Source organism: Xanthomonas arboricola, assembly GCF_003353015.1.
In the GTDB taxonomy this organism is placed as follows: Bacteria; Pseudomonadota; Gammaproteobacteria; order Xanthomonadales; family Xanthomonadaceae; genus Xanthomonas; species Xanthomonas arboricola_E.
Genome location: NZ_QREM01000001.1, coordinates 370,968 through 428,094 on the forward strand (window position 1 = coordinate 370,968; position 57,127 = coordinate 428,094).

Annotated in this window: 50 protein-coding genes and 3 pseudogenes (1 of these 53 running past the window's edge); 28 read left to right on the forward strand and 25 right to left on the reverse strand. The window is 64.7% G+C overall.

What is annotated here, in order from left to right:
* Positions 1-168: 168 nt before the first annotated feature.
* Both C0541_RS21620 and C0541_RS20605 read left to right on the forward strand, forming a co-directional pair.
* A pseudogene (locus C0541_RS21620) lies at positions 169-314 on the forward strand (IS4 family transposase); the annotation flags it as partial.
* A 269-nt stretch (positions 315-583) separates the two neighbouring features.
* Entirely contained in the window at positions 584-1,045 is a 462-nt protein-coding gene (locus C0541_RS20605) for a hypothetical protein (protein WP_153064938.1), read from the forward strand.
* Positions 1,046-1,764: 719 nt separating this feature from the next.
* Here the strand turns inward: C0541_RS20605 and C0541_RS01710 are convergent.
* Positions 1,765-2,637: a hypothetical protein gene (locus C0541_RS01710; RefSeq protein ID WP_115045413.1), complete on the reverse strand. Its 873-nt coding sequence runs from the start codon at positions 2,635-2,637 to the stop codon at positions 1,765-1,767.
* Between the two features lie 20 nt (positions 2,638-2,657).
* Positions 2,658-2,963, reverse strand: a complete 306-nt coding sequence (locus tag C0541_RS01715; protein ID WP_193725836.1) for a hypothetical protein — start codon at positions 2,961-2,963, stop codon at positions 2,658-2,660.
* Positions 2,964-3,278: 315 nt separating this feature from the next.
* On the opposite strand from C0541_RS01715, the gene C0541_RS01720 reads away from it, so the two are divergent.
* Positions 3,279-3,482 (forward strand): hypothetical protein, encoded by a 204-nt coding sequence (locus C0541_RS01720; RefSeq protein ID WP_115045415.1) that lies wholly within the window; start codon positions 3,279-3,281, stop codon positions 3,480-3,482.
* A 145-nt stretch (positions 3,483-3,627) separates the two neighbouring features.
* Here the strand turns inward: C0541_RS01720 and C0541_RS20610 are convergent, their stop codons facing one another.
* The 3 genes from C0541_RS20610 to C0541_RS01725 all read right to left on the reverse strand — a co-directional run bounded on the left by C0541_RS20610 (position 3,628) and on the right by C0541_RS01725 (position 5,658).
* Entirely contained in the window at positions 3,628-4,125 is a 498-nt protein-coding gene (locus tag C0541_RS20610) for a hypothetical protein (RefSeq protein WP_153064939.1), read from the reverse strand.
* A 110-nt stretch (positions 4,126-4,235) separates the two neighbouring features.
* Positions 4,236-4,814: a hypothetical protein gene (locus C0541_RS20615; RefSeq protein WP_153064940.1), complete on the reverse strand. Its 579-nt coding sequence runs from the start codon at positions 4,812-4,814 to the stop codon at positions 4,236-4,238.
* A 118-nt stretch (positions 4,815-4,932) separates the two neighbouring features.
* A complete protein-coding gene (locus C0541_RS01725; protein WP_115045416.1) occupies positions 4,933-5,658 on the reverse strand; it encodes a hypothetical protein in 726 nt (241 codons plus the stop codon).
* A gap of 199 nt (positions 5,659-5,857) precedes the next feature.
* Between C0541_RS01725 and C0541_RS21625 the strand changes: the two genes are divergently transcribed.
* From C0541_RS21625 to C0541_RS01785, 12 genes and pseudogenes are all read left to right on the forward strand, one after another.
* A complete protein-coding gene (locus tag C0541_RS21625) occupies positions 5,858-6,247 on the forward strand; it encodes a hypothetical protein (protein WP_429001323.1) in 390 nt (129 codons plus the stop codon).
* Positions 6,244-6,327, forward strand: a pseudogene (locus C0541_RS21630) (SymE family type I addiction module toxin); the annotation flags it as partial. The gene C0541_RS21625 and the pseudogene C0541_RS21630, both read left to right, overlap by 4 nt.
* Positions 6,328-6,449: 122 nt before the next feature.
* A pseudogene (locus C0541_RS01740) lies at positions 6,450-6,785 on the forward strand (SymE family type I addiction module toxin); the annotation flags it as partial.
* Complete coding sequence (locus tag C0541_RS20845) at positions 6,764-6,895, forward strand: SymE family type I addiction module toxin (RefSeq protein WP_161959826.1); 132 nt, start codon at positions 6,764-6,766, stop codon at positions 6,893-6,895. The pseudogene C0541_RS01740 and the gene C0541_RS20845, both read left to right, overlap by 22 nt.
* A gap of 1,141 nt (positions 6,896-8,036) precedes the next feature.
* Positions 8,037-8,843: a peptidoglycan-binding domain-containing protein gene (locus C0541_RS21235; RefSeq protein ID WP_238601247.1), complete on the forward strand. Its 807-nt coding sequence runs from the start codon at positions 8,037-8,039 to the stop codon at positions 8,841-8,843.
* Positions 8,844-9,068: 225 nt separating this feature from the next.
* Positions 9,069-9,410, forward strand: a complete 342-nt coding sequence (locus C0541_RS01755; protein ID WP_115045419.1) for a hypothetical protein — start codon at positions 9,069-9,071, stop codon at positions 9,408-9,410.
* A gap of 311 nt (positions 9,411-9,721) precedes the next feature.
* A complete protein-coding gene (locus C0541_RS01760) occupies positions 9,722-10,105 on the forward strand; it encodes a hypothetical protein (RefSeq protein WP_153064941.1) in 384 nt (127 codons plus the stop codon).
* A gap of 217 nt (positions 10,106-10,322) precedes the next feature.
* Positions 10,323-10,739, forward strand: a complete 417-nt coding sequence (locus tag C0541_RS01765; RefSeq protein ID WP_238601235.1) for a hypothetical protein — start codon at positions 10,323-10,325, stop codon at positions 10,737-10,739.
* Positions 10,740-11,204: 465 nt separating this feature from the next.
* Positions 11,205-11,777 (forward strand): RNA polymerase sigma factor, encoded by a 573-nt coding sequence (locus C0541_RS01770; protein ID WP_232087916.1) that lies wholly within the window; start codon positions 11,205-11,207, stop codon positions 11,775-11,777.
* A 94-nt stretch (positions 11,778-11,871) separates the two neighbouring features.
* Positions 11,872-12,192: a DUF4880 domain-containing protein gene (locus C0541_RS01775; protein ID WP_104649276.1), complete on the forward strand. Its 321-nt coding sequence runs from the start codon at positions 11,872-11,874 to the stop codon at positions 12,190-12,192.
* 277 nt (positions 12,193-12,469) lie between these two features.
* Complete coding sequence (locus tag C0541_RS01780) at positions 12,470-14,800, forward strand: TonB-dependent receptor plug domain-containing protein (protein ID WP_238601236.1); 2,331 nt, start codon at positions 12,470-12,472, stop codon at positions 14,798-14,800.
* A 56-nt stretch (positions 14,801-14,856) separates the two neighbouring features.
* Positions 14,857-16,953, forward strand: a complete 2,097-nt coding sequence (locus C0541_RS01785; protein ID WP_238601237.1) for an Atxe2 family lasso peptide isopeptidase — start codon at positions 14,857-14,859, stop codon at positions 16,951-16,953.
* On the opposite strand, the gene C0541_RS01790 is transcribed toward C0541_RS01785, so the two are convergent.
* The 6 genes from C0541_RS01790 to C0541_RS01815 form a co-directional block, all read right to left on the reverse strand.
* On the reverse strand, positions 16,950-18,680 hold the full coding sequence (locus C0541_RS01790; protein WP_115045422.1) for an asparagine synthase C-terminal domain-containing protein: 1,731 nt from the start codon (positions 18,678-18,680) through the stop codon (positions 16,950-16,952). The genes C0541_RS01785 and C0541_RS01790 overlap by 4 nt on opposite strands.
* Positions 18,680-19,366, reverse strand: a complete 687-nt coding sequence (locus C0541_RS01795; RefSeq protein ID WP_115045423.1) for a lasso peptide biosynthesis B2 protein — start codon at positions 19,364-19,366, stop codon at positions 18,680-18,682. The genes C0541_RS01790 and C0541_RS01795 overlap by 1 nt, the downstream gene beginning before the upstream one ends.
* Before the next feature lie 51 nt (positions 19,367-19,417).
* The gene (locus tag C0541_RS01800; RefSeq protein WP_104649272.1) at positions 19,418-19,558 is read right to left on the reverse strand and encodes a benenodin family lasso peptide; all 141 of its coding nucleotides are present in this window, start codon (positions 19,556-19,558) and stop codon (positions 19,418-19,420) included.
* 243 nt (positions 19,559-19,801) lie between these two features.
* The gene (locus C0541_RS01805; RefSeq protein WP_193725837.1) at positions 19,802-20,443 is read right to left on the reverse strand and encodes a GntR family transcriptional regulator; all 642 of its coding nucleotides are present in this window, start codon (positions 20,441-20,443) and stop codon (positions 19,802-19,804) included.
* Positions 20,444-20,734: 291 nt separating this feature from the next.
* On the reverse strand, positions 20,735-21,760 hold the full coding sequence (locus C0541_RS01810) for an alpha/beta hydrolase (protein WP_115045424.1): 1,026 nt from the start codon (positions 21,758-21,760) through the stop codon (positions 20,735-20,737).
* A 192-nt stretch (positions 21,761-21,952) separates the two neighbouring features.
* Positions 21,953-23,542: an SDR family NAD(P)-dependent oxidoreductase gene (locus C0541_RS01815; protein ID WP_115045425.1), complete on the reverse strand. Its 1,590-nt coding sequence runs from the start codon at positions 23,540-23,542 to the stop codon at positions 21,953-21,955.
* A gap of 501 nt (positions 23,543-24,043) precedes the next feature.
* On the opposite strand from C0541_RS01815, the gene C0541_RS01820 reads away from it, so the two are divergent.
* Positions 24,044-25,018, forward strand: coding sequence for a glutathione S-transferase family protein (locus C0541_RS01820; RefSeq protein ID WP_115045426.1), 975 nt, complete (start codon positions 24,044-24,046; stop codon positions 25,016-25,018).
* Between the two features lie 91 nt (positions 25,019-25,109).
* A complete protein-coding gene (locus C0541_RS01825) occupies positions 25,110-25,505 on the forward strand; it encodes a VOC family protein (protein ID WP_161959856.1) in 396 nt (131 codons plus the stop codon).
* A gap of 143 nt (positions 25,506-25,648) precedes the next feature.
* Here C0541_RS01825 and C0541_RS01830 read toward each other — a convergent pair whose 3' ends face one another.
* The 4 genes from C0541_RS01830 to C0541_RS01845 all read right to left on the reverse strand — a co-directional run bounded on the left by C0541_RS01830 (position 25,649) and on the right by C0541_RS01845 (position 29,263).
* Positions 25,649-26,110, reverse strand: a complete 462-nt coding sequence (locus C0541_RS01830; RefSeq protein WP_161959829.1) for a DUF4126 family protein — start codon at positions 26,108-26,110, stop codon at positions 25,649-25,651.
* A 295-nt stretch (positions 26,111-26,405) separates the two neighbouring features.
* Positions 26,406-27,320, reverse strand: coding sequence for a CPBP family intramembrane glutamic endopeptidase (locus C0541_RS01835; RefSeq protein ID WP_115045429.1), 915 nt, complete (start codon positions 27,318-27,320; stop codon positions 26,406-26,408).
* 107 nt (positions 27,321-27,427) lie between these two features.
* A complete protein-coding gene (locus C0541_RS01840; protein WP_115045658.1) occupies positions 27,428-28,366 on the reverse strand; it encodes an alpha/beta hydrolase in 939 nt (312 codons plus the stop codon).
* A 276-nt stretch (positions 28,367-28,642) separates the two neighbouring features.
* Complete coding sequence (locus C0541_RS01845) at positions 28,643-29,263, reverse strand: YiiX/YebB-like N1pC/P60 family cysteine hydrolase (RefSeq protein ID WP_429001324.1); 621 nt, start codon at positions 29,261-29,263, stop codon at positions 28,643-28,645.
* Between the two features lie 188 nt (positions 29,264-29,451).
* Here C0541_RS01845 and C0541_RS01850 point away from each other — a divergent pair, with 188 nt between their 5' ends.
* Together C0541_RS01850 and C0541_RS01855 are read left to right on the forward strand one after the other, a co-directional pair.
* Positions 29,452-29,787: a DUF3817 domain-containing protein gene (locus C0541_RS01850; RefSeq protein WP_161959830.1), complete on the forward strand. Its 336-nt coding sequence runs from the start codon at positions 29,452-29,454 to the stop codon at positions 29,785-29,787.
* Positions 29,788-29,954: 167 nt separating this feature from the next.
* Complete coding sequence (locus C0541_RS01855) at positions 29,955-31,925, forward strand: alpha/beta hydrolase family protein (RefSeq protein ID WP_115045430.1); 1,971 nt, start codon at positions 29,955-29,957, stop codon at positions 31,923-31,925.
* A gap of 314 nt (positions 31,926-32,239) precedes the next feature.
* On the opposite strand, the gene C0541_RS01860 is transcribed toward C0541_RS01855, so the two are convergent.
* A complete protein-coding gene (locus tag C0541_RS01860) occupies positions 32,240-34,564 on the reverse strand; it encodes a S9 family peptidase (RefSeq protein ID WP_161959831.1) in 2,325 nt (774 codons plus the stop codon).
* A gap of 160 nt (positions 34,565-34,724) precedes the next feature.
* On the reverse strand, positions 34,725-35,816 hold the full coding sequence (locus C0541_RS01865; RefSeq protein ID WP_115045432.1) for a DUF1615 domain-containing protein: 1,092 nt from the start codon (positions 35,814-35,816) through the stop codon (positions 34,725-34,727).
* Positions 35,817-36,246: 430 nt separating this feature from the next.
* On the opposite strand from C0541_RS01865, the gene C0541_RS01870 reads away from it, so the two are divergent.
* Complete coding sequence (locus C0541_RS01870) at positions 36,247-38,130, forward strand: GGDEF domain-containing protein (RefSeq protein ID WP_115045433.1); 1,884 nt, start codon at positions 36,247-36,249, stop codon at positions 38,128-38,130.
* A 179-nt stretch (positions 38,131-38,309) separates the two neighbouring features.
* Here the strand turns inward: C0541_RS01870 and C0541_RS01875 are convergent, their stop codons facing one another.
* Positions 38,310-38,855: a hypothetical protein gene (locus C0541_RS01875; protein WP_115045434.1), complete on the reverse strand. Its 546-nt coding sequence runs from the start codon at positions 38,853-38,855 to the stop codon at positions 38,310-38,312.
* Positions 38,856-39,256: 401 nt separating this feature from the next.
* Between C0541_RS01875 and C0541_RS01880 the strand changes: the two genes are divergently transcribed.
* Positions 39,257-39,487 carry a hypothetical protein gene (locus C0541_RS01880; RefSeq protein ID WP_238601238.1) on the forward strand — a complete coding sequence of 77 codons (231 nt, stop codon included), beginning with the start codon at positions 39,257-39,259 and terminating at the stop codon, positions 39,485-39,487.
* Positions 39,488-39,657: 170 nt separating this feature from the next.
* Here C0541_RS01880 and C0541_RS01885 read toward each other — a convergent pair whose 3' ends face one another.
* Together C0541_RS01885 and C0541_RS01890 are read right to left on the reverse strand one after the other, a co-directional pair.
* The gene (locus tag C0541_RS01885; protein ID WP_193725838.1) at positions 39,658-40,203 is read right to left on the reverse strand and encodes a hypothetical protein; all 546 of its coding nucleotides are present in this window, start codon (positions 40,201-40,203) and stop codon (positions 39,658-39,660) included.
* A gap of 197 nt (positions 40,204-40,400) precedes the next feature.
* Positions 40,401-41,252 (reverse strand): class I SAM-dependent methyltransferase, encoded by an 852-nt coding sequence (locus C0541_RS01890; protein ID WP_161959832.1) that lies wholly within the window; start codon positions 41,250-41,252, stop codon positions 40,401-40,403.
* Between the two features lie 300 nt (positions 41,253-41,552).
* On the opposite strand from C0541_RS01890, the gene C0541_RS01895 reads away from it, so the two are divergent.
* Positions 41,553-42,428, forward strand: coding sequence for a DMT family transporter (locus C0541_RS01895; protein WP_115045436.1), 876 nt, complete (start codon positions 41,553-41,555; stop codon positions 42,426-42,428).
* 129 nt (positions 42,429-42,557) lie between these two features.
* Here C0541_RS01895 and C0541_RS01900 read toward each other — a convergent pair whose 3' ends face one another.
* Positions 42,558-43,358 carry a transporter substrate-binding domain-containing protein gene (locus C0541_RS01900; protein WP_115045437.1) on the reverse strand — a complete coding sequence of 267 codons (801 nt, stop codon included), beginning with the start codon at positions 43,356-43,358 and terminating at the stop codon, positions 42,558-42,560.
* A gap of 432 nt (positions 43,359-43,790) precedes the next feature.
* Between C0541_RS01900 and C0541_RS01910 the strand changes: the two genes are divergently transcribed.
* On the forward strand, positions 43,791-44,006 hold the full coding sequence (locus C0541_RS01910) for a hypothetical protein (RefSeq protein WP_115045439.1): 216 nt from the start codon (positions 43,791-43,793) through the stop codon (positions 44,004-44,006).
* A gap of 429 nt (positions 44,007-44,435) precedes the next feature.
* Here the strand turns inward: C0541_RS01910 and C0541_RS01915 are convergent, their stop codons facing one another.
* Entirely contained in the window at positions 44,436-46,208 is a 1,773-nt protein-coding gene (locus tag C0541_RS01915) for an expansin EXLX1 family cellulose-binding protein (protein WP_115045440.1), read from the reverse strand.
* Between the two features lie 559 nt (positions 46,209-46,767).
* Between C0541_RS01915 and cycA the strand changes: the two genes are divergently transcribed.
* Both cycA and C0541_RS01925 read left to right on the forward strand, forming a co-directional pair.
* Complete coding sequence (gene cycA, locus C0541_RS01920; RefSeq protein WP_115045441.1) at positions 46,768-48,144, forward strand: D-serine/D-alanine/glycine transporter; 1,377 nt, start codon at positions 46,768-46,770, stop codon at positions 48,142-48,144.
* A gap of 185 nt (positions 48,145-48,329) precedes the next feature.
* Positions 48,330-49,241, forward strand: coding sequence for a CorA family divalent cation transporter (locus tag C0541_RS01925; protein WP_115045442.1), 912 nt, complete (start codon positions 48,330-48,332; stop codon positions 49,239-49,241).
* 910 nt (positions 49,242-50,151) lie between these two features.
* Here the strand turns inward: C0541_RS01925 and C0541_RS01930 are convergent.
* Complete coding sequence (locus C0541_RS01930) at positions 50,152-50,847, reverse strand: AIM24 family protein (RefSeq protein WP_115045663.1); 696 nt, start codon at positions 50,845-50,847, stop codon at positions 50,152-50,154.
* Positions 50,848-51,412: 565 nt separating this feature from the next.
* On the opposite strand from C0541_RS01930, the gene C0541_RS01935 reads away from it, so the two are divergent.
* A complete protein-coding gene (locus C0541_RS01935; RefSeq protein WP_193725839.1) occupies positions 51,413-52,342 on the forward strand; it encodes an arabinan endo-1,5-alpha-L-arabinosidase in 930 nt (309 codons plus the stop codon).
* Positions 52,343-52,488: 146 nt separating this feature from the next.
* On the opposite strand, the gene treA is transcribed toward C0541_RS01935, so the two are convergent.
* Together treA and C0541_RS01945 are read right to left on the reverse strand one after the other, a co-directional pair.
* On the reverse strand, positions 52,489-54,162 hold the full coding sequence (gene treA / locus C0541_RS01940; protein WP_115045443.1) for an alpha,alpha-trehalase TreA: 1,674 nt from the start codon (positions 54,160-54,162) through the stop codon (positions 52,489-52,491).
* Between the two features lie 470 nt (positions 54,163-54,632).
* A complete protein-coding gene (locus tag C0541_RS01945; RefSeq protein WP_115045444.1) occupies positions 54,633-55,415 on the reverse strand; it encodes a DUF72 domain-containing protein in 783 nt (260 codons plus the stop codon).
* Between the two features lie 107 nt (positions 55,416-55,522).
* Between C0541_RS01945 and C0541_RS01950 the strand changes: the two genes are divergently transcribed.
* Both C0541_RS01950 and C0541_RS01955 read left to right on the forward strand, forming a co-directional pair.
* Positions 55,523-56,275, forward strand: a complete 753-nt coding sequence (locus C0541_RS01950) for a DNA-formamidopyrimidine glycosylase family protein (protein WP_115045445.1) — start codon at positions 55,523-55,525, stop codon at positions 56,273-56,275.
* Positions 56,276-56,554: 279 nt separating this feature from the next.
* A protein-coding gene (locus C0541_RS01955; protein WP_161959833.1) for a hypothetical protein crosses the window boundary here: on the forward strand, positions 56,555-57,127 show its 5' portion. Its footprint extends 438 nt past the window's final position; the window shows 573 of its 1,011 coding nt (coding positions 1-573); it begins with the start codon at positions 56,555-56,557; the stop codon falls past the right edge of the window.

A 57,127-nucleotide genomic window follows, 5' to 3' on the forward strand; every position in this document is an offset into this window, starting at 1 on the left:
GCACGACAGCCTGGGCGGGCTAACACCCGCCGAGTTCCGTGATCAACATCAACCGCAGACCTCTAGTTTTGGCTGGCATTGAATTAAGGGGAGTCGACATCAGGCCGAAAGCTCTATTAGCTAATGGCCCTGGGATCGGGGGTGGGTCACATCAGCACCGGACTCTAGACCCGCCCACTACTCAGGACGGGGGGACGTCGCGTCGGCCGCGAGACGTTGACCAGACGCTGGCTGGTGGAACCGGTATCACGTTGGCGGAGCGCTTGCGCACACTGCCCGAAGCAGTGCACGCGCAGATGACGCTTGTGCTGTAGAACGCGTGGATACCTTAGAACTTGATTCCGTTAGCCTCAATCCGTTACGGTCGGGGTATTATTAGTTTTCGTTGTTCGGGTTGTTGGAGGGGCACTCGTAGATAGAGCGAACTGAAGAGATAGGAATTCGTTGAATCTCCTTCTGCTTAGAATTATTTGCTCTGGCGAGGTAATCGCTTCCATCCACTGCCATCAGTTTGAGGGCGATACTGCTTTTCTTGTCGCGTTGTGATGGGAGCGTAGGATCTTCAAGCCCTGATTTAGACCACTTGATTACCACGCAGCTGCGGGCGCCTGAAGCCATCGATTGCATTACAAATCCAGCCAACATTGATCCAGTTGGAGGAAATGCGCACATTGCTACGATGATGGCGGCAATTGTTAAGGATAGATGGTTTAGAGGCTTTGAGCTGGCAAGTAGTCGTGATACCCCTCCTGCTGCGAAGGTTTGTAGGAGTGTGAGAGTTAAATCTGCCAAAATAGAAACTAGAATAAATCCCGTCATCCAATTTTTTTCGTCTGTGACAAAAAATAATGAAAATTTTAGAACGGGTAGCCAAGTAAGAATCTGGATCAACGACGCCGCTATCGAAACAGCTAAAAAATCAAGAGATATATGCGGAAAAAATCTATTTCCTTTCCCGCTTATAATTCTAATGAATGAAGTGGTCGAGAGAATGATAGAAGAGAAAACAGCAAGGCCGAACAGCGAGCTTTCCGCGTTGTCGTAGTAGCTAAAAAAAATATTATTATTGAAGTTGTTGTAGTGGGTACTAGAAGTGCCAAAAATAAATTTATCCTTGCTTTGATCCGAAACTTTGGTTTGTCGCTAAGCATTCTAACTATTGATGTAGGGCGTCCTGCAATTGGTGGTATGAAAATAATAGCGGTGGGTAGCAGGACGCAGCTTAATAGTAAGATAATTGTGCAAGCGACAGCCGCAAAAATTGCAGGGAGTGACGTTATGACTGATACGGATATAAGGTTAATAGGTACGTTCTCGCGCACCGAGTAGTTGAAAACACTAATCGCAGCTAGTAAGGCAATTCCGCCGCTAAGGAGCCATCCGTTCTCCTTGCAATATTTCAAGCCACGAATAATCTCAGCTTTCCAGTTTTTTACGGCGGCCGAAGGGCTATATTGGTTCGAAGAGCTCATTTGATATGCTGTGAGATGGGGGTAGTTAATTTAAGTTTGAATAGAGATTTGGTGCAATCAACGAATCCAGTAAGGGGGTCAGGACAACTTATGAGTCGGTCGAGCGATTTGCGTGACCGATCCGCGGGCCTGACGCTTGCAAAGCGGTGCTGGCGAGCAGGCCGCCGGACAGGATTTCATCGAGAAGGGCGCGATAGGCGCTGGATCGCTCAACCTGGTCGTTGCCAAGCGCAACCCAACGGGGTGTGGCGTCAGTGCGGAGTGTCCGCACCGGGTTGGTCCTATCAGTTCGCTAAACCATTCGGGGGCTCATGCTCTGAGCCTGTGGCTCCATTGAAGGCTGCGCAGCAGCCTGCTGGGCAAGCGCTGTACTGGAATGTTCGATGGTGGGAGGCTGCTCGCCAGCTAGTACCGAGGCGCGGAACCCAGGAGTCGTGCCGACGACGAACACGTCGCCTTCCCGCTCAATGACCCGACCCACCTTCGACATGTCATTGATTCCGGCCTCGTGTGCACGCTGAGCAGCGAAGGCGACCCGTTCATCGGATATATGCTGAGGCAGCCCTTCTCGTAGTCCAGCGAAAAGACGATTTCCAGCATGGTCTGGATCAGTCATTGCCCTAGCCGAAGGACCGTTACGTTCTTCCGATGGCTCGACCTTCCCAAGTGAGTTGCTTGATCGTCCTTCGCGCGCAGGTTCATTCATTTCAGGCTCGGTTGGGGACGTCGGCTGTCGAGACTCCAGCTCGCGAATAGTGTCAATCAACGCGTTGGGCGTTTCCACGGTGGGTAGCCATGTACCTGCGTCAATCTGCTTTCCGGTGACGCGAGACACAGTTTCGCTAGCCCACGACGAACAATTGTTATTTAGCTCCCAGGTGACATTCTCGCGAAGCGACTGGTCGAGAGCTTTGGTTTGAGCTGGTGAGAGTTCGTAGTAGCGGTCGGCATCAGAACGCTGTCCCTTTTCCATTCCGGAACGGATGTCGGTGCCAGCCCCGTTATCCTTCACCATCGGATGGTTGTCGGGCCACAATCCATAGTATTCCGTAGGCGAATCGCCTCGCTTGACCGTAATCCAGGCATGGCCGTCAGTCAGGCCGCCCTGTCCGCCATTGCTGTGTATTCCAAGCACAACGCGCTCATTAGCCGGTTCGGTGCCCATTGCATCGCTCCTTGATTGAATTATGGAGTCAACGTCTCTTCGGTGTCTGCGTAGACCAGTACGACCTTTTCGCCCCCGTACGGTACGGTGACCTTCGGTGTCCAAGGCTCAGCGGGTGGCAAGGCAGCCTTCGCCATGGCATCACACTTCTCTTTGATGCCACATCTGCGGATGGCGATACGCAATACGCCGCCATCATTCACGAAATCAACGCCGGGAGAATAAAACAGACTTTCTGCAGGCATGTGGTAGGTGATTTGGAGTGAGTTGCCCGCTTTTTCGAGCTTGACCGGCTGAACATCATTCTTCTTGTAATCAGAGCGCATGTTTCCTCCTGCACAGGCAGTCAAGGTTGATAGTGCTAATAATCCCTTAGCAAAAATCAGTCTACTCTTTATATCCACGTTCATGCCCAAGTATGGGATCCGTCCTGCACGTTATCACCCGGTACTTCGACAAGCTAGAGACGGAACAGAGGAGGGGGTAAGATATTTAAGCAGAAGTGATGGGGCAGGTTCACTTATAAGTCATGGCGCTCGGCTTGCTTGGCCAATAAGCAGGCCTGACGCCAGCAAAGCGGCAGATCTTGGCTTCGACATCGTGCGGAAGGCATCGTGGCCCAGGGATCGCTGCTGCTGTAGATGACGGCGGATGCTGGCGAGCAGTTCGCCGCGCAGGGTTTCACCGCGCAGGGCACGGTAGGCGTTGAATCGCTCAATTGGGTCATTGTCAAGCGCAAGCCAAAAGAGATGTGGCGTCAGTGCGGAGTGCCCGCGCTGGGCCAGATCGGCTGGGCAGCTGGATCAGAGATACCCAGCCGGGTCGGCGGTCAGGCGAACAAGTAGGCCAATTGCTTATGTGGCTAGGGAAGCGCAAAGGTGGGTTCGACGTCGGACCAATTGCTTCCATTCTCCTTCTTTGACGACACACAGAGTAGTTACTGTCCCGAGGCTAGGTCGCATGCCGACGGGGTTTCCTCAGTAAGTGAGGCTAGTCTCTGATGAATTGGATCTTGGTTTGCGTAATCAAAGCGGTGCCATTTGGAACAGGAGTTCCTCCCTGGCCTCGTTGAACAATGCAATTATCCGATGGCAGGCTATTCAGGACGCCATGCTGGCTGTCTGTGGCTAATATTGCGCAACGCATCGATTGATCTGTGACCCTAAAGCTAACGTTGTAGCTATGTCCGGGCAGGGGAGCAAAACTTACAACGTTTGCACAAGAACGTTGCTGCCCAAATCTTCCCTCGCGGTATATGACGGCAAGAGAAATCGGACCTGTTGCAGGAATAGCAACGGCAGGTAGTTCCTCATGAGCCTCAGCGATGAGCTTTCCGCCGAGCTCGACCATCCTGCCGCGCATGCACATATTGTCTCGTGACAGTAGTACGCTGTAATGCCTGCCCATCATCCCAGTTGAATCTGAGTCGGCAATGAGGCGCACATCGGCTGTAGGCTCGGCTGCATGAGGTTGGTAGTCTGACTTCATGACGACGGCACATCCATTGAGAGATATGATGCTTACAATCAGTGCTAGAAAAAATTTACTATTGCGCATTTATCAGGTACCGGGCTTGTCCAGTGCAATGAAGAAAGGATTTATTTAATTGCTAGTAGACTGCGAAGTGTCGGGTCTTCATTAAGTCCATCTACTGTTGATATTTTTCCGGTTCGGCTGGCAATAATTGAATTTACGATAATTCCGCCCAAGGCGCCTCCGGCCGCAGATGCCCCCGTACTGCCTGTTACAGTACGCTGGGCAATGCCTTGAGCTGTATTTGAATCGAGCCCGTTGCCAAGATAGTTGGGGACAAAAAACAACGGTCTTGCTCCCCGTTTAAGGTCTTTATAAACAAATATCGCGCCCTGATATTCGTGGCGCTCAGTCCATGCTGGTTTGTTGCGGTGCTCCCAAAATGCGGACTGCTCAAAGCTCTTATCTTGACCAATCAGGATAAAGCCGTCTTTCAATTCGAAGGTGCGCGTGTAGATGCCGGGCCTTAGTGTGTAGGTGAAACTATGGCCCCATGAAGAGGCCTTGGCGACGTAAGGGCTCCGCAGCTCGTACTCCTCTTTCATCACTGAAGTAGACAGCTTCTTTGGGTTGTAATCTTTCGCATTGCTGACTCCAATCACTGCTAAAAACATGAAGCACAACATGGTCAATCGTGTGTTCATATATTTACCCTTTTTTTTTTATACGTGGTTTAAATGCAATCTTCAGTAGGCGGTGTATGCACATCCTCTCATGTGACTTGGTGTCTGCGGTGCGTACGGCAGTTGGAAAGAGATGTTCTTATTGTACGTTGGCGCTATCTTGCCTATTTGCTTCAGCAAGTAACTGCTCATAGGACTGCACGCGAACGCGTAGCCGGATGAGATGCCAGGACATCCCATATGCGAACAAGAGAAGGAAAGCGAACACGCCTTGCATCATTGTGATCTTGCCCAGTACCGTCCAATCGCCCCAACGCCAGTCTTTTAGCTGGAGATAGAGTGCAAGTAGAACAGGCATGATCCCTAGCTTCTCCATGCCACCCGTAAACAACCCCAGGCGTTCGTGCATGTTGGTGCGCCGGTCGCGCATGAAGGCCTCGCGTCGACGTCGCTGTTCAAGCGGAAACGTTCTTAGTGCAGCCACGATGGCGTGATATTGGTGAAACTCTTGCTCCATCTGATTCGCATGCTCAGTGTAGGGACGGCGAAAGCTTGGTAGCTCACGTTTGACAAATAGCACCACAGAGACCAGGAAGCCGATCAACTCAACCGCCAGCCCGGTTGCTGCCCAATAGAACGCAGCCTTGCCTTCCAGTAGTGTTCCGAACACCATTCCAACAGCGGCACCCATGAGGCCAATTGCGAAGCTCCAGCGCTCAACCGGGCCGGCACGGCTTTCCCCAGTCACCTGTGAGTAGCGTGCCATCGCTGCAGAGAGCGATGAAAAACTCAGGTCAGGAAGCATCATGGCTTCGTCGCTTGTTTCGCTGCTGGTTGCGCCAGCTGCTTCTTCCACTGAACTCATTATGCTTCCTTTGGCTAGCGGCTTCATCGCCCAGGCACCTTGCTTAGTATTCCGTAGCGCGTGGGCTTGCGCCAGCTACGCGTATAGCTGTATCGGATCTCGCCGGAGCTGCTATTGACACGCCACGCCCTGCACTCGCAATCTAAGCCCAAGGAGCGTCGAAACTCCTCTAAGAGCGGTACCCACCTCCGTCAAACCGGTGGGTTTTTTGTGCCTGCATCCTGCAGGTACAAGCCNCCCGCCGGCTCTTAGCGGTTTCGAACCTCCCGACATCCCGTCGCCGTTGGCGGCGGTTCTTGGGTTGTTCCAGGAGGGCGTTGCCATGTCTACCGCACCATCCATGCCGGCACCTGTACCGGTTGATCTGTTGCCAGCCTCCGCTCACCGCCTGCATTGGGATGTGGGCGAGGTACTGCGCCGGCGCGCCGCAAGCACAGCTATTGAGCAGGCGAGAGACCATCCCGCGCATCAGCTGAGTCGCCAGCTCGGTGTGTTGCCGCACACCTCGCGCCGCCGGTTCGCACGTAGGGCCGTGGCGTTGCAGCAGCGCGTCGCCGCATCCACCAACCACCACCGGGAGGCGCCATGACACGCCGCCGCCCACCTACGGCATCTGCCAGCGCACGACCCGCCCGCACCCGCACGCGCCCCGCGCCGCCCAAGCGGTTGCAGTGGGTGGTTGTGGAGCCCGACCGCACCAAGCTGCCACCGATGCTGCCACCCGACCCGGACGCCTCTCCGCAAGGCCCCGGCACGCTGCGCGCACCCCGCCGCGCCCGCCGCCCGCGCCAATGCACCGTCAGCTACACNTGCAGTGGGTGGTTGTGGAGCCCGACCGCACCAAGCTGCCACCGATGCTGCCACCCGACCCGGACGCCTCTCCGCAAGGCCCCGGCACGCTGCGCGCACCCCGCCGCGCCCGCCGCCCGCGCCAATGCACCGTCAGCTACACCCATTACCCCGGTGCCCACGACCACGCCGGCGACCAGCACGTGCCCCACGTCCGCCTCAGCGGCCTATGGCTGGAACAACTGGGCTTTGCCATCGGCACCAAGCTGCGCATCACCGCCAGCGCGGGGCAGCTGTTGATGGANGCGACCAGCACGTGCCCCACGTCCGCCTCAGCGGCCTATGGCTGGAACAACTGGGCTTTGCCATCGGCACCAAGCTGCGCATCACCGCCAGCGCGGGGCAGCTGTTGATGGAGGTGTTGCCGCCGGTGGAGGTGCCGCTGTAGCCGCGGTGCTAGATGTCGCCCACGCAGCATGCAAGACAATCCGCCCAGAGGCATAAGACGCGTGCTGCGTAATGATGTGTTTGCTTGATTAGTGCTTAGGTATAGTGGTCACGCGCCCTCTATCAGGCTTGCGCGCCGACCATGACCATCGAGTAGAGGTAAGTATGCGGATTTTGACTGCGTTCCTTTCAGTTTCCCTTCTATTGCCTAGCTGCAGTGCGGTGTCAGCCACCAAGGCGCGGCACTCCATTGCATATCCCACAGAACTCCAGGGGATGTGGGATCTGGGGCCACAATCGTGCAAGCTACCCTTGAATCCTGATTCTGATTCGCCCATACGCATCGAGAAGACCCGGCTGCGTGGGTACGAGCACGAGGAGGTTCCGGTAGCAATCAAGCTTGTTTCCACCGGCCCGCACGCCTGGGTTGTTTCCGCCAAGTCGGATATTGCGCCAGATATAAGAACTGATGACTTGTACATTTTGAAGGGCGAGCATCTAGTGATTTCCGACGGTGAATCAGTCAAGCAGTATCGTCGGTGTAAATAATTGAGCAAGGTTTGACATGATCAAGGAGAGACGTCATGGCAGATGAAGGCGGGAATGTCGTTCAACCTGCGCCGTACAGGCTGCAGCAGTTTCATAGTCCCAGGCTCGGCAATCAGCGTGTCGAAGATTTCGAGGGTTTGGTCACTCATCATCCCGGGGCAAATGCGCGTGCTCAAGTGGTGGACGGCATTCCTGTCAATGTCGAAAACCCGCGTACCCGGTCTTACGGTGTGATTGGCGGGGAAATTCAGGAGCTGGAGACTCAGAGAACTGACGGCGGACCTTCCAGCGCTCTGGGCGCGGATCAGGTGCTATTGACCAAAGATTTCATGCTTGAAGATAGCCGGATCCCGCCAGGTGGCGCCAACGTTCGTGCCGTTGATGTGCCTTCGCCTGTGGCAGGCTACATAGCCCGTGTTGATGCCGACCGGTTTGGCGCCGTAGATATCTACGATCGCAAAGGCGGCGAATTGGTCGCGCGCATCTTGCATCTGGACCCAGTCGGTGTTTCGGTAGGAGACAGCGTGGAATACGGTCAGTCGCTCGGTACGCAGAGCAACAAGGGGCTGCCTAACGCCGGTAAGCATGTCCATATGGAGATGGATACGCGTTACTACCAGCAATCCGAAAACTACATGGAAGACCTCGCGAGCGGGCGTCTATCGGTTGATGCCCAGACACGGATTGGTGGCATCGAACCAAGGCCAGTTGTGGACGACGGCACCATCCGGATAGGCGAATCGTCTGAAATCGTGCGGCAGGTGCAGCGCACATTGAATGCTGAGGGATTTCGAGGCGCAGATAACCAGCCGCTTCAGGAGGATGGTGTGTACCGTCTCTCAATGCAGCCGGCTGTCATCAACTACCAGCAAGCCCGTGGCCTCTCCCCAACGGGAGATATCGATTCTGCGACATTGCAGCAAATCGCTCCGCGTATATTTCCGCCGGAGATCAATAGAGACGATCACAACGCAGCGCCGACCTATCGAAATATCCAAGGTTCTGCGCCCGCGCAAGATCCTCTCCATCGCCAAGCAGAAGAAGCCGTTCGCCGCCTCGAGCAAGGCCTCGGTCGAGATTACGACGACAACAGTGCTCGGCTGGCTGCAAGCAGCGCATATCTTGCAAAAGAGAACGGGCTGTCGCGAATCGATCATGTCGTGCTGAGCGAGAACAACAAGTCCGTGCGACAGGGTGAAAACGTCTTTGTTGTGGAAGGCGCGTTGAACGATCCGGCTCACAAGATGGCGCACATGAAGACCAACGACGCGATTGCACAGCCGGTCGAGCAGTCTCTGGCGCAGTTGCAGGCCTTGAACGAGACGCAGCGTCAGCAGCACTCCCAGCAGCAGGAGCAGCAGCGTGAGCAATCGATCGCTCCGCAGCACCGTATGGTGTGAAAGATTGGGGTGTCATGCCCTGCGTTGTTTTATCAAACGGTCTGACTTGCAGTGAGCGTTCGCATGACTAGCAGGATGACAGTCGGCATTGCTTCAATAGTCTTTATGGTCATATGCCTATCGATTCCTACAGCGTTGGCGTCGTCCCAAGCTGCTCGATTTCAAGGCGTGTGGTCGTCCAGATGGTGTAACTCCTCGCGGCCAGGCATTGAGTGCGGCGGATTTATGTTGCTGCTGGTGCAGGAAGGCGATCGTCTCTGCGGCCGTTTCATGGGCATGCGTGCGGATCTGTCTCAGGTTGACGAAGGCGCGCCGCGTTCGATTCGGGGACTGGTGGTCGGGGATGTTGCGGTGTTGGTTGCGACCAGCAGTAGAAACGAAGAAACGTATCTAGTCCGATTGGAGCGCCGGGGCCGTGGCCTGCGCTGGCGAATCGGTGAGCAAGTCGGTACGTCAGCCAACGGCGACGCCGACTTGTTCCCTGTTGATGAAATGCTGGTCGAACAAAACAGGTCGCAGGACGGGGAGCAGCTGATGGCGATCAAAGCCGAATGTCGACGCCGATGATGGACGCAGTGCCGTGCCTAGGGAATCAACGAGTCAGGGAGCTTGCTCGCGGGGGTGCTAGTTATGCCGGAGACATCCAGAATGGAGGGAGGGACACGATTTTTATCTGGGTGCGTGGGATTGGGCTGGCGAGATTTGCCAAATGTAGCGGGGGGCGTGCAGGGTGCCTGTCACTGTTGGCATCGGTAGCGGCCTGTACGGTTCTTGCAACTCCTGTTTTCGCAACTCCGATCTTTCAGCAAGTTATCGCAGAGCCCGAAGGCACCGGGGCATCCGATTCGGCCGCGGTCATGAGGCGGCTCAGGCGAGACGTGGATCGCCTGGTTGCCATGGACTTTAAAGATGTTGCAGCGCTCGAGTCTCTGCTGAAGACAACGCTTGGTCCCATCCAGGCACGAGATGGGATGGCTGTACGAGTCGGTAGTAATGGCCTTTTGGCAGATATCGCCATACGTAATATCGAGCTCCGGAGTGCGCAAGAAGATCGATCACGAACAACCCTGGTGATGGAGGTCTGGCCATCCCGCGTGTTCTTCAATGATGAGGCCTGGACAGATGCATTTCCATACCCACCGCATCCAGATGCACCTGGCTCAAGGGCCTACAGGTTGCTGCGGGTCGGTACGACACGGGTGATCATTGGCCTAACCGAAGACCAGTTGCACGTGAGCTACATCACCATCAGCAAGATTTGATTCAACCGGTGCAGTCACTTGTCGGTAAGGTGGCACGACGGTTGTGCATGGCTGCTAGACAACGACAGGTTAGCGATTGAGGTAGGCAGCGTCGAAGAAGCATGTCCTTGTCAGCGACTTCTGATGTAGTCATCAATGAGCAGCGACGTCCAGCTGAGGGTACATGCGCCAGGTATTTTCAGCACAATAAAGGTTTGCCGCAGTAAGGAGGCATGCCATGCAATTCGCTGACTTCCGCCAGTGGCTTATCTTGGTGTCGAGCGGAGTGGTCACTACCGCCTTTGCGGGATGCGCCAAGACCGAGCCGCCGATTTCCGAGGAGCGGTTTTCCGAGCATGTTGTGGCGCTACTGGCCGGCAAAGATTCGGCTGTGATCGAAGCCGGAGGGCTGACCGATTTCGCGTGGAAGCGGCTGTGCTTCGAGCGTGATGACAGGCTGTTGCTGAAGTTCGATCGCGGTACGGAGACGTCCGTGCTGCCCTTGCCTTACGAAGAGTTCTTCGTGGATGAGTCACATGTGGCAAATTCGCTGCAAGACAGCTGTGTCACGCCGTCCGATCGCATCTTGATCAAGAAGAAGTATCCGGGCGCTCACTGGCCCGTCGAGTTTCAAAAGGCGGCATACAGAAGCTGAGTAGTGGTCGACGTTGCGGGCACGCGCCAGTCGTCAGGTGAGCACATGCATTGGCCTGGTGCACGCTTCGCAGCAAGCGGCGTATTCGTTGTCTGCAACTGCTGCAGCGTGCCGCTTTGCTGCTTGCCTTGCATGGAGTGCGCGGGGAAAAGCGTTGTAACCGCGCGATGCCGCGGGCAGGACTGTGCTTGCAGCGACCAGGCGTGGAGTGCGTGGTGATCGCGACGGAGGCTGACTAACGCGCAAAACGTAGGGGGTTAGCATCGCTTGCCGTCATAGAGGAAGAGGTGGGGCTGCGGTTCGGGGTGCGGTGCCCACCACCCACTCTCCATCTTTTGGCTGCACTGCTCATGTTCAGATCCACTTGCACGACCCTTGCGCGCGCATGGCGCTGGTGCGTCGTGTCGCAAGATGCGTGGGGGCGTTGGTGGGCAGCGGCACTCGGTCGAAGGCGCGGCGATCACGATGAGCTCGCGTGATGGGCCGCCAGCCGCGCGCGGCCAGCTGTCGCTTGGGGAAAGGGAGCGCCTGCGTGCCGAGTTCGACCAGGCGCTGGCCGCACTGCATCCTGAGCTGTTGGTGTACCTGCGCCGCCGTACGCGTGATGCCGAGACGGCTGCAGACCTGGCGCAGGAGACCTTCTCGCGGATGATGGTGTACCGCGATGCGCCCAACATCGGCGACCGCCGGTTGCTGATGTATCGCATTGCGCACAATCTGGTGATCGAGCTGCGGCGCTCACGTCAGCGGCGGCTGGCGGCGCAGCACGTGTCGCTGGATCAGGTGGCGCCGATCAGGGCCGACGAGGCCGGCGTGGACGAGATCGCCGAGGCGCGCCAGACGCTGGATGTGCTGCTCAAGCGCACCTTGCTCGAGCTGCCGCCGAAGTGCCGGCTTGCGTTCAAGCTCAGCCGGTTCGACGGGCTCACCTATCCGCAGATCGCTGCAAAGATGGGCATCTCCATCAAGATGGTGGAGAAGCACATCAGCCGTGCGCTGCTGGCGTGTCGTGCAGCCGTGGGGGAGTTGCCGCAGTGACCGGCCTGCGTGGCGGCTGGCTGGCGCCGCCGGAAGATGCTGGTAGCATCGTGCGCGAGGGCGCAGGGAGACCGCCCGCCAGGAGTCACCAGCCATGCGAGCAGAGTCCGAGCGCATCCACGCGCAGGCGGCCGCCTATCTCGTGCGACGCGGGCGCGAGAACGCGGCCGAGCGCGCCGCGCGTGAGGCATGGCTGGCTGCCGACCCGCGCCACCATGCGGCCTACCAGCAGCTGCTCGAGGTGGACGCACACGCGTCGGCGCTGCTGGATGATCCCGAGTTGCAGGCCGCCACTGCACGCGACCTGGAGCTGCTCACGCCGCCCTCCGGTCGACGTTGTCGCTGGCCCCGGTGGTTGCTGGTGGCACTGCTGCTTGCCGCGATCGGCTATGCGGTGCATCACGTGCTGAGGTAGTAGCGTGCACGCAGCACACAGCACACAGCACACAGCACACAGCACACAGCACACAGCACTGCGAGTTGCATAGACCATTGAATGTGCGCTCTGTTGCAGCGCTGCCTGCATGTTGCACACGTTGCTGGTAGGGCATTGCGCTTGCGCAACATCACTTGTTGTCGGGGGACGCAATGGCGATGGTGCCGCGCCCAGGACGCGAAGGATGCACATGCACGCACGACGGGCAGTAACGGGGAGCGGTGTCGGTTTTGATCATGCACGCAGCAGGCTGGCAGTGGTGGTTGTCTCGCTGCTGTCGCTGCACAACCTTGAGGCGCAGGAACACACGACCACGCAACGCGTGCAAACCCGAGCGGTGGAAGCGGATGCGCAGCGCGGTGATGACGCTGCGACGGCACTGGACCGCATCGAGGTCACTGGCACCCGGATCCGTGGCGGCACGACACCGTCACCGGTAGTCACCGTCGGTAGCGAGCGTATTCGCGAGGAAGGCTTCGCCGATCTGGGCGAGGTGATCCGCAGCCTGCCGCAGAACTTTGGTGGCGGGCAGAACCCGGGTGTGGTGACCGCGACGGGGACGGGGAACATCTACAACCAGGATGCCGGCGGTGGTTCGGGACTCAACCTGCGCGGTATCGGCCCTGATGCCACCTTGACGCTGCTCAACGGGCGGCGGCTTGCGTATGGGGGGCAGATGCAGGCGGTGGATATCAGTGCGATTCCGGTGGCCGCCGTGGAGCGTGTGGAGATCGTCGCCGACGGTGCGTCTGCCATCTACGGCTCCGATGCGGTGGCCGGTGTTGGCAACGTCATCCTCAAGCGCGACATGCAAGGCGCGACGGTGAGTACGCGCTATGGTCGCGCCAGCGACGGCGGGCTCACCATACGCGAGTACGACGCAACGGCCGGTACGGTCTGGGACAGCGGTGGCCTGATCGCAAGTTACCGGTATACCAACGTGGACCCCATCGGCGTGCAGCAACGCAGCTATACCCAGCACATGCCGCGACCTTTTTTGCTGTATCCCGGCGGAGGCGTCCGTAGCGCGCTGCTGAGCGCGCACCAGGCACTGGGGCCGGATGTGGAGCTGCGGCTGGATGCGTTGCGCAGCGATCGCGACCAACGTTCCTACCAGACTGCCACCGGCGCGTACTTCGACCAGCGTTCCGACACCGTCGCCTGGCTGGTGGCACCGTCGCTGGAGATCGGTTTGCCGCACGACTGGCGCCTGCAGGTCGGCGCCAGCCGCGCCCAGGACGAGAACCAGGCACGGGCGTGGATGGTGACCACCGCCACCGGTGCAACGCGCCTGGTGACCGGTGCATGTCGCTGCAACGACGGCCGCAGTTATGAGCTCAGTGCAGAGGGGCCGGTGCTGTCATTGCCGGCAGGGGACGCGCGGCTGGCGGTGGGCGCGGGCTACCGCAGCAACTCGCTGGTCAACCGCAATCTGCTGACGGGCGCGCAGACACGTAGCGAAGACAGCAGCCGCTTTGCGTATGTCGAGGCCAGCGTGCCGCTGCTGGGTGCCGATGCCGGCATGCCGCTGGCACAGCGTTTGGAGTTGACCGCCGCTGCGCGCACCGAGCACTACGACAGCTTCGGCCAGGTCACCACGCCCAAGCTCGGCGTGATCTACGGGCCGAGTCGCGACCTGACGCTGAAGGTCTCCTGGGGTCGCTCGTTCAAGGCGCCCACGCTCAATGAGCGCTACGGCAATCTGGTGGCCTATCTGGTGCCGCCGGCAATGATCGGCGGCACCGGCTATGGGCCTGGGCAGACGGTACTGCTGTCGTGGGGCAGCAACCCTGCGCTCGGCCCGGAGCGCGCCATTACCCAATCCGTCTCGCTGGCGTTTCACCCTGAGCGTATGCCGGGCCTGGAAGCGGAGCTGACGTGGTTCGACATCGATTACCGCGCGCGCGTGGTGCAACCGTTTGCGTCGTTCGGCCAGGTGCTCAGCGACCCGGCGGTGGCGGAGTTTCTGCAGTTCTCACCGACGGCACAGGGCCAGGCGCGCTTGCTCGCGATCTATGACGATGGCTTCTTCAACTGGACCGGCCGGCCGTATGACCCTGCGTCGGTGGTGGCGATCGGGCGTGGCGAATATGCCAATGCAAGAACACAACGCATCAAGGGAGTGGACCTCAGCGGCGCTTACCGGGTGGATGTGGGCGAGGGCCGGCTCACGCTGCGCGGTGCGGCGAGTTGGCTCGACAGCGCCCAGCAGAATACGTCGGCGCAAGCGGCATTCGATCTGGCCGGCACCTTGTTCTATCCGGCGAAGGTACGTGGCCGGGCAGGTGCTGTCTGGGCGCAGGGTGGATTCACCGGCTCGGCGTTCGCCAACTACACCGACGGTGTGACGTACAGGGTGACCGACCAGGACACCGCCTCGTTCACCACCTTCGATCTGTCGCTGCAGTACGCCCTTGCCGGGGAAGGGGCTGCGAACGGTGTCGAGGTTGCGCTGACAGTGCAGAACTTGCTGGACAGGGCGCCGCCGTTGTACACGCCAGCAGCGATCACGGACGTGCCGTACGACTCCACCAACTATTCGGCAGTGGGGCGCTTTGCCAGTATCACTGTTGCCAAGCACTGGTGAGCGCGTTGGTGAGGACAAAACTCACAGCGTCCCGGAAGCGTTGGGAGGAGCGGGAGATGGGTGCAACAAGATCGAGCATCTGGCGCAGCAACGTGCCAGGTGTGTTGGGGCTGCTGCTGGCGGCTGCGGTGCAAGCGCAGGCCGTGTCCCCGCGGCAGCTGTTGGAAGTGGCGGATATCAGTCATCCGGTGTTGTCGCCGGATGGCAGCCTGGTGGCCTTCCGGGTGGAGCAGGCCTCCGTCGAGCGCAACACCTATGACACGGTGTGGTATGTGCAACGCGCCGACGGCGCCGGGCCAGCGCGCAAGGTGGGCGAAGGCGGACACCTGCAGCGCGAATCCGACGGCGCGTCGCTGGTCCCTGCAGCAGCGGTCTGGGCGCGCGATGGCCGCCATCTCTATTACCGCGCATTACTGCATGGACGTGTGGATGTCTGGCGCGTAGCCGCCGATGGTTCTGCTGCGCAAGCGGTGACTTCCGACGCTGCAGATGTGCGCGGCTTCCAGCTCAGCGCGGATGGCCGGCGCCTGTTCTACAGTGTGGGAGCGACGCGTGATGCGGTGGAGGCAGCGGCGCTGGGCGAATACGACGCCGGTATCCGCATCGACCAGACCATCCCGATCGGGCAGGGGCTGTTCCGGTCGGGCTATCTGGACGAGCGTTGGACCACCCAGCGCCTGTACGGCAGCGACGTGATCCGCGCGCCGTTGCTGTCGCAGCTGCCCGTGCACTGGAAGACCGTGGATCTTGTCAGCGGGCAGGTCAGCGAATCGGCAGCCAACGATATTCCGGCGGATCCTGCGGAAGCGGACCGGCAAGTGGCCGATCTGCACCCGTGGAAACAGGCCCGCGACGCGCTTACTGGCAACGTGGCGCTGCTGACGCATGTGGTCGCCTGGGACGGTGTGGGGCCGAGGCCGGACGTGGCCTTGTCTGCGTTGCTGGATGCACAGCCACGCAGACGCGTGAGTTGCCGCGCAGCGCTATGCACCGGCAAGCCGATCACCGAGGTGATCTGGCGGCCGGGCCGCACCGCGGTGTTGTTCACTACCACGGACCCGGACGATAGTCAGGCGCAGTCGCTCTACGAGTGGAACGTGGAGGCTGACCAGGTCAGGCTGGTCGTGAAGACGAATGGGCTGCTCAACGGCGGTCGCGCAGCGCCTGCGCCCTGCGGGGTGTCGGCCAATGCAGCGGTCTGCGTGGCTGCAGATGCCGGCCGCCCACCGCGCCTGGAACGGATCGACCTGGCTTCCAGACAGCGCACGGTACTCTTCGACCCGAACGCGGCGCTTGCGGCAGAGATGGCCAATGTGCCGATCGAGCGGCTGCGCTGGACCGATGCGCAGGGACGTAGGTTCAATGGCCTGTACTACCCAGCACGGGGCGGCACGCGTCCGTCGGCGCTGTTCATCACCTATTACCGCTGCACCGGCTTTGTACGTGGCGGTGTCGGGGATGAGTGGCCATTGGCGACGCTGGCAGGTCTTGGGATCTCTGCACTGTGCATCAATGCGCCGGCAAGCGACCAGGATGCGATCACGCGCTTTGAAATCGGCCGCTCCTGCATCGAACGTGTGGTGGATGTGCTGGCGGCACGCGGCGATATCGACCGCCACCGGGTAGGCATGGGCGGTTTGAGTTACGGAACCGAAATGACGTACTGGATGGCGATGCGCTCGGACGTGCTTGCGGCGGCATCGGTCAGCAGCATCGCGTTCTCGCCGCTTGCCTATACCTTGATGCGTATGTCGGGGAAGGCCTTCGTTTCGCGGTTGCGTACCTACTGGCAGCTGGGGGCGCCGGAGGAAACGCCCGAACAATGGCGGCGGCTGTCGCCTGTCTTCAACCTGGAGCGCATCCATGCACCTGTGCTGATGCAACTGCCGGAGCAGGAGTACCTGCACACGCTCGACTATGCTGGGCCATTGATTTGGGAAGGGCGGGCAGACCTGTATGTCTATCCCAACGAAGCACACCAGAAATTTCAGCCACGGCACAAGCTGGCGGTGTACACACGTAACGTGGACTGGTTTCGCTTCTGGTTGCAGGACGTGGAAGACCCGGATCCTGGCAAGGCAGCGCAGTACGTGGCCTGGCGCGCGATGCGTGCAACAACGGCAGCGCAGCCAGGCGCAGCGGCAACGCCCTAGCCCTGCTGCCGGACCCAATTCTCGACCGCGCACAAGTCCAGCACGCGACCGAGCCGGCGATCGCGTGGCGCCAGTGGCTGCGCGAAGAACTGCTGCAGGGCCTGTTCGTCCAGGAAACCGTGCGCATGAAGCTGACCATCAAGGAGGTAGGCTTGCAGCTGCTGCCTGTGCCTTGCATACAGTGCGCCGACGTAACCGGTGAATGCGCCCTTGCTGCGGCGCGCGAGGACATCAGCCGGCAGCAGATCGGCAAATGCCCGCCGCGCCACGGCGCGGTTCTGCCCGCCCTCGATCCACATCCAGCTGGGGATTCGCAGTGCCGCCTCCATCACCGGCTGGGACAGCAGCGGCAGACGCAGGTGCGCATGCCACCCACGCGGCGCAGAATCCCTGTACACCTGCGTCGTTGCCAAAGCATAGATGCGCTCACGGTCGCCAGGCAGTGCGTTGGCAGGTGCGCTCAGCCACGGATGCTGCTGCGGCCGGCATGCGGTATGACGCGGATGAATGAAGTCGTGCGTCGCGTGATAGGGCGACTTGGGCTGACGCAGTTGCTTGCGCAGGGTTAGCCATGCCGCCCTCCACAGGGTGCATTGATGCAACTCGGCCAGATCACCCACCGATCGCCAGGCTGTTCCCAGCCCCTTGCCACGTAGCGCATCCACTGCCGGTGCCGCGGTCATCAGGTAGCAGAACACCGTGTCGCCCCCGCCGCCAGAGAAAAAGCTGGTTGCGCCATGCTGCTGCAGCATCTGCCGCATGCGGGTATCGGTAGCGTTTTGCAGCATCCCGACCCGTGGGGTCGCGATCGCGTATGGCAGCCTGAAATCGTGCTTGTCAGGCTGCAAGTCCAGGACGTCGGCGTGCAGCGGCAGCCCCAGTAGTGCCGAGATCTGACTGGCGTACCGGCGCTCGTCTGCGCCCGGCACCGGGGTCACCAGCGTGCAACAAGTGATATTGGCCTGGCTCTGTTTCAGGCAGGCGCCGACAACGGACGAATCCAGCCCCCCCGAAAGTTCCAGCAACACATCGCGGTCGGTCGCCGCCCAGGTCTTGACCACCATCTCGACCGATGTCCGGATTGCTGCTGCGGCTACCGCAGGTGCGACGTCGTACGTGGCATCACTCGCAAAATCCCATGGACGCCAGGCGATGCCTGGCGCCTGCTGCGCGCGTGACGCCGCGATCCACGTACCGGGAAGCAGTTCCTTCAGGCCACATAATCCGGTGCAAGCGGTCTTGATGTCCGGATAGATCAGGCGGTGTGCCATGGACTGCCAATCGACCTGCTTTTGGTAACGCCCGATGTGCACTGCCAGCTCCACGTCGGAGGTCACAAAGCCCGTGTCGTGCTGCAATGCGTGCAGGCAAGGCATTCCGCCTTCCGGGTCGCGCAGGATGCTGATTCCCTTGCTACCCGTATCGTCTGCCAGGACAAGCAGGTAAGCGCCCCAGTAGTGCTCCACGATGTGTCTGCGCAAGCCATCGGCGCGTGCGCAGCAGGCAAGCTGGCTGGCATGCGTCAACCGGGCGCCGTGCCGATTAAATACATGGCCAATGATGAGGCCTGCATCCCCCAGTGGGAGAACAGGCGTTTGATCGCTTGCGTACAACACGTATCCGGGTGTTCGCCAGCGCTCCTGTAGGTCAGGTACGCCGAGCTGGTGATAGGCATGTTGTGCGTCGTCGTCCTGCGCGCCAATAGACATGAAGTATCTGTAAGCCATCACACCACCAGGATTGGAGTGTGGGCACGGGCATTGCCGACGGTGTCGCTCAGTACGGTGCGATGCGCCTGTACCCAACAGTGCGCAGAAAGTGGATTGACCATGACGCCGAAGACAAGATTGGCGTGCAAGCCCCGGCGTGCAAGGAACCGGATGAGTGAAATCGCATCTGGAAGACAGCGGGTTGCGCAGGGGATGCGCAGGCGCGCGTGCCGGAATGCCTCGGCTGCTTCACGCAGCCCCAGGTCCACCTGCGCTGGGGGCAGGGCGGCCGTTATCCGGCCTGTAAGGTGCCGCTCGCGATATGCCGACGTTGCCTCCAGGACGGTGTGCAGGGGGAAGCGTTTGAGCTGTCGCCACGTTGCGAACACGGTACCGGCAACGTCCAGTGTCGTGCGGAGGCCGGCATGCACGTTGATCCCTGCGCTTTCGATCGCGCTATGGTCAGGTGCGGCTGCAAACGTGGGCGCCAGGTTTCCACCACCGGCGTCGGCCTCGGCAAGCACGTCCAATGCGACCAGCCTGGTCACCGCGCTGCTCGCTGACCGATCACCCTGGACGTGCGCAAGGAACGCCGCCTCCAGCGCCGCCGGAAGCTGGAAATAATGGTCTTTCAGGGTGTCGAGAAATAGGGGCTGATTGTCGATCAGGCAATACGAGACGTGACGGCTGAGGTAGACGGGCATCTGGACGTCCTCAGTGAAGAAAAAGGCGCACCTTTCGGTGCGCCTCGTGCATCAATCCTCGGAAATGCCGGGGACGGGCTGCCCACCCATCGGCTCGTTCCCCTGCAAGATGCCTTGGGTTTCCACACTCGCAACCCCCAGAACGATCACCGCATCCTGCGCATTGCCGTGCACGTTGTCATTGATGTTCATCGCTGTCTCCTGGTTGTGCCATGGGGATCCATGGCACAGACACGTTAGGAAACGGGTGTATTGATTTTCAAATGATTAAGTCGTAACACCGTCATGATTAAACGCACTGTGTGACCGCCATCCAAGATGACTGTGGAAGCTTGGCCGGTGGCAACGCATCCCGCTGTTCATGCCACATCAGGCGCGCGTTACCGGCAGTGCGCCAGCGCCGCATGCAGATCTTGCAAGCCTTGCTGGCGACAGTCAGTCGCTGAGCCGATAAGCCTGACGGCTGCCCTCATGCATGACCTCCACAAGGCGCGGCACGGCCTGGATGCGACGCGCATGGTAGGCATGCAGCGCAGCACTTAGCGCTGCAAGATCGCGCTGCTGCCAGTGCCGGGTGAGCTCCGCCAGTTCTTCTTCGAGTGCGTCGAGCAGGCCGTGCTTGGCACGTCGCACCGGGGCCAACCTGTCATTGGTCTGCCTGACCGCTTGGTGCAGCGACCAGTGCGCGGTGGCACGGGCAATGGCATCGAAGAGCTTCCAGGTCTGCTTGACCACGTCTGTCGCTGCACTGGTGGATTCCAGCTCGGCAGGCACACGCGGCACTGATGCAACGCCGATATCGCAGGCCATCCGCAACAGGCGCTCCATCCAGTCGTACAGGTCCCGCAACGCGACCTCGGTAAGCAGCGGCACCTGAAAGCCATAGCGTGCGTGATCGATGAGCTGGCCTTCGCCGACCAGGCGATACAGCGCAAAGCGAACCGGCGTGGAGCTGATCTTTAACTTGGTGGCCAGCTTTGCCGGGTCGATGCGATGGCCGGGCGGATACCGCCCGCATTGCAGTGCGCGCCTGACCTGCGCGTAGGCAACTGCATGCTTGGAGGGGATTTCACTCATGACGAACTCCTTGTCTGACCGCGACTCCTCCCCTGGCCGGATCGTACATGCAATGGCTGCGGCAGGAATTGCTGCAGTAGTCCTTTTAGTCCCGGGCTTGTCACACTGTGCCGCGTACGAGGCAGGCTGCGAGCCAATACCCTGTCCCGGCAGTAATAGGTTTAATAACGTACAAACTGCGGCCAGCAAAACCCAAGGGCCGCCTGGTGTGCCAGGGCGGCCCTTGGGTTTGTACGTTATCTGTTCTTGCTGTCGCGAGGCACAGCCGGCGTGCCAGGCACGGTGCCCTGCTTAGCGAAACGACTCGCGCAGCCGCTTGCCTGCATACTCCTGCGCGGCCTTGGCCTTGGCAACGACGGCTGCACACCCGAAGAACTCGTGCGCCACGCCGGTATAGAGTTCGCGCTCGACCGGTACGTTGGCGTCCTTCAGCGCATCTTCCAGCTTGGCGCCATCGCCGCGCAGCGGGTCGATGGTGGCGTTGATGATGGTCACCGGTGCCAGGCCGCGCAGGTTGGCGTTGACCAGGTCCAGACGGGTATCTGCCTTGTCGGCATCGCTGCGGATCAGGTGCCCCACGAACCACTCGATCATGGCCTTGTTCAGGGGCTTGGCGATGGCGTTTTCGATGTAGGACTCGGTGTGCAGGCTGCCGGTCTGGCCGACCGGGTAGACCGCCAGGATGTGTGTCGGTGCCGGGAGCCCCTTGTCGCGTGCGGCCACGGCCGTGGCGATGGCGAGGTTGCCGCCGGCGCTTTCGCCTGCAAGGGCAACGCGCTGCGGGTTGCCGCCGATGCTGGCCGCGTTTGCCAGCACCCATTCGTAGGCGGCGAGTGCGTCGTCCCAGGCAGCGGGGAACTTGTGTTCGGGCGCCTGGCGATAGTCGACCGAGACCACGATGGCGCCGGTTTCCTTGGCCAGCCCGCGCGCGCCGCCGTCATAGACCTCGGCATTGGCGATCACCCAGCCACCGCCGTGGAAATAGACGATGACCGGCAGTGCGGTGCCGCCCTGTGGGGTGTAGACGAAGGCAGGAAGATTGCCGGCAGGCGTTTCCAGGGTGTGGGAGGTGCGCTTGACGCCGGGGACCAGTACTTCCGGGTCGGCGGTCCTGCCCTGGTCCTGCAGCAGCTTCTTGACCGCATCGGCGATGGTCGGCTGCTGCCGGGCTTCGGCCGGCGTCAGCTTTTCGATGGCCTTGGGTTCGAGCGCATCGTGGGCCTTGGCCAGGTCGTGCATGTCGTCGTCCGCACGGATGGCGCCGATGACGTTGGAAAGGGTGTCGATGATCGGGTTGGGCTTGCCGTGCTCTGTCATGTGTGCGTCTCGGTTGGTTGACCCCGACGCTAGCGGTGGCACAGTCAATGGGGTGACAAGGGAGCTCGGCCGTTATGCACATGGCCGCAACATCTGCGGCAGGCGCCGCTTGCGACTGCTGTTGCGTGATTGCAGTGGCGCGCGCTTCGCGCCGCTGGCGGTATCACGTCAAGCCCCGGCTGCAGGCAGCGCTCACCAATCGGTGGGCGCATAGTCCTTGAGGAACTGGCCCCACACATGCTCGCCGGTGTTGGCGCCGTGGATGATCGGGTCGACGATGCGGGCGGCGCCGTCGACGATGTCCAGCGGCGGGTGGAAGCGTTCCTGCTGGACCTTGAGCGCGGCGATGTCGGCCGGATCCTCGTCGGTGACCCAGCCGGTGTCGACGCTGTTCATGTGGATGCCGTCGTTCTGGTAATCGGCCGCCGAGGTGCGCGTCATCATGTTCAACGCGGCCTTGGCCATGTTGGTATGCGGATGCCGGGTGGTCTTGAAGTTGCGGTAGAACTGCCCTTCCATCGCCGAGACGTTGACGATGTGCTTGTCGCGCTCGGGCGTGCGCAGCATCAGCGGCTTCAGCCGCGCATTGATGATGAAGGGCGCGATGGCGTTGACCAGCTGGGTTTCCAGCAGCTCCACCGAGGGCACCTCGTCCATCAGCAGGCGCCAGGAGTTGCGCCCGCGCAGGTCCACCTGCTGCAGGTCCTGGTCCAGCCGACCTTCCGGGAACAGGTGCTGCTGGCCCACCAGTTCGTCGTCCAGCAACGCCACTTGCGACAGCTCGGCGGCGCGGGTGAGGCCATCGGCGCCGTCCAGGCCGCGGCCATGCACCGCCGGCAGCGCCATCGCCGAGGCATCGCGCAACGGTTCGGGCGTGCGCAGGCCTTCGTAATGGCCGACCAGGTTGCGCACGGTGTCCGGCAACTCATGCAGCGCGGCGGTTTCGCCGGCCATCATGTGCGCGTAGAACTGCGGCGGGCGGCGCACGGTCTGGCAGGCATTGTTGATGATGAAGTCCAGGCGGTCGCGGGTGGCCAGCAGCTGGCTGCAGAACGCCTCCACGCTGGGGGTGTGGCGCAGATCCAGGCCGAACACCTGCAGGCGATGGCCCCACTCGTTGAAGTCCGGCTCCTGCGCATAGCGGGCGGCCGAATCGCGCGGGAAACGCGTGGTCACGATCAGTTCCGCACCGGCGCGCAGCAGCTTCAGGCCGGCCTGATAGCCGATCTTGACCCGGCCGCCGGTCAGCAGCGCCACGCGTCCGCGCAGGTCGGCGGTTTCGGTGCGCTTGAAGTAGTTCAGCTCGGCGCAGGCCGGGCACATCTGGTCGTAGAAGTGATGCAGCTGGGTGAACTTCTGCTTGCACACGTAGCAGTGGCGCAACTCCGGCGAATGCGTGGGCTCCGGCGCAGCAGTGGCGTTTTCGCCGTTGTGCGCATCGTGCAGGCCGGCGGCATGCGGCGGGAAGAAGTTCGGCGTGCTGAACACCGGTTTGCGCCGCAGTGCGCGGATGCCACGCTGCTCGAGCAGTGCCTCGGCCTTGCGCACCTTCTCCTGGTGCCGCTCGCGCTCGCGCTGCTTGAGCAGCTGCCGCCGCGCCTTGGGCTCGGGGTGATAGACCCGGGCCACCACCTGGTGCAGGCGCACGCGGTCGGCCTCGGGCAGTGTGTCGAGCACGCTGCGGTCGGCCTCGATGGCCTCCAGCAGGTCCAGCGCCGCGCGCAGGCGGTCGGTGAGCGGCAGGTCGTCGTTGGCGGGCACGTGCGGGACGTTGGTGTTCAAGATGGATCCGGAAAAGAGCGGCAGAAAGCGGAGCGGATGCAGCGAAGGGCGCGGCGGATGGCACGTCCAGCGGCCGCACCGGTCGGGAACCGGGCGCCGCAGGCCGAAGCAACCGGGCCGTGGCTATTTTCGCCGATCCTGCGGTGCTGACGCCAACGGCGTGTCAAGGCCGTCTCAGGGGACAACCGCGGTGCCGAGGGTGTGCCGGATCGGGACTGGCAGCCCGGCAGCATCCGGCCAGCCAGATCGCCGAGCTCAACGCCGATGCCCGCAGGAAGCGCAGGCTTGCTAGATGGTGCCTTCCGGCAGGTCGGTGATTGCCCGGTAGCGCGCTGCTGGCGACTGCGGGGCTCGGGCGCTGTTGCCCTGCGGTCGTCGGTGTTCGGCCTTCCAGCGATGCTGCAGGCTGGTCGTGGGTGCTCACGCCAGCAGGCCCGCTCACGCACTCTCCAAATCGGCTGGGCTAGGGTTGCGGCCTACTGGTGTAGCGGAGAATGCAGCATGGGCCTGTTGGTCGACGGCAAGTGGCAGGACAGTTGGTACGACACCGACAAGAGCGGCGGACGTTTCGAGCGCTCGCAATCGCAGTTCCGCAATTGGGTGACGCGCGATGGCAGCCCTGGTCCGCACGGGGAGGGTGGCTTTCAGGCTGCTCCCGGTCGCTATCACCTGTACGTGTCGCTGGCCTGCCCGTGGGCGCATCGCACGCTGATCTTCCGGCGCCTGAAAGGGCTGGAGTCGATGATCGACGTGTCGGTGGTGAACTGGTTGATGCGCGACCAGGGCTGGACGTTCGATCCTGGCCCGGGCGTGATCGCCGATCCGGTTCACCGCGCCAAGCGCCTGTACGAGGTGTATCTCAACGCCGATCCGCAGTACTCCGGGCGGGTGACGGTGCCGGTGCTGTGGGACCGCGAGCGCGACACGGTGGTGAGCAACGAGTCGGCCGACATCATCCGCATGTTCAACAGCGCCTTCGATGCCGTTGGTGCGGCCGACGGTGACTTTTATCCGGCCCCGTTGCGCGAGCAGATCAATGCGCTCAATACGCGTATCTACGACACCGTCAACAACGGCGTCTACAAGGCGGGCTTCGCCACCACGCAGGCCGCCTACGAAGAAGCCGTGGTGCCGCTCTTCGAGACACTGGACTGGCTGGAGGCGCGCCTGGGCGAGCACCGCTATCTGTGCGGCGAGGTGCTCACCGAGGCGGATTGGCGGCTGTTTACGACGCTGGTGCGGTTCGATGCAGTGTATGTGGGGCACTTCAAGTGCAACCTGCGACGGATTGCCGACTATCCCCACTTGTCCGGATTCCTGCGCGAGCTCTACCAGATGCCCGGTATTGCAGACACGGTGAATTTCCGGCACATCAAAGGCCATTACTACCAGAGTCACAGCACCATCAATCCCACCGGCATCGTGCCGCTGGGGCCGGTGCTGGATCTGCAGGCGCCGCACGGGCGTGGCGGCTGATGCAACCGGCGGCTGCACGGCGCAGCGCTCGGGCGCACTGCCGCATGGCGTGTACTAAGCTGTGCGCCTTGGTGACCAACAGGAGCGGTCAGTGCTGAATCATGTGATGGTGGGATCGAACGATATTGCGCGATCCAGGCAGTTCTACGATGCGGTGCTCGGCGGCGTCTTCGGCGCTCCCGCGCCGCTGGTCAACACTGCCGGCTCCGGCCATGTGCGGCTGTTCTATCGCCATGCCGGCAGCACCTTCGCCGTCAGCGAGCCGATCAACGATGCGCCGGCGACCAGCGGCAACGGCGCCACCGTCGGTTTCACCTGCAGTTCGCCAGAGCAGGTGCGGGCCTTCCACGACGCCGCCGTGGCTGCAGGCGGGGTGTCCGTCGAAGATCCGCCGGGCGAGCGTGAGAGCCGCATGGGAGCGGTCTGGCTGGCCTATGTGCGCGACCCGGATGGCAACAAGCTCTGTGCGATCTACCGGCCCGTCTAGACCCGGATGCCTGCGCTGCGGCGACCTGCCGCAGCGCTGTGGGGCATCGTGCTGTTGCTGCGCCAGGGCGACGGTGGGGTGACCGTCGCCGCGGCGCGGCACGCGGTTGCGTCAGGTGACGGACCCAGGCACCGGGTGTTGGGCTAGTGCTTTGCCGCGTCGCGCATGATCAGCGTCGCCGCGCCCACCGTGATCGCGTCCTCAACCACGCCGGTGCTGGTCTGGCCATAGCGTTCGATCGCGCGCATGCGCACGTTGAAGGTGAGGTAGGCGGCCGCCACTGCGGTGGTCGCGCCCAGCACGGCAGCCACGCCGCGCTGATGGCGCGGTGCCAGCGCGGTGCCGACGATGATGCCGGTGGCGATGCGGGCAATCATGCCGGGCAACACGATGCGGTCGGGAGCGGTTTTCATCTTGTCGCCGGCCAGCTCACCACCGGCCAGCGCCAGCATGCCGGCCGATGCGAGGGGATTGGCGAGCAGTGCCGGCGCGCCGTTGTCGGCGGGGAGCTTGCCGGTGCGCGCAGCGTTGGCCACTGCGGCCAGCGGGGTCATCGAGCGCATGCCGGCGACGGCGCTCATCAGGAGGGAGTGGATCAAAGCCATGTGCACCTCTGCAGGAGCATGCTGCCAGGCGTCAATGTGGAGCAGGCAGGCATGCGTCGGGTTGTCGATGCCCAGAGCCTAGGAGGCCGGATGTCTGCGCGATGGCAAGGCGGTGCCAGCGCGATGTGCCTGCCTGGCGGGAGGGCGGTGTTGCCTGACGCGTGGGGGCAGGTGCCGGTCGATCCCTGCCGGGGTGGTGGTGCGGGCGTGCGGCAGCAGCCGGCAAGGCCACGCCCGTGTCGGCGCGCTGCCTGGCCATGCGGGCGCGGCAGCGCGTTGCCATCGCCAGGACCGGTCAGGGCTGCTTTGCAAAGCTGCCCGCGCGCCACGCCAGCCACAATACCGACAGACCCACCGCCAGGCAGATGAGCACGCCGGGCAGCGAGGCCTCCGGGCCGAAGGTCCCGCCGGTGAGCCATTGCGGAAATCCGGGCGTTGCCGTGCTGCGGGCAATGGCCGGGCCCATGTCGGTCCCGGAGACCGCCGCACCGAACAGATAGCCCTGGGTGAAGTTCCAGGCGATATGCACGCCGATCGACATCCAGATGCGGCCGGTCAAGGCATAGAACGCGCCCAGCAGGATGCCTGCTTCCAGTGCGATGCAAATTGCCGCAAACGCCGTTGCATGCGGGTTGGCGATATGGCCGAAACCGAACAGCGCGGCAGAGGCGATAAACGCCACCCACGGGCCGAACGCGCGCCATACCAGGCGCAGAAAGATGGCGCGGAACAACAGCTCTTCGATCACCCCGGCCTGCAGGGCCTTGCGCACCGCCGTCCAGGCCGGCGCCGGGCCAAGCGCCTGGATGTCGTACAGCCCGAACAGCGCCATGATGCCCATGACCGCGGCGAACATGGCCGCGCCGATCAACAGTCCGATGCTCAGCTGCGGCAACATCGGGCGGAGTGCGAGCTCGCTGGCGCGTCGTCCTTCGGCCAGGCGCACCGCCACCACGTAGACCGCCAAGCCCACCGCGATACCGACCAGGCTGGCAACCAGTTGCAGCGGCCCGGAGTCCTTGGGCAGCAGGCTGCCGACGGCCCTGCCGGCCATCGGCGCCAGCGTGGCGACCGCCACCAGCAGCAGGACCGCCCAGCCGATCGCCCGCAGCCAGCGTAGGCGGCCGGGCTGCAGGACGTTGCGCTCGCCCAGCGCAATGCGGTGGGACGCGTGGCCGTTATTGGAAACCGCTGGCGTTGGTGCGTGCATGGGTTGAGGTCCTGTGGGTGGTTGCTAGCGGGTGGTTGAACGGGACGAGGCGTCTGCCACGACTGCGATACGGCGGGCGAATGAGCGCTGTTGCACTGCCGGGGCGATCAGCGCGTGTCGCCCGGTGAGGAGCTGCTGCGCAACAAGGACTTGAGCCCGTGCGTGATGCCGCGCGGTGCGACGCTCAAGTGGTCTTCGTCATCGAGAACCTCCAGCGCGAGATGCAACGATGGATAGTGTCGCGCGCGCAGCGCCTGCGCCATCTTCTGTGCGTCGATGACCATGTCGTAATTCTGGTGGTGGCGCACCTGCTCGTATTCGCCGACGTACATGTACACCTGCGCCGGCAGGTCGGTATGCGACGCGGCAAAGCTGGTTTCCTGCGCCACCATCGCGTGCTCGCCATACCAGTACGAGGGGCTGCCCAGGATGTAGCCGGCGAACATCTCCGGTGTGCTCAACAGGATCTGCGTGCCCAGCAGGCCGCCGTACGAGTGCCCCAGATACAGGCGCCGCTGTTCGTCGGTCCGGTAGCGGTTGGCGACGAACGGCAGCACGCGATCGCGCAGGTAGCGGATGTAGTCGGCGCTCTTGCCGTGGGTGGCAACCGGCGCTGCGGTCGGGCCATCTTCCGGGGTGGGCGTGTAATCGCGTCTGCGGCTCGGCATGGGCTCGTCGCCGACTGCGTAGGACAGCCCGACCAGAATGAAATCGGCGATGGCTGGCCCTTCGCCGTTCAAGCGCCGCGCGATCTGCTTGACCAGCGGGAACGCATAGTCGCCATCGGTGGCATACAACACCGGGTAACGACGCTGCGGATTGTCCGCATAGCCGCGTGGCAGCGCGACGAAGACCTGGTAGGTGCGGCCTGTCGCCGGATCGGGCACGTCCCAGACCTGCGTATCGGCCAGTTCATACGGTTGCCCACCGCCACGCTGGCTACCAGGCGCGTGAGCGGGCGTATCCGCTGTGGCTGCTGGTGTCGCTTTGGCAATGGGTGTGGGTGCTGGCGGTGGTGCCTTGCCGCAGGCAGTCAGTAGCAACACTGCCAATCCAGCCGATAACCGCTTGTTCACGACAGCCTCCTGCAGGTGGTGGGGCGCGGTGCCGTTGCAGCGGTGCAGACGAGAGCTGGCTGTCGATACATGGCGGACCGCGCGTGCCGGTTCTGTCGCGTTGGGTGCGTACCGACATCGACGATGCCAGCAATGCCGGAAGACGCGACTGGCGTGGCAACGTATAACACGGGCCGCTGCCAGGGTCTCGATGCTCGAAGAACCCAGGCGCCCGCGGAATCATCGAGAACCCGGGAGCACCCGTGCTCAGTGCAGACGACCAACCACGCGCAATGCCGCCGACTTGGCCATATCGTTCGGATTGGTGCCGGGCAGGCCCTGCGGCACGGCCATGCCCTTGCTGCGATAGAAGTCGGTCCAGTACGGCGACACCTGACCGGTCTGCGGGTTCGTGAAGTTCATCGGTTGCAGCGCAAACACCTGATGGGCGCGGAAGGCGCGCTCGATGAAGTCCGAGCAGTAGTAACTGTCGTCGTCCTGCACGTAGGTCTGGTTGTACGGTTTGCCGAGCATGCGCCGCGCCTGCGCAATGGCATCGGCAATGGCAGCGCGATGCCCGGGGGTGAGCCGGTACACGACGATCTGCCGGTGCCTGGCGCTGGCGTCGTCGATGAACACCTGCAACGCCTGCTCGCGCGAGCCGTGTTCGTCCGCATGCAGCACCACCTGCGTATCGCCGGCATGCGCTACCAGCGCGACGTGGTCGAAGCTGGGTTCGCCCTGGGTGGCGGTGGCGTCGTCGATGGCGCCGCTCAGGCCGGTGCGTGCGGCGGTGACGAACAGCAGGTCGCCATCGTGCACCCGCAGCGCAAGCGCGGTGCCGGGCAACAAGGCGATGAGCAGCGACAACAGCAGGGCAATGCGCATGGTCTGGGCGTTCAGGACAACAGTGCCGGCATTATCGCCGTTATGTCTGCCGGCCGCGCCGGGCAGCAGGCCACGCGTGTGCCGGCAGCGCCACGCAGCGAGGTCGTTGACCTGTAAACTGCCGCGGCCAGCGGGCGTCGCCGCCGCCATCGCGTCGCGGCAATCCTTGCTGTCCACTGGAGTGTTGCATGCGTCCTGCTGCTGCGTTGTCGCCGATGGGGCGGCTGTTTGCGGTTGCCGCCTTGATCGAAGGCGTGACCTGGGCCGGGCTGTTGCTCGGCATGGTGCTCAAGTACGGCACACAGACCACCGAGGTGGTGGTGTGGCTGTTCGGTCGCCTGCACGGCGGCGCCTTCCTGTTTTACGTGGTGGTCAGCGTGCTCGCCGCGCTGCGGCTGCGCTGGCCGTGGTGGGCCTGGGCGCTGAGCCTGCTGGCCGCGCTGCCGCCGCTGGTGACGGTGCCGTTGGAACTGTGGTTCCGGCGTATCGGCCTGCTTGGCCAGCGGCCGCCGCCCGCAGGTTGAGGGGGCACGCGCGCATCGGCGGCCTGCTGCGTCTACTGTAGTGGGGTCGGGTGCATCACGGCAGCCGGTCGCATGCGTGCTCCATCGCCGATCGCGATGCGGGGGCATGGACGCGGCGGCGGTCGTTTGCCACCATGCGCCCCTCAAGGACAGGTCGTGGGGGCGATATGCGTGGTTGGACGATAGGCGTGCTGGGTGTGCTGGCGTGGACAGTGGCTGGCCCGGGATACGCGCAGGGTGCGCCGGACACCGTGGACCTGGCGCCGTATCTGAAGAGCGACCAGTTCGAGCGGATCAAGATCTCGCCATCCGGCGCGTATTTTGCACTGACCATGCCGCTGGAGGATCGCACCGTGCTGGGTATCGTGCGGCGGCAGGACAAGGTGGCCACGGCCAAGATCACCGGCGGCGTCAACAGCGTGGTGGACGATTTCTGGTGGGCCAGCGATGAGCGCATCGTGGTGTCGATGGCGCAGCGGCTGGGTTCGCGCGACGAGCCGGTGGCGATCGGCCAGCTGCATGCCATCGACGCCAACGGCAAGAATGGCCGCCTGCTGGCCAGCCCGTACGGCACCAATCCGGACATCAACGGCGCGCAGTTGAAGATGGAACTGGACCCGGCCACCTACGTGCTGGATACCTTGCCGGGCGACGCGCGCAACATCCTGGTGTCGGCGGTGCCGTTCGTGGGCGATCCCAACGTCCGCATCGACAAGCTGGACATCCAGACCGGCCGGCGCACGACCGTGGCCACCTCGCCGGTACGCCGGGCGGGGTTTGTGACCGACCAGCAAGGGCATATCCGGTTTGCCAACGGCCTGGACATCAGCAACGTCAGCAAGCTGTATTACCGCGACAACGACGAGGCGCCGTGGCGGCTGATCAACGATGCGGCCAGCAGCAAGCAGCGCCAGTTTCCGCTGGGGTTTTCCGCCGATGGCAGCCGCGCCTACCTGCAGGTGGAGCAGGCCGCCGGCACCGACGTGCTGGTGGCGTGGGACCCGGCAACCAGCAAGACGACACCGCTGCTGCACGACGATACGGTGGACCCGTACCACATCCTGCGCGATCTGGATGGCACCACGCCGATCGGTGCGTCGTACATGAGCGATCGCGTGCGCAATCGTTTCTTCGACGAAACAGCGCCCACCGCCAGGTTGTACCGCAGCCTGGAAAAAGCCTTCGACGGCAACGCGGTCTACATCACCTCGGCCACCAGCGACCGCCGCCTGGTGCTGCTGTATGTGTGGAGCGATCGCAACAACGGCGATTATTACCTGTTCGACACGGTCAGCAAGAAGGCCGACCGGGTGTTCAGTCGCCGCGAGTGGTTTCCGCCCGATGGCGTGCCGGCGACCAGGCAGGTGAGCTTCAAGGCGCGCGATGGCCTGGAGTTGCACGGCTATCTGACCCAGCCGCTGCACGCCGAGGCAGGCAAGCCGCAACCGTTGATCGTGATGCCGCATGGTGGCCCGTTCGGGATCTTCGACAAGTGGGAATTCGACGACGACACCCAGTTGCTGGCGGCAGCCGGTTACGCGGTGCTGCGCGTCAACTACCGCGGCTCGGCCAACTACGGCTACGCGTTCACCCAGGCCGGTGCCAGGGAATGGGGCGGACGCATGCAGGACGATGTCACCGATGCCACCCGCTGGGCCATCGGCGAAGGCATTGCCGACGCATCGCGCATCTGCATCTATGGCGCCAGCTACGGCGGATATGCGGCGCTGATGGGCGTGGCCAAGGAGCCGGCGCTGTATCGCTGCGCGGCCGGCTATGTGGGTGTCTACGATCTGGACATGATGGCGCGCGATACCGGGCGCTCCGCACGCTGGGCCAGGAACTGGACGGTCGACTGGCTGGGCGCACGCGACACCCTGGCGGCGCGCTCGCCGGTGACGCTGGCACGGCAGATCAAGGTGCCGGTGTTTCTGGCAGCCGGCGGCAAGGACGAGCGCGCGCCGATCGAACATACCAAGGCCATGGAGCGCGCGTTGAAGGGGGCCGGGGTGCCGGTGGAGTCGCTGTACTTCCCCAACGAGGGCCACGGCTTCTATACCGAGGCGCATCGGCGCGAGTACTACACGCGCTTGCTGGCGTTCTTGAGCAAGCAGCTGGGTGGTGGGACCGCGCAGTAACGGGGTGGCGTTCCACCAGGTGTTGCCTGATGGGGCGCGTGATCTCGCGTGCCGGTGGTGGTGCATGCGGTTTGATGTAGCAGCTGTACCGTGTGCGCCTGCATTCCTTTGCGGTGCGGTGTTGCGGCGTTTGCGTTTGCGGGCAGGGCGTCGCGGCCGGGTCCGCTCCTACGGTTCTTGGGGGGCTGGTGGTGCCCATGACCGGGGCGGCACGACAGCGCAGGCCGGCTGCATCGCCGCTGTCCCTGCGCTCCCGGTTCAACTGCGCGATAGCGCGGCACCGTCGATGGTCGACGCTGCCGCTCCGGCGTCGCCTACTTCTCCGGCATCGGCTTCATTTGATACTGCGCCGGGGGCGTGGCGCCGAGCAGGTGCTGCACGAAGTAATCCCAACGGCGGCGGGCGACATAGGGGGTGAGCTCGCCGTAGCCGTGCTTGGCGTTGGGCAGCATCAGCATGTCGAAGTCCTTGTTGGCCTTGATCAGTGCATCGGCCACCAACAATGTGAGATGCGGCGACACGTTGTCGTCCAGCGTGCCGTGCACCAGCATCAGCCGGCCCTTGAGCTTGCTGGCGTGGGTGGCGTTGGCCTGGTCGTCGTAGTTGGAAGTGCCGTCCTTGTCGACGATGTGCTCGCCGTGATACTTCTCGGCCCAGTCGTCCTCGTAGCCGCGGTTGTCGTGGTTGCCGCTTTCCGACCACGCCACCTTGAACAGCTCCGGGTAGCGCAGCATCGCGGCGGTGGACGCATTGCCGCCGCCCGAGTGCCCCCAGATGCCGACGCGGCTGGTGTCGAACCACGGATAGCGCTGGCCCAGTTCCTTCACCGCGGCCACCTGGTCGGGCAGGGTGTTGTCGCCCATGTTGGCGTACCAGGTGTCGTGGAAGGTCTTGGAGCGCCACGGCGTGCCCATGCCGTCGATGGCGATCACGATGAAGCCCAGTTCGGCCAGCGACTGGTTGTCGCCATGGCCGGCCAGGAAGCTGCGGCCGCGCACCGAGCCGGTCTGCGGGCCGGGGTAGACGTAGTCGATCACCGGGTACTTGCGCGCGGGATCGAAGTTCGTCGGCTTGAACATCAGCCCGTACAGCGTGGTCTTGCCATCGCGCGCCTTGACCGTGATCGGCTCCGGCGGCACCCAGCCGGCGGCCTTCAGGCGGGAGATGTCGGCGCTGGCGATGGTGCTGAGCGTGCGCCCGTCGGCCGCATCGCGCAGCACGCTCACCGGCGGCGTGACCGAGGTGGAATAGGTATCGACCAAGCGCTTGCCATCGGGCGACAGCGCGATGCTGTGGTCGGCGACCTCGGGGGTGAGCAGCACCGGCTCGCCACCGTCCAGGCTCACCTTCCACAGCTGCTGGTAGTACGGGTCCACGCCCGGCGTGCGGCCGACGCCGACAAACCATGCCGTGCGCGTCACCGGGTCCACGCGCAGCAGTTCGGTGACGTTGCCCTCGCCGCTGGTGATCGCGCGCTTGGGTTTGCCGGTGGCCAGGTCGTAGAGATACAGCTGGCCCCAGTCGCTGCGCTCGGAGAACCACACCGCCTCGTTGCTGCCGGGCAGGTAGGCCCAGTTGGCGGCGACCTGGCCGCTTTCGTAATAGGTCTTGGCGGTTTCGTCGAAGGCAGTGCGCACCGCGCCGGTGCCGGCATCGGCGATGCGCAGCCAGACCTGCTTGTGGAAGCGCGAGGTCGAGGCGAACGCCAGGGTCTTGCTGTCCGGCGCCCATTTCACGTCATCCCACAGGCCCGGCGAGCAGCTGACGTCGTCGCACAGCGTGGAGCGGTGCTGGTCGGCGGGCATCTTCAGCCGCACCACGCTGGCGCTGGGCACGTCGATGATGACGCGCTCGATCATGGTCACGTCCTTGTCGCCGGCCATCGGGTATTTCCACGCCTGCAGTTCCGGATGCCCGAGCTTGGTGCTGACCAGGTACATGTCGCCGGTCTTGCGCTGGTCCTGCTGGAAGGTGGCGATCTTGCGCGAGTCCGGCGACCACGCCACGATGGCGTTGTCGCTGTGCTGCCAGCCGGCGTTGTCGGTGGCGTAGCCGAAGTTTTCCACGCCATCGCGGGTGAGCTGGGTCTCCTTGCCGCTGGCCAGATCACGCACCCACAGGTTCCAGTTGCGGATGAAGGCTTCGCTGCGCTTGTCCGGCGACAGCACGCCCGGTTCGGGCTTGTCCTGCGCATACAGCTTGCTGCAGCGCGTACGGGCGTCGCAGACCACCGCGGTGTCGCGCACGTTGAGGCGGTAGCGGCCATCGGCGCCCAGGCTGACCTTGGGCGCCAGGGTGGCGGCCTTGAGCGGCTTGTCGCCGGTCTTGAGCAGGGTGTTGAGCGCGGCGGCCAGCGCCGCGGGCTTGAACAGCGGCGCGGTCTTGCCGGTGGCGGTGTCCAGCTGCAGCAGGCGGTCGCCCCTGGCATCGTGGTCGACGTAGACCACATGGGTGGCATCCAGCCAGGTCACGCGCGTGGGAGCATGGTCGACCAGCGGCTGCGCGGCGTAGTGGATCAGGCGCTCGGCGCGCGCGTAGTCGGCCTCGGTCACGCGCGCTGCCTGCGCGCTGGCCACGGCGGGCAGCAGGGCGCTCATCACGACAGCGAGCAGGTGGCGCAACGGCAACGGTATGGGCATGTGGACCTCATCGAAAGGGTGCGCGCCGACAACGGCGGTGCAACCTCGCATGCTACGTGCGCAGGGGGGACATGCGACCCTGCCAAACGTCGTGCCTTGTTGTGGACCGAAGATGCCAGGCGTGGTGCTGCAGGTGCTGCGCGCCCTGCGGTACGGGCGGCTACTTGCCCATGCACTGCTTCCAGCGCGCGTTGACCCGCTGCGCGAACCAGGCGGTGGTGAGGGTGCGGGTGATCTTGGGGCTGTCCAGCGTGATGCCGGGCAGCACCGCCCGTGGCAGCGGTTTGCCGGCACTGCGCTCGGCCAGCGCGAACACCTGGCGATACAGCTCGGTGTCCTCGAACTCGGCGGAGTTGCCGGCTTCCAGGGCGCGGCGGAGCTCACGGTCGCTCATCGCCAGCTGGCTGCCCAGGGCGCGCGCGGCGCGTTCGGTGCCGCCGGGCGCATCCAGGCTGGCGCCCGGCGTCAGCAGGTCGCCGTCCAGGCTCAACGCGATCCCGCTGGCCTTGCCCAGCGCGGCCTGGAACGCGGCATTGCGGCTGGCGTACCAGCCGGCATTGAAGTCGGCAAAGCGGTACAGCAGCGCGTCGTAACTGGCCGGGTAGCCGAGCAGGTGCCGGGTGCCGAACCACAGCCCGCCGCGACGGCTGAACACCTCGTGGCGGATCGAGTCGCCAGGCGGGTACGGGTAACGGTCTGCATGCTGCTCGGCAAAGGCGATGCTGACCTGCATCGGCCCGGCGGTATGCACCGGATTGAGCCCGTCGAACAGGCGCGTGCCCAGCGGCACGCTGCCGGTGAAGTCTTCGAAGATGCGGCTCAGCTCCTGCTCGGTGCGCGCGCTGGCAATGCGCGTGGCATAGCTGCGGCCGTCGGGCGAGTCGATGCGCAAGGCGGCATCGACCATGAAGCCGGGGATGTGGTGCGCGCTGGCGCGGCGGTCGATCTCCGCGCGCGAAATCCTGCCGAGATTGGGCACGACCGGGTTGGCCTGGTAGGTGGACTCCTGCTCGGTCACCGCCAGCACTGCGCAGATGTGCTCGGCGCTGGTGTCCAGCCCCTGCGAGGACAGCGCCACGTACACATCGTCGGCCCAGCCGGCGCGGTCGGCCAGCGTGGCCGGCAGGCGCCGGGCGATGTCGGCCTTGACTGCGTCCGGGGAGCGTTGTGGCGCGCGCGGCGCCTGGGTGGCGCAGGCCGACAGCAAGGCGACGGCAAGCAGCGTGAGCAGGCGGGGCAGGTGGAATGTCACGACATCTCCAGGTTCGGGGGGGCGGCAGGTGCCGTGCGGCAGTTTACGTGGCTGTCGCAACGCGGCTGCCTCTTGCGCCGTGGCGCGGCGCCGGCGTGGGTTGCCGGCTGCGCCGCGGTGCCTGGCAAGGCACACGGTCGCAGGCCACTACCAGCGCGCGTTGCAGGCCGATTCAAGCCGGCTGCATGCAGGCCGATAACGATCCCGGCGCAATGCGTGGCGATCACATGACCTGCCGCGTACGCCAGTCATCATGACCGTGTGTTCGCATCGCGGCGCCAGACAGGCGCCGAGATCGTGCCGATTCCACCGCCCGCCAACCATGGGAGAGCTAGCGTGCCGCAGCAACCAGCAAACCCGGGACGGTCCGGGCGGCATGTCCCGTGCACGGCAGCCATGCGGTGCGGCTCATCGTCGCCGTGAGCGGGCGATGAGCAGTGCGACGCCCCGCTGGCGGCGCATGGTCGTCGCGATGGCCGCAATGGCCGCGATGCTGTGCAGTGCGTCGCTGTGGGCGCAGCCGCAGCCGTGGAAGAGCATCGAAACCGCCACGATCGACGACCCCAGGGCCGCCCTGCAGGCCGCCCAGGCCGCGTTGCAGCGTGCCCGCAGCGATGGCGATGCCGACGCGCAGTTCTGGGCCCTGCTGGCGCAGGCGCGCGTGCTGATTTCCCTGGAAGAGAGCGAGCACCGTCAGGCGGCACTGGCGCAGGCGCGTGCGATGTTGACGAAAATGCACGGCAACACGGCGCAGGCGCAGCTGTGGCTGGCGATCGTGCAGGCGCTCAGCGATGTGCGCGAGAGCCCCAATCGCGGCATATTGGCGCGGCTGAACGCGTTGCGCCAGCAGGCGCGCGCGCTGGGGCGCAACGATCTGCTGTGCGAGATCGAGGCGGTCGACATGTGGAGCATGCTCGCGTCCGGCAGCAGCGACGAGGCCTGGAACGCCGCGCAGACCACCTACCAGTGCGCAGTGCGCGAACACATCCTGGGCATGGAGCTGGATGCCCTGACCCAGCTCGGCTCGCTGGCCAGCCGCGTAGGTGGCCGCTCGACCGAGGACAACGACGCCGAAGACTACCTGCTGCGCGCCCTGGAGCGCTTGCGCGGCCAGCCGGCGCGCTTCCAGCGCAGCCTGATCGAGTACGAATACGGCACTTCGCTGGCGACGCAGCAGCCGGACGCGGCGCTGCTGCATTTCAGGCGTGCGCTGGCACTCAGTCGCGAGCTGGGCGACCAGGCCGGCGTGGCCGCGGCCTTGACCAGCGGCAGCGAGGTCCTGATCCAGGCCGGCGATGCCACCGCGGCATTGGCGATGGCGCGCGAGGCGCTGCCATTGATGCAACGCCAGGGCAATGTCGGCCGGGTGGCCGCCTGCCACGCGGTGTTGCTGCAGGCATTGACCGCGCTCAAGTCCGACAGCCTGGGCGTGGAGATCGTCGCAGCCAAGGCGTCGGACGATCCCCATCTGTCGCTGGGACGGCGCGCGCAATTGCTCGATGCCATTGCCCAGGCGCTGGCGGCGGAAGGGCGGCATGCCGAAGCGTTCCAGGAGCTGCAACACGCCAACACGCTGCGCGCGCAGAGCCTGGATCGCCAGCGCGACACGGTGATGCTGCGCCTGCAGGCGCGTTACGAAGATGCGCGCCGCGATGCCGAAACCGCCGAGCTGCGCCGGCGCAGCGAGACTGCGCAACTGGCCCTGCAGGCCCGCGAAGCCGGTCAACGCAGCTTGTGGATCGCCTTGTGCGCGGCCTGCCTGTTGCTGCTGGGGGCGCTGGTGGTGCTGGCCTTCGGTGCGTGCCATCGGCGGCAACTCTCGCGGCTGGCGATGCGCGACGAACTTACCGGCCTGCCCAACCGCCGCGCCATTCGTGCCGAGGCGCAGCAGCAGGTCGAGCAATCGGTGCGTTCGCAGGTGCCGTGCATGCTGGCATTGATCGATCTGGACCACTTCAAGCTGATCAACGACGTGCACGGGCACGCCGCCGGCGATGCCGTGCTCAAGGCGCTGGCCTGCGCCTCCAGGCTGGCGCTGCGGACGCAGGATCGGCTGGGACGGCTGGGCGGCGAGGAATTCCTGCTGGTGCTGCCGGGCTGCAGCGAAGAGGAGATTCCCGCGGTGTTTACGCGGTTGCGAAACGCAGTGGCCGCGATCGAGATCGCCGGCCTGCCCGCCGGCCAGCCGGTGCGCTTCTGCATGGGCGCGGTGAGCGTGACTGCAGGAACCGGTCTGGATGTGCTGCTGGGGCAGGCCGATCTTGCCCTGTATGCCGCCAAGACCGCCGGGCGCGATCAGTGGGCGGTGTGTTGAGGCGTGGATGAGGGCGGCTGCGGCCTGGCTGCGTCAGCACTCACGGAGGCACCGGGTGCAGCGCGCGCGGTGGTGCGTGGCCCAGCAGCGCATGGCCTGTCCGTGTGTCTCCGGCACGTTGTGGCAGCTGCCGCAACGGCAAGATGGCGCCCTGCGGGACGCCATCGGCACTGCGCTGGTTACCGGCTGACTTCCTGCATCGGAATCTTGTGCTGCTGGGCATACGCGCGCTGTGCGGTGTTCAGGGCTTGCATGTCGGTATCGAGCCGGGCGGCCACGGTTTCCAGGTCCGTGGCCAACGGCGCCAGCTCGGTGTTGCTGTAGCCGTCGGGCAGGGCGGCCATGCGTTCGAGCGCGGCCATCATCGCGTCGGCACTTGCGAGGTAGGCAGACAGCTTGCCGTCCAGGTCCCTGGCGTTGTCGGGCACGCCCGAGGCCATGGCGGTATTGGCCTGCGCATTGGCGGCCAGTGCCTTGCGCTGGCTACCCAGCGCGGTCTTGTAGCTGTCCAGCGGCTTGTGCGCGACGGCATCGGTCACCAGGCCTTGCCCACGGTCGCCCAACACCCACGGGTCAACGATGGTGACCGCGCCATTCCAGACCGAGATGTTGTGCAGCAGGTAGTCGCTGGAGGAGAGCGTGGAGGCACCGGTGGCGGCGCCGCCACCGCAGGAGGCAAGCAGCAGGCCGAAAGAGACAAGCAGGAACGTGGTGAACGTCTTCAAGGCGAAAGATCCCTGGTACGGGGCCGTTGTCGCCAATGCATGGCGAAGACGGCAAAAACCCCAAGGAAGCGCCCGGACAATCCATGTTGCACTGTTGCTGGCCATCTTCCCTGAGACGAATGCAGCGTGGAGCATTCCATTCACTCTGAGCGAGTGCGCTGCGCCACCAGCATAGCGGCCGCGCTCAGGCGGCAGGTGCGGGTCATGCGCGCGCTGCGCGACCACCAGGTGTTGCATGCGTGCGCTGGATGGCCTTGGCCGGTTGCGCTGCGCGTACACTGCGCCGCCCCCATCGAACCGATGCCTGCGTGAAAAAAAAGCGGCCCAAATCACCGCCACCTGCGCCAGCTCCCGCAACGTCCCGGATTCACGAATGGATCATCGGCGGGGGGGCGGTTGTCGTGGCGATCGCCTGTTGCGTGCGGCTGTGGCTGTTGCTGGAGGCGATCGTCACGGGGCGCTATATCAGCGTCGTCCGCGGCCGGCCGACCAGGATCTTCCATGCGGATGCAGACCCGCAGCGGTTCTGGATCGCCATCGGCTGGGATGCGTTGCTGACCAGTGTGCCGTTGGCGGTCATCGCCTGGTTCGCCTACGTTGCCTGGACGCCGCACAGACGCGGCCGGCGATGACCTGCGCGGTGTTCCACCGCGTGCGCAACTGCGGTGCCGCACCGTCGACGACGACGCGGCTGCGCAGGCGTGCGGCGGGCCGCTGTTTGGGACACGGTGTTGATCAGCAAACGGGTCACGGGGCCGTGGCAACCGCCTGCGCCGATCAACACCTGCGCGTCATGCGGCAATCAGGGCTGGGTCTGCGTTTGCTTGCGTGATGGCGTCTGCGTCTTGCGCCTGGGCCAGGTGTCGTAGCTGTAGACGAACTGTTTCTGGTCGGCGCCCACGGTGGGATCGCAGTGCCAGGAACTGGCGACGCTGCCGGGTTCCAGCACGCCGTCGACCTCGCGCACGGACTGCGCTTCGAAGGCGCAGATCGGCCCGTACAGCTTGATGTCGCGGTCCGGCGCCGAGGTGGGGTGGGCATGTTGCACGAGCACGATGTCGCTGCCGTTGAAATGATGCACCTGGGCGCCGTGCTCGCGATCGATACTGAAGTAGCACGGTGCGCCGATGCCCAGTGGCAGGACCTCTTCATCGCGCAGCAGCGCGCACCTGCCGGCGTGTTCGCCCAGGCGAATCGTGCGCCCGGCCAGGATGGCGGTGGTTACCGGATGGCGGGTGGTGACTTCGGACATGGGGTGCGGCGGTTGCGGCGCCGTCTGCGCGTGCGCCGGTACGCCGGCCATCACCGACAGTGCGGTCAACGACCAGGTTGCAACGTGGATGCGCATGTAACGTCCTTGTCGTGGGCGGTGCAGTATCGCAGATCGGTTTGCCGCCCAGACGTGGGCGACAGACCCGATGCGCTCCGTGCTCTGCATACGGGGAGCCGATGCGTGGCGCGGCATCGGCCTGCAGCAATGCGGTAGGCGCGCAGCATCGCCCTGCAGCTGGCCGCGCGTTTCCGCTTGCCGCACGCGTCGTGCAGTCAGCGCCGCGCCGGCAAAGTGGCCAGCACGCCATCCAGCGCCAGTTGCGTGCTGAAGCCGGCCTTGCTCAGGCGTTTGCTCACTTCGTTGGGCACATCGCGCCCGCTGGTGAGCCGGTTGGGTGCCCCGGTGTAGTGGAACAGGCGCCCGCCACGCCGCAATACCCGCGCCAGCTGGTCGTAGAACTGCTGCGAATACAGCTCGCCGGCAATGCCGAAGCGTGGCGGGTCGTGCAGGATCGCATCGACCGCATCGTCCGCCAGCGTGGTGATGTGGTGCGAGATATCGGCATGGGCCAGCTGCAGACGTCCGCCGTGGGCGGCATCGTCCGGATCCGGCGACCAGGGATTGAGCGTGCGCAGCCACAACACGTCGGCATTCTTCTCGAACGACTGCAGCTGCGCCACCCCGGCCTCCAGGCAGCAGGCGGCGAAGTAGCCCAGCCCGCCGCAGGTATCCAGCACGACCTTGCCGCGCGGGTCGACCAGCGCCACCTTGCGGCGCGCATCCTCGAACGGCGACAGCTGCGCCGAGGGCAGCATCTTGATGCCATCGATCTCGAAGGTGGGCGCGCCCCAGTCGGTGGGAACGAGCTTGATCAGCGCGCCGCTGAACCGCGAGATCGGGGCGAAATCATCGCCGTCCCAGAAGTACAGCGTGCGCTGCTTGAACTTGCCCGGATATGGGTAGCCCCTGCCACGCCACTGCCAGGTCTGCGCATCCAGCTGGGCGGTACCGGTACTGCGGCCCAGGTCCAGCGAACCGGTCCATTGGGTCAGACCACTGCCGCGCGCGGCCAGCAGCGCCTGGGCATCGGAGGAAATGAGGAGTGGACCGGAGTAGTGGGGCACGAGTCGCTGGTCCGGGTAGGCGCGGGTCACGCGCGGTGCTGGTACAAGGGAGGACTGGCATCGTAACCGACCTCATCGCGCATGGGCATCCAGTGCAGCGCCGGCATGTTGGCGGCACCGCGGCGGGCCGCCTGCCGCGACCCGCCGGCCGCGCCGCAGGCAACGGCGTGCCCATGGCGATGCATCGGCCGTCGCGCGCCGGGAGACGCGCGCCGATTCCTCTGGCGCACGCCGCACCGCATACTGCGCACTGCCCCATCGACATGGTGTCCGATTGGCGCCAACCGCGGAGGATCGGCAATGCTGAAGGGTGTGTTGTTGGGGTTTGCCTGTTATGCGGCCTATTCGATCAGCGATGCGTTCGTGAAGCTGCTGGAAGGCACGCTGCCGGTTTACGAAGTGCTGTTTCTCGGCGCCTTGCTGATGCTGGTGGCGGTGCCATTCCTGAAGAAGCCGGACGACCGCTTGCGCGAACTGGTGATGGCCAGGCAACCCAGCCTGTGGCTGTTGCGTGCGCTTACCGGCGCCATCGGCAATCTGACCTCGGTGATTGCGTTCACCACCTTGCCGATGGCCGAGGCGTTCGCGCTGATCTTCCTGATGCCGATCTTCGTCACCGTGCTGTCGGTGGTTTTTCTCAAGGAACAGGTGCACTGGCGGCGCTGGTCGGCGGTGATCGTGGGCTTCATCGGCGTGTTGATCGTGCTGCGCCCGGGCTTTCGCCATCTCACCCATGGGCATGTGGCGGCGATCGTGTGCGGCCTGGTCGGTGCGATCTCGGTGATCACCCTACGCATGGCCGGCCACAGCGAGAAACGCCTGACCCTGTACGGTGCCGGGGTGATCGGTCCGTTGGTGATGGGCGGGATCATGATGCTGCCGAGCTTTGTCTGGCCCACGCTGTATCAGTGGGGGCTGTTGGCCGGCTATGGCCTGCTCGCCGGCCTGGCGGCGATCTGCATGATGTATGCCACGCGCATGGCGCCGGTGAGTGTGGTCGCGCCAACGCAATACAGCCAGATGCTGTGGGCGATCGCGTTCGGCTACCTGCTGTTCCACGACCACCTGGACTGGCCGATGGCGGTCGGCATCGCACTGATCCTGGGCGCAGGGCTGTTCACGCTGATCCGCGAAGAGCAGGTGTCGCGGTGGTGGCGGCGCACCAAGATAGTTTGAGGGCGGCGCTGTGCGCCGCGGGAATGGGGAATGGGGAATGGGGAATGGGGAATCGGAGGAGCGCTCTATCGAAATGTCGCGATGCGCTTGATGCTGTTGCGATTCCCGATTCCCGATTCCCGATTCCCGTCACGGCGCCGTCGTGGATTCCTTGCGCGGTGCGCGCCAGCTTTCGACGATGCGCGCGTACTCGCCGCTGGCCTTGCTCAGGTGCAGCCACTGATCGACATAGGCTTTCCAGGCGTGGTCGTTGCGCGGTAGCAGGAAGGCCTTTTCGCCGTATTGCAGTGGCTGCTCGGGTGCGACTGCGCACAGGCCGGGCAGGCGTGCCTGCTGGTGGAGCGCTTCGGAGGCGTCGGTGATCATCACGTCCGCGCGCTGCGCCAGCAGCTCCTGGAAGATGGTGGTGTTGTCGGCGAACAGGCGCAGGGTCGCGCGCGGCAACTGGCGGCGTGCGAAGGCCTCGTTGGTGCCGCCGGGTGGTTCGATCACGCGCACCTCGGGTCGATTGAGTTGCGCAATGCTGCGGTAACGCGCCTGGTCGGCGCAGCGCACCAGTGGAATCTTGCCGTCCACGTCCAGCACCGTGCTGAAACCGGCCTGGCGCTGCCGTTGCAAGGTCACCGAGATGCCGCCGACGGCGATGTCGCAGCGATCGGCGAGCAGGTCGGGCATCAACTGCGGCCAGCTGGTGCGGACGATGTCCACGCGTGCGTCCAGGCTGCCGGCCAACGAGTGCGCCAGGGCGATATCGCTGCCCTCGAACTGCCCGTCGGCGCGCAGCAGCGAGTAGGGGCGATAGTCGCCGGTGGTGCAGACCCGCAGCACGCCGGACTGCAGCACGGCATCCAGGCGCGAGGCAGGCGCGGGCTCGGCCGCATGGGCGATGCCGCAGCTCAGCAGCACTACAAGGCAGATGCGATGGCGCATGGCGTGGCCTCGAAGGGATGCGCCCATGATAGTCGCGGCCGGTGCGGCGTGGTCGGGCACGGCTCAAGCCACCAGATTGATGTCACGCGAAGATGCCTATGCTTGCTTTCCATGGGAAGCGAAGACGCAGCGGCGCTTGCACGCAGTCTGCCCTCGGCGATAGACATCATCCGCCATCCGCCATCCGCCATCCNCACCATCCACCATCCACCATCCACCATCCACCATCCACCATCCACCATCCACCATCCACCATCCACCATCCACCATCCGCCAGGTGCCAGGTGCCAGGTGCCAGGTGCATGAGCCGCTTTGACGCGCGTGCGCCTGCCATGCGTCAACGGCATGTCAGCGCGATCCTGCCCGGGATCACGGCGCGGTAGCGCTGCGATGCGCACTGTCGGTCTTCCACGAACCGACCGGAGTCACTCCATGCAGCTCAATCCACGCACTGCGCGTCCGATGACCATCGCCAATGCCGGTCTGTCGGCGCACGGCACGCCCGATCCGGATACCAACGAGGAAGAGATCCCGCTGGAAGAGCAGACCCCGCAGCAAGGCGGCCTGCGCGAGGAGGTCGGCGATCTGGACGCGGACGACGACCAGGCCTTGCCGGGGCGCGTCGGCGGTGGGCTTGCGGGTGGCTGAAGCGGATGGGCGTAGCGGCTGGCCGGGCGATCGACCCGCCACCCGGTACGCCCCGCTGGCGGCGGGACTGCGTCAGCGTCGCCTGGAGGTGTCCAGCAAGGACGGATGAGGGCGCAATGCTGTCGCCGCCGCAGGACACGCCGTCAATCCGTTTCTGAAGACAGCGCGGCTGCTGAAGCACACTTGTTTGCGACATCCGTGCCGCCGCAGCTCCCCGCACGCAACCGGAGCGCCGCACCGGCCAAGGTGGTTGTGTACCGATCACGTGGCAAAGCCGGCTGCGCTCATTTCTGTGGGTCTGTCTCCTGGTCGCTCGAGGGCGCAGGGACCGGTTCCATGCAAATGCGGGTTTTGCGGTGACAGGCACATGGCCAGTGCCCCGATGTCCCGCCGTCCAGGCCTGCGAATCCGTGTTGCGGAGCAGGCATGTCAAGGGAACTGCACATGCCCCGGTTCGAAGTACACCGGCTTGTCGCCGTTTTCCGGCAAGGCGGGGATCGTATCCAGGATGGCCTTGCCGCGGATATCGGTGATACGGATGGACAAGGGCTGGTTGCCGAGCTGCTCGCCCAGGAAATGGTTGTAATCCATCTTTTGCAGGCTCTTCCAGCTGCTGCCCTGTTTCACTTCGAACTTGACCACCGGGTAGGCGTGGTTGCGCACCTGGATCGCCGCCCACCAGCGCGAGCTGCCTTCCTTGATGCGGTACTGCACATTGCCGGCGGTCGGCGCGCGCACGATCTTCCAGCTGATCGGGATGCGCCCCTGCACCGTATCGCCGATGGCCGCGAATGCATTGGGCGATAGATCCAGCCCGCCCGACGCGCCGTCCGGATACAGGTCGGTGACATACACGACGGTCTTGCCCTTGGGCCCGGTCACTTCCAGGTAGGCGCCGGCCAGCGCGGCCCTGACTCCGCCGAAGTTCATCTGGGTCGGGTTGAGCGCGGTGATGAAGGCGTTGCGCGGAATCGGGTCCAGCAGCACCGCGCCGCCGGAATAGCCGGAGCCGGTGTGGGTCGCGGTGCCGGTGAAGGTGCTGGTCCAGCTGGTGGCCTTCCCGGCAGCCGCTGCAGTGGCCGTCTTCGCCGACGGCATGGCGGCGCTCGCACCAGCCAGGCCCCAGGCCTGGTGCAGGACCTGCAGTTTGTCCGCGCGCGGGCTGCCATCACCGGCGAGCAGGCCGCCGTTGTTGGCATTGCCCACCTCCCAGCTGCCCAGGACTGCACTGCGCATGCCGGTGTTGCTCAAATACCCGCTCAATGCGTATTGCCACGCGGGGTCGCGTGGATCCCCATCGCCCAGGCCGCCGCCGAGGCTGACCGGCAGCACCGCATGATTGGCCGCGAACTGCCCGAAGTCGCGCTGCCAGCTCGCCGGCAGGCTGCGCGGAAGATCGCTGGCAGCAAATGCGTCGGCTGTGTCGCGATCCGGTCCGGCCAGTTTGGGCATCAGCACCAGATGGGCCGGTGGAATGCGCAGCGGCACGCAGGCAAGCGGCTGCAGATTGCTGCCGGCGGCCTTGCGCGCCGAGTCGCTGCACAGCGCGTCGTTGCCCACGCCTTCCACACCGATCACCCAGCCCGGCGCATGCTTCAGCACCGCGGCCGCTGCACGCGCGGCGATGCGGTTCCAGTCGGCGTCGATCGCAGTGCCGGCCCAGTTGGCATTGCGGTAGCCGTTGCTGCCCAGGTCGATCCCGAGCACGCCAGCGCTGTTGCCGTAGCGATGCGCGAGCATGGCCAGGCCATCCATCCACGCGCGTTGTTGCGTGCCCAGCTGCGGCGATGCGTCATCGCAACCGCCATCGGCAAAGGCGAGCAGCACCTGCATGCCGCGTTGGGTGCTGGCGCGCACCACGGCATCGAGCAGTTGCAGGGACGTGAGGCCAGCCAGCGCGGGGTCGCCGGCCACCTCGGCGGCGGCCACCGGTCTGGCTTGCAGGGTCGCTGCGCAGATCGGCACGCGCACGGTATTGATGTCCGATGCCTGCATCTGCTCCAGCAGTTGCTGCAGCGTATTGCTGCGCAGTCCGGTGGCCGCCGGCGCCGCGCGATCGAAGCCGGGCCAGGTCACGCCGCGTACCTGCAGCGGCTGGCCGCGCGTATCGGTGAGATGTCCATGTGTGTCGACCTGCACGGCCAGCACGGTCACGGGAGTCAGCAAGGCCAGGCCAAGCAGCAGAGAAGCGGCAGAGCGCATGGGAGTGTCCTGAAAAGATGGCCCACGCAGGAGACCAGCGATCGTCATGCGCGGTCCGTGCGCCGGGTCAAGGAAGCGGGCAGGAGGGTGGGAGCTGCGACGGCCAGGCAGCCGCACTGGAATGGGGATCGCGGTTTGTACGAGATGCGGCACTGCCGTTGTCGGAGGCATGTGCCGATGCATCGCCCGCGACCGGAGGCCGCGCGGCGCGCTGCCGACGGACGCCACGGCAGGCATGGTGCAGACGCGCGCGAGGCGGTGCGGGTGTCCTTGCAGTGCATGCAGGTGCGCCGCAGACGCAGGTACACAGCGTTGCACGTCCAGGCGGGGCAGGTGCGGTGGCTGCTGCGGCAGTGCAGTGCGCGCATCGCCGGGCATTGCGATTCCTCGACGGAAGCAGCGGCAGGCCTGCGGATGAGCGGCGCACCACGGTGGGGCGCGCCGGCTCCCTGCGCTCGTGCGCACTGCGGCCTACCCGGCGCCGCTGTGCAAAGCGCTGGTGCGCGCTGCCGCGATCTCGTATTTTTGACGGCTTGTTCACTTGCCGGTGCCGTGCCCCATGTCAGATCCGTCCGCGCCCGATCATCTGCAACGCAGTCTCTCCAACCGCCACCTGCAACTGATCGCCATCGGTGGCGCGATCGGCACCGGGCTGTTCATGGGCTCGGGCAAGACCATCAGCCTGGCCGGCCCGTCGATCCTGTTCGTCTACCTGATCATCGGCGCGATGCTGTTCTTCGTGATGCGTGCGATGGGCGAGCTGCTGCTGTCCAACCTGGAGTACAAGTCGTTCATCGACTTCTCCACCGACCTGCTCGGGCCGTGGGCCGGGTTCTTCTGCGGGTGGACCTACTGGTTCTGCTGGATCATCACCGCCATCGCCGATGTCATCGCGATTGCCGCCTATGCGCAGTTCTGGTTTCCGGGCCTGGCGCCGTGGATCCCCGCCATTCTCTGCGTGCTGTTGCTGCTGAGCCTGAACCTGGTGACGGTCAGGTTGTTCGGCGAGATGGAGTTCTGGTTCGCGCTGATCAAGATCATCGCCATCTGCGCGCTGATCATCACCGGCGCCGGGCTGGTGGCCTGGGGTTTCCGTTCGCCGTCGGGCAACGTGGCCTCGCTGTCGAACCTGTGGAACGACGGCGGCATGTTCCCGATGGGCATTGGCGGCTTCTTTGCCGGGTTCCAGATCGCGGTGTTCGCCTTCGTCGGCATCGAGCTGGTCGGCACCACCGCTGCGGAAACCGCAGACCCGCGCCGCAACCTGCCCAAGGCGATCAACTCGATCCCGGTGCGCATCTTGATCTTCTACGTGCTGGCGCTGGTCGCGATCATGGCGGTGACGCCGTGGCGGCAGGTGGTGGCCGACAAGAGCCCGTTCGTGGAGCTGTTCGTGCTGGCCGGCGTGCCGGCGGCCGCGAGCCTGATCAACTTCGTGGTGCTGACCTCGGCCACCTCCTCGGCCAACAGCGGCATCTTCTCCACCAGCCGCATGCTCTACGGCCTGGCCGAGGAGCAGCACGCGCCCAGGGGCTTTGCCAAGCTCTCGCGCGCGGCGGTGCCGGCGCGTGGCCTGCTGTTCTCCTGCCTGTGCCTGCTGCTGGGTGCGATGCTGGTGTACCTGATCCCCAACCTGGTCACCGCGTTCACGCTGGTCACCACCTTGTCGGCGGTGCTCTTCATGTTCGTGTGGTCGCTGATCCTGTGCGCCTACATCGCCTACCGGCGCAAGCGTCCCGAGCAGCACGCGACCTCGGCGTTCAAGATGCCCGGGGGCGTGGCGATGTGCTACGTGTGCCTGGCGTTCTTCGCCTTCGTCATCGTGCTGCTGACCTTGCAGGCCGATACGCGCCAGGCGCTGCTGGCCAGCCCGGTGTGGTTCCTGATCCTGGCAATCGGCTATGCGGTGAAGCGGCAGCAGGCGCGCAGCGGCTGAGCGCACGCACGGCCGAACACATCCACGAGGACATCCTCAAGGCCCCGCAGTGCGGGGCCTTGGCGTGCATGGCTGCACGGCGCCGCGATAAAGGCCACTGGCAGCTAAGCGCGTTGTGCGTACGACGTTGACGCGGATCGGACGGAACGGGATGCTCGCCGCCATCCATCGCCACGGCCCACCGCATGATCACCACGCACCCGATCGCCACAACGCCGCACACGCAAGGGTGCTGGGTCGACCTGTGCCAGGCCAGCGCGCAGGAACTGGCGCAGGCCGCAGGCACGGTGGGGTTTACGCTGCCCGATCGCGCGGCCATCGGCGAAATCGAATTTTCCAGCCGGGTGCGGCGCCAGGACGAGGTGCTGTTTCTCAACGTGCCACGCTTTCAGGACGACGATGGCCCGACCGCGCCGCTGGGCTTTGCGTTGTCGCCGACCATGCTGGTGACCCTGCGCGAGCAGCACATGGGCTCGCTGGATGCGGTGGCGGCGCATCTGCAACATGAGCCCTGCCATAGCGCCGACGATCTGCTGCTGCGCATCTTCGACCAGTTGGTGGGGCGGCTGGCAGACCGGCTGGAATCGCTGGAGGCCGAGGTCACCGACACCACCCGCCAGGTGTTCGACAACCCGCACAAGACCAGGGACCTGGAGCGCATGCTGCATCAGGTCGGTGGCATGGGGCGGCGTCTGGGCGGGCTGCACAATGCCGGGCAGGGATTGCTGCGCCTGGTCACCTATCTGGATGGCGCCGCGCCGGAATGGTTCGGCGCCGATGCGGCCAAACGCATCGGCTTGCTGCACAAGGACCTGACCACCTTGAGCGAGTTCCAGCAGCACATGGACGACCGCATCGAGTTCCTGCTCGACAGCGTGCTGGGCATGATCAACATGGACCAGAACAACGTGATGAAGGTGATGGCGGTGGCGTCGGTGGTCGGCATTCCGCCGACGGTGCTGGTCGGCATCTGGGGCATGAATTTCGCCTACATGCCCGAGCTCAAGTGGCACGATGCGTATTACTGGGCGCTGGGCGTGATCGTACTGAGCATGGTGGTTCCGCTGGCCTGGTTCCGCAAACGCGGCTGGGTATAACGCACCGGAGCCATACCCGCAGGAGCGCAGCACGCGGCAGACTGCCGGCAACCCGTAGGAGCGCACCCGGGCGCGACGTGGCGTTAGCGGTAAGTCCCTCGCGCCCAGGTGCGCTCCTACGATCGAGCCGCGCAGCGCGTGGCAGCTTGCCGGCAACCCGTAGGAGCGCACCCGGGCGCGATGTGGCGTTACCGGTAAGTCCCTCGCGCCCAGGTGCGCTCCTACGATCGAGCCGCGCAGCGCGCGGCCGATTGCNGTAGGAGCGCACCCGGGCGCGATGTGGCGTTACCGGTAAGTCCCTCGCGCCCAGGTGCGCTCCTACGATCGAGCCGCGCAGCGCGCGGCCGATTGCCGGAAACCCGTAGGAGCGCACCCGGGCGCGACGTGGCGTTAGCGGTAAGTCCCTCGCGCCCAGGTGCGCTCCTACGATCGAGCCGCGCAGCACACGGCAGACTGCCGGCAACCCCGTAGGAGCGCACCCGGGCGCGATGTGGCGTTACCGGTAAGTCCCTCGCGCCCAGGTGCGCTCCTACGATCGAGCCGCGCAGCGCGCGGCCGATTGCNGTAGGAGCGCACCCGGGCGCGATGTGGCGTTACCGGTAAGTCCCTCGCGCCCAGGTGCGCTCCTACGATCGAGCCGCGCAGCGCGCGGCCGATTGCCGGCAACCCGTAGGAGCGCACCCGGGCGCGACATGGCGTTACCGGTAAGTCCCTCGCGCCCAGGTGCGCTCCTACGATCGAGCCGCGCAGCGCGCGGCCGATTGCCGGCAACCCCGTAGGAGCGCACCCGGGCGCGACGTGGCGTTACCGGTAACGCCCTCGCGCCCAAGGGCGCTCCTACCGGAACTGCCTGGCTGCGTGGCGTGCGAGCAGGTGATGCGCCTTGTCGATTGCCGCCGGGCGGGCTGGATCAGCCCTTGGCCTGGAAGCTGGCTTCCTCGTACGGCTGCACCACCACCCAGCCTTCGCCGGCAAAGCGCATCTGCAGGCTTTCGCCGGAGCCGCGGCCGAACAGCGTGCCGATCGACACGTCGGTGACCAGCTCCGGGCTCAGCGTGCCCGACCAGGCCACGGTGGCATTGGGGTCGGTGAACACCGGGCCGCTGGCGGCGGTGACCGGCAGGGTCAGCGGCTCGTAGTGCGAGGTGATCGCCACGATGCCATGGCCGCTCAGGCGCACGTTGAACAGGCCGCCGGACAGCATGCCGGCCACCTTGCGCATCATCGTGATCTTGTGGTCGACACCGGATTCGAAGGCCAGCACATCGTTGCCGTTGACGAAGATCGCCTCGCCATTCAAACGCAGCAAGGTCACCAGCTTGCCGAGGTCGGCCAGGTACACCCGGCCCTGGCCTTCGGCCTTCATCAGCTGCATGCCTTCGCCGCTGACGGCCTTTTTCAGCAGGTTGCCCAGGCCCTGTTCCAGCAGTCCCTCGCGGGTGAACTTGACGTTGCCGGTACGCGCGACCATGGCGCCGGCCTTGGACCACACCATGCCGTCGAGGCGCACTTCCAGCAGATGCGGGTTTTCCAGTTCGAACGGATCGGGGCTGACGTCCTTTTCCTTGGAATCGGCGAGAAACTCGTTGAGCGTGCGTACGGCCATGGGTCCGTCCTGGAGGGTGAAAGAGTGCGCATGATACGCGGCGGGCCAGTGTCTCCGACGTGCACTGATGTGCGAGTCGCCATGCGTCTGCACAGATGGCGTGCTGATGTTGCAGCGCACATGGTGCTCGGTCAGCGCATCGGCGCGCGCGATGACAGCCACAACGCGGCGACCGCCCACCGGGATCCGTGCGTCGTGGTGGAGTGGCGCTGCAGGTTTGCAGCGTCATGGAGACAGGTTGTGCTCGACGCAATGCAAGACGATGAAGGGATAACTCCGCTACGCCATCGATGCAGTGGCCGGGTGTGTGCCAGGTACCGGCGTATGAAATCGCAAGTGCGTTACACAGTTCGGTACGAAGGCACGTCGCAAATAAAACAACCGCTCGGCCTGCGCAATGCTTCTGGGATCGGCGTCGGATTCGTGACGTTGCTGCCGCGCTAGATTGCTACTACAGAGAACGTCTTTACGTTGTTCAAGGAGTGGGGCGATGCGCGTTGTGCGTGGCAATCGAGGGGAACGGGACTGGGCTGGAAACTTGCTGCATGGTGGTGCGATCGTCTTGATGCTGGCCGTGGTCGCCATTGCGCTTTGCCTGCACAGCGCACCCGCGCACGCGGCCGTGGGGCCGGGCGTGGTGAGCGGCGACACCATCGTGCACGATCCGTCGATGCTCAAGCTGAGCGATGGGCGTTACTACATCTATGCCACCACCGGCGTGGTCACCAGCACCGACCGGACCAAGTTCAGCAATGCGGGCGCGATCTTCAGCAGCATGCCGGGCTGGGTGCGCAGCTACAACCCGGACAACCAGCTGTGGGCGCCGGATGTGTCCTTCCATGGCGGCAAGTATCTGATGTATTACACCGCCTCCAGATTCGCCACCAATACCTCGGCGATTGCGCTTGCCAGCAGCAGCACCGGCAAGCCTGGCTCGTGGAAGGATCAAGGCATCGTCTATACCTCCAAGAGCAGCGACGACTACAACGCCATCGACGGCAATCTGGTGGTGGATGGCAATGGCAAGTGGTGGCTGGCGTTTGGCTCGTTCTGGTCGGGCATCAAGCTGATCCAGCTCGATCCCGGCACCGGCAAGCAGTTGTCCAGCAATACGGCGCGCTACAGCCTGGCAAGCCGGCCGTCCCCGGGCGCGGTGGAGGCGCCTTTCATCCAGCAGGCCAATGGCTGGTACTACCTGTTCGTGTCATTCGATGCCTGCTGCAAGGGCGCCAGCAGCACCTACAAGATCGCGGTGGGGCGTGCGCGCTCGGTGACCGGGCCGTATCTGGATCGCGCCGGTGTGGACATGCGCAACGGTGGCGGCACGGTGATCCAGTCCGGCTTGGGCAGCATGCATGGGCCGGGTGGGCAATCGGTGTTCCGCGATGGCGACGGCGACATCCTGGTCTACCACTATTACGACGACCGCGGCGATGCGCGCCTGGGCATCAATCGGCTGAGGTACGACAGCAATGCATGGCCGGTGGTGCAGTAGCGGCGATCAATGGAGCACGCTGCGGCGCCTTGCAATGAGGCAACGATCAGGCGATGCGTGTCGGAGTGATCGGCCGGCGCTGCCGACTGATCGACATGCGATGCCACCAGCGCTGACGGGCAGTACCCGGCAGCGCTGGTGCACCCTCAGCGCGTCGCCGCTTCGGGCTTGCGCACGCGTTTGACAGGCGCCGGCTTGGTCGCCGTGTCCGGATACAGGGTCAGCAGCATCAAGGTGACGCCGTTGGTCCAGCCAAAGCCGTCCTGCAGTGCGTATTCGCCACCGCCACCGCCGGCCGCATCGGCTTCCAGCCCGTATTTTTCGACCAGCTTGTGCTCGCGCGCGAACAGCGCCTGCACCTGGGTGAGGAAGCGCTCGCCGATGGTGCGCGCCAGCGCGTCTTCGCCATAACGGCGCAGGCCGTCCACCGCCACCCATTGCAGCGGCGCCCAGCCATTGGGCTCGTCCCACTGCTGGCCGGTCTTCACTGCGGTAGTGGCCAGGCCGCCGGGGCGCAGCAGGCGCGCACGCACGGTGCTGGCGGTGCGTTTGGCATGTGCGTCGGTCGCCAGGCCGGTGAATAGCGGATACAGCGCCGCAGCGGTGACCTGGTCGCTGAGCGTGCGCGCCTGCCAGTCGTAGTCGGCGTAGTAGCCGGCCGCGCTCCACAGGTGCGCATCGATGGCCTGCTTGCGTTGCAGTGCCAGCGCCGCGTAATCCTGCGTGCATTCGGCGCCGGGCTGCGCACAGGCCTGGGCCAGGGTGCGCTCCAGGTGGTACAGCAGGCTGTTCAGATCGATCGGCACGATCGCGGTGGTACGGATGGTGCGCAGGTTCTGCCCGTCGGCCAGCCAGCGGCTGGTGTAGTCCCAGCCGCTTTCGGCACCGGCACGCAGGTCGCGGTAGACCTCGGCGGCCGGGCGGTCACCGGCCTCGGCGGCGGTGCGGGTGTCGTGCAGCCAGGCTTCCGGGCGCGGGGTGTCGCGCTCGTCCCAGTAGCGGTTGAGCAGGCTGCCGTCGGCCAGGCGCACCACATGGCGCGCGGCCTGGCCGGGCTGCAGGCCGTCGCTGCCCTGCATCCAGTAGGCGTATTCCTTCTGCAGCTGCGGCAGGTAGCGCTGGTAGACCGCTTCGCCTTCCACGCCGGCCTGCAGTTCCACCATGTAGGAGAAGAACGGCGGCTGCGAGCGGCTCAGGTAGTAGCTGCGATTGCCGTTGGGGATATGCCCGTAGGTGTCGATCAGGTAGGCGAAGTTGTCCAGCATCTGGCGGCTGAGCGTGGTCTGCCCGCTCTTCACCAGGCCGAGCATGGTGAAGTAGGAATCCCAGTAGTACACCTCGCGGAAACGCCCGCCCGGCACCACGTACGGATATGGCAGCGCCAGCAGGCTGCTGTACGGCGGCACGTGGGTCTGGCTGCGCACCAGCTTGGGCCACAGTTCGTCGATGTGTTCGCGCAGCGCGGTGTCCTGGCGGATCGCGTCGGTCTGCACCGGCGGCGACTCTTCGAAATTGGCATCCACGAACTTGCGCAGATCGAAACCGGGGTGGTCGTGCTGCGCCAGATAGTCGGCGTTGATCAGCGCCGGGTCGCGCAGCGGCAGGAAGTCGACGAAGTGCTTCTGGTCGTCGAACAGCTCGCCACGCTGCACCGCCTGGAACAGTTCCGGGTAGGCCAGGTCGGGCGTGGGCGGGGTGGCCGCCGGGGCGTTGACGACCGGAGTGTCCATGGGCGCGGCGGTCAGCGTGCAGGGCGCCACGAACATGCTCAGCGACAGGCCAAGCAGCGACGTGCAGCACGGGGGCGCGGCAGAACTCATGGCATCTCCAGAACGGGCAGTGACGTGCGGCATGGTAAACGACCGAAGTGGCGGGTGGGACCGGACGAGGGGGTCGGCAGGCCGACGGACTTCGCACGGAGACGACAGGATTCAGCAAGGTGATCCGGCGCGGTGCTGCAGGCGATCGCGCCGGTTGCGTTGCCGATCCAGGCCTATCGGCCCGGATCGAGGCAGCTTGAGCCGCGTCCAGGCTGCGCCGGATTGCCGGCATTGCTGCAAGATGCGCGCCACAGCGTGCGGCGGGCGCGCAGCGGAGTGAGCGACGGGCGGGGGCGGCGTTGCCCGTGCACGGCAGCCGGTGGGTGTGGGCAATGGCGGCGGCAGGCCCGCCTGCCGCGCCCGGCGAATCGCGGCGGCGCGGACGCACCGGGATGCACCAACGGCAGGCCGGGTCATGCCAGGCGGCTTGCCGTCTTCGTGGAGTCCAGGCGCACCTGGGTGTGCTTGGGTCAGCCTGGGCGCCGGCGATCGGTCTGCAGCAAACGCTGCAACTGCAGCGCGTTGGGCACCGCCAGCCCGGCGGCGGTGTTGTCGAAGATCACCCAGCGTTCTGCCTGCGGATGCGCCGTGTCGTGCGACGGGCTGCGCACCGCGTCGGCCAATGCCTGCAGCGCACTGTCGTCGTAGCTGCTGTAGTAGATGCGCGGTGCGCCGTGCCAGCGCCAGTAGTGCGGGCCGGCGGTCGTCCCCGGTGTGGCCGCAGCCGGCACCGGTGCCGGGTCGGCGGCGCAGCGTGCGATGCGGTGGCGTGCCAGCAGCGCCTGTGCCTGCGGCAGGAACCAGCTGGCATGGCGCGGTTCGCAGACCACGCCGCCGTCCCAGCGCCGCCGCAGCATGGCGAAAAACCTGGCCGCCACCGCCGCATCGAAGACGGCGCTGGGCGGCAGTTGCAGCAGCAGGCAGCCCAGTCGCGTGCCCAGCGCGCCGGCCTGGGCGAGGAAGGCATCCAGCAATGGGCCGGTGCCCTGCAGGCGTGCATCGTGGCTGATGCTGCGCGGCAGCTTGACCGAAAAGCGGAAATCCTCCGGCACGCTGTCGGCCCAGCGTGCATAGGTACCGGCACGGTGCGGGCGATGGAACGCGGAGTTGATTTCCACCGCATCAAAACGTGTGGCATAGCGCTGCAGGACGCTGGCGCCATCGCCGAACGCGGCGCGGTCGGCGGCCGGAATCGACCAGCCCGCGCAGCCACAGCGCACGCGCGGCAGGGCGATGGACGAACGAGCTTGCATAGGGGGTGCGCAGGACCGGTGGGCAGCACTCTATGCATGCGCGCGTGTCTGTAGCGCGTGTGCACTGCACTCACGGCCGACTCACCGACGACTTCGATACTGGGCGCATGCCGGAAGGTCCTTCCCTTGTCATCCTGCGCGAACAGACCGCGGCGTTGGTCGGCCGCAAGATCCTGCGCGTGTCCGGCAACAGCAAGCAGGACATCGCGCGGCTGGAGCAGCAGAAGGTGCTGGCGTTACGCAGCTGGGGCAAGCACTTTTTGATCGAGTGCGCGCAGTTCAGCGTGCGCATCCACTTCCTGTTGTTCGGCAGTTATCGCATCGACGAAGACAAGCCCAATGCGGTGCCGCGTTTGCGTCTGGAGTTTTCCAGGGGCCAGCGGTTGAATTTCTACGCCTGCTCGGTGCAGTTCATCGAGCGCCCGCTGGACGAGGTCTACGACTGGACGGCCGATGTCATGAACCCGCACTGGGATGGCGCGCAGGCACGGCGCAAGTTGCGCGCCGCACCCGGCATGCTCGCCGCCGATGCATTGCTGGACCAGGACATCTTTGCCGGCGTCGGCAACATCATCAAGAACGAAGTGCTGCATCGCATCCGTGTGCATCCGGAAAGCCCGGTGGATGCATTGCCGGCGCGCAAGCTTGGCGAATTGGTTAACCAGGCGCGCGCGTACAGTTTCGATTTCTACGCCTGGAAAAAGGCCTTCATGCTGAAGAAGCATTACCAGGTGCATACCAAAACCAGCTGCCCGCGCGATGGCGCGCCGCTGCAGTATCGCAAGCACCTGGGCAAGGCCGGGCGGCGGGCGTTCTTCTGCGAGGTCTGCCAGCGGCTGTACCGCTCGGAGGACGGTTGAGCCTGATGCGGCCCATATGCAGGCGAGCCGGCATCGAGCGGGGATGGGCCGCGCCTGCTGCCACGGCAGGCAGGGCGTGCCTCGCCGGGGCAATGGCAGAGGCCGCTGTCAGGCCGGTGCGTCGCCCGCCGCGCTCGCCAATGTGAATGGCGGCTGGCGTCTGCCGGCCAAACAACGAATTTCAAACGCGCGCTGGCGCTGCGCCCGCTAGATTTGCGCATCCTGCATCGGGTTCACGGTGCGGCGCGCGCATCTCCCATCTCATCGGTCTCCCGCATTGTGATTACCCGCAGGAAGGAAACGCTTGTCCCGCATGTCGCCGCTGTCGCATGCACGGGCGCGATCCTGTTCTTTCTTGCCTGTCTGCTGCTGTACATGCCGCCGCCGCGCGACAGCGTGCGACACGACGACAGCCTGCAGGTGTATTTCGTGCCGCGTCCGCAGTTGACGCTGCCGGCACCGGCGACGCCGCCACAACGCGACCCCGCACCGCGCGCTGCACCGGCCGCGGCGTCGGCCGCCCGCACCGCGCCGCCACCGACACGCACCCCGCCGCCGCAGCGGCAGGTGGCGGCCGCCAATGCACCGGCCAGTGAATCGATGGCCGCCCAGCTCTACACCCGCGAGGGCCGCTTGCGCATGCCGCAGACGGCGCAAGTGGACCCGATGGCGCCAGCCGGTGCCGCAGCGCCGCCGGGCATGGCCGACGAACGCGCGCAGGCCAAGGCGCGCAACGTGATGGAACGGGTCAATCCGGTGCAGTACCAGGACACGCGCTTTGCCAAGGACTGGAAGAGCGACGGCACGCTGGGCGATGTGGCGATGCAGGAAATGAATCGCGGCATGAAGAAG

What these genes read in the sequence shown, in the direction of transcription:
- C0541_RS01790 (WP_115045422.1), bottom strand. Translation starts at nt 18,680, where the DNA reads ATGGCTTACAGATACTTCATGTCTATTGGCGCGCAGGACGACGACGCA.
- C0541_RS01785 (WP_238601237.1), top strand. Translation starts at nt 14,857, where the DNA reads ATGGGTGCAACAAGATCGAGCATCTGGCGCAGCAACGTGCCAGGTGTG.
- C0541_RS01765 (WP_238601235.1), top strand. Translation starts at nt 10,323, where the DNA reads ATGCAATTCGCTGACTTCCGCCAGTGGCTTATCTTGGTGTCGAGCGGA.
- C0541_RS01805 (WP_193725837.1), bottom strand. Translation starts at nt 20,443, where the DNA reads ATGAGTGAAATCCCCTCCAAGCATGCAGTTGCCTACGCGCAGGTCAGG.
- treA (WP_115045443.1), bottom strand. Translation starts at nt 54,162, where the DNA reads ATGAGTTCTGCCGCGCCCCCGTGCTGCACGTCGCTGCTTGGCCTGTCG.
- C0541_RS01930 (WP_115045663.1), bottom strand. Translation starts at nt 50,847, where the DNA reads ATGGCCGTACGCACGCTCAACGAGTTTCTCGCCGATTCCAAGGAAAAG.
- C0541_RS01770 (WP_232087916.1), top strand. Translation starts at nt 11,205, where the DNA reads ATGAGCTCGCGTGATGGGCCGCCAGCCGCGCGCGGCCAGCTGTCGCTT.
- C0541_RS01720 (WP_115045415.1), top strand. Translation starts at nt 3,279, where the DNA reads ATGACGGCGGATGCTGGCGAGCAGTTCGCCGCGCAGGGTTTCACCGCG.
- C0541_RS01915 (WP_115045440.1), bottom strand. Translation starts at nt 46,208, where the DNA reads ATGCGCTCTGCCGCTTCTCTGCTGCTTGGCCTGGCCTTGCTGACTCCC.
- C0541_RS01725 (WP_115045416.1), bottom strand. Translation starts at nt 5,658, where the DNA reads ATGAGTTCAGTGGAAGAAGCAGCTGGCGCAACCAGCAGCGAAACAAGC.
- C0541_RS01925 (WP_115045442.1), top strand. Translation starts at nt 48,330, where the DNA reads ATGATCACCACGCACCCGATCGCCACAACGCCGCACACGCAAGGGTGC.
- C0541_RS01845 (WP_429001324.1), bottom strand. Translation starts at nt 29,263, where the DNA reads ATGCGCATTGCCCTGCTGTTGTCGCTGCTCATCGCCTTGTTGCCCGGC.
- C0541_RS01810 (WP_115045424.1), bottom strand. Translation starts at nt 21,760, where the DNA reads ATGACAGAGCACGGCAAGCCCAACCCGATCATCGACACCCTTTCCAAC.
- C0541_RS01895 (WP_115045436.1), top strand. Translation starts at nt 41,553, where the DNA reads ATGCTGAAGGGTGTGTTGTTGGGGTTTGCCTGTTATGCGGCCTATTCG.
- C0541_RS01820 (WP_115045426.1), top strand. Translation starts at nt 24,044, where the DNA reads ATGGGCCTGTTGGTCGACGGCAAGTGGCAGGACAGTTGGTACGACACC.
- C0541_RS01710 (WP_115045413.1), bottom strand. Translation starts at nt 2,637, where the DNA reads ATGGGCACCGAACCGGCTAATGAGCGCGTTGTGCTTGGAATACACAGC.
- cycA (WP_115045441.1), top strand. Translation starts at nt 46,768, where the DNA reads ATGTCAGATCCGTCCGCGCCCGATCATCTGCAACGCAGTCTCTCCAAC.
- C0541_RS01910 (WP_115045439.1), top strand. Translation starts at nt 43,791, where the DNA reads ATGCAGCTCAATCCACGCACTGCGCGTCCGATGACCATCGCCAATGCC.
- C0541_RS01935 (WP_193725839.1), top strand. Translation starts at nt 51,413, where the DNA reads ATGCTGGCCGTGGTCGCCATTGCGCTTTGCCTGCACAGCGCACCCGCG.
- C0541_RS01775 (WP_104649276.1), top strand. Translation starts at nt 11,872, where the DNA reads ATGCGAGCAGAGTCCGAGCGCATCCACGCGCAGGCGGCCGCCTATCTC.
- C0541_RS01795 (WP_115045423.1), bottom strand. Translation starts at nt 19,366, where the DNA reads ATGCCCGTCTACCTCAGCCGTCACGTCTCGTATTGCCTGATCGACAAT.
- C0541_RS01850 (WP_161959830.1), top strand. Translation starts at nt 29,452, where the DNA reads ATGCGTCCTGCTGCTGCGTTGTCGCCGATGGGGCGGCTGTTTGCGGTT.
- C0541_RS01715 (WP_193725836.1), bottom strand. Translation starts at nt 2,963, where the DNA reads ATGCGCTCTGATTACAAGAAGAATGATGTTCAGCCGGTCAAGCTCGAA.
- C0541_RS01855 (WP_115045430.1), top strand. Translation starts at nt 29,955, where the DNA reads ATGCGTGGTTGGACGATAGGCGTGCTGGGTGTGCTGGCGTGGACAGTG.
- C0541_RS01800 (WP_104649272.1), bottom strand. Translation starts at nt 19,558, where the DNA reads ATGAACATCAATGACAACGTGCACGGCAATGCGCAGGATGCGGTGATC.
- C0541_RS01755 (WP_115045419.1), top strand. Translation starts at nt 9,069, where the DNA reads ATGTTGCTGCTGGTGCAGGAAGGCGATCGTCTCTGCGGCCGTTTCATG.
- C0541_RS01830 (WP_161959829.1), bottom strand. Translation starts at nt 26,110, where the DNA reads ATGGCTTTGATCCACTCCCTCCTGATGAGCGCCGTCGCCGGCATGCGC.
- C0541_RS01950 (WP_115045445.1), top strand. Translation starts at nt 55,523, where the DNA reads ATGCCGGAAGGTCCTTCCCTTGTCATCCTGCGCGAACAGACCGCGGCG.
- C0541_RS01860 (WP_161959831.1), bottom strand. Translation starts at nt 34,564, where the DNA reads ATGCCCATACCGTTGCCGTTGCGCCACCTGCTCGCTGTCGTGATGAGC.
- C0541_RS20615 (WP_153064940.1), bottom strand. Translation starts at nt 4,814, where the DNA reads ATGAACACACGATTGACCATGTTGTGCTTCATGTTTTTAGCAGTGATT.
- C0541_RS01900 (WP_115045437.1), bottom strand. Translation starts at nt 43,358, where the DNA reads ATGCGCCATCGCATCTGCCTTGTAGTGCTGCTGAGCTGCGGCATCGCC.
- C0541_RS01885 (WP_193725838.1), bottom strand. Translation starts at nt 40,203, where the DNA reads ATGCGCATCCACGTTGCAACCTGGTCGTTGACCGCACTGTCGGTGATG.
- C0541_RS01945 (WP_115045444.1), bottom strand. Translation starts at nt 55,415, where the DNA reads ATGCAAGCTCGTTCGTCCATCGCCCTGCCGCGCGTGCGCTGTGGCTGC.
- C0541_RS20610 (WP_153064939.1), bottom strand. Translation starts at nt 4,125, where the DNA reads ATGAAGTCAGACTACCAACCTCATGCAGCCGAGCCTACAGCCGATGTG.
- C0541_RS21235 (WP_238601247.1), top strand. Translation starts at nt 8,037, where the DNA reads ATGGAGATGGATACGCGTTACTACCAGCAATCCGAAAACTACATGGAA.
- C0541_RS01835 (WP_115045429.1), bottom strand. Translation starts at nt 27,320, where the DNA reads ATGCACGCACCAACGCCAGCGGTTTCCAATAACGGCCACGCGTCCCAC.
- C0541_RS01870 (WP_115045433.1), top strand. Translation starts at nt 36,247, where the DNA reads ATGAGCAGTGCGACGCCCCGCTGGCGGCGCATGGTCGTCGCGATGGCC.